Below are 56,240 nucleotides of genomic sequence, written 5' to 3' on the forward strand. Positions count from 1 at the left end.
CGGCGCGCGACGGCGTCGGCGAGCGGCTGGGCAATCACGCGCATATGAATGTCGCCATCCGCATGAATGAGGTGGCTTGCGTCGGCCATGATTCCGACATGCAGAGGCTTGGCGAAAAACACCAGATCGCCGCGCGCGAATGGATAGTCCCGCCAATCCGATGGCGGCGCGGCGCCGAAAGCCGCCTGCTGCATGTCGCTGTCGCGCGGGCAGTCGATATCCGCCAGTTCCAGCGCCATCTGGACGAGGCCGGAGCAATCGACGCCCAACGCCGTCCGCCCTCCCCACAGATACGGCGCATGCAGCAGCCGTCCCGCCGTAAAGGCGTAATCGGCATGAAACGCCGTGGCCGGTTCCAGATGACTTGAAACGATGAATCCTCCGGTCGTCAGCCTCGTCCATCCATCCCCCGTCTCGCCCGCCACGGCGACGTGCCCCGGGAACGGCAATATATCGATGGGAACGGATTTAACAGTCGGTTCGGGATAAAGATACGTCCATAAATTCGCGATCCGCCACGCCGGATCGATCACCGTATCCGCCAGACCGGCCTCGGCGACATAGCCGACATAACGGTCGCTGCGATTTTGCACCCAGGCGACGCCGTCCTTGCGTTCGAACACGTCGACAAATTCGCCGAGGCGCAGTTCGCTGACCATCGGCCCGGAAAGATCGGGAGCGGCGAACATCGCGAGCCTGCCCGCCGCCACGCGCGCCATCGCTCCGTCGGCATAACGCGGCGCTTTGACCTGTCCGGACAAAGCCTTGTCGGCAAGGTCGGGGCGGTAGGCATAAAGACGGGGATCAAGAATTGGGGAAGTCATAGCCTCCCTATTATAGCTATTCCGCCGCGTCGATCCAGCCGGCTTCGGCATGGGCGGGCTTCAAGGGGACAAAACCGTCCCCGGCTTCCGGCATGTCGAAATCGCCGAGCGCGGGAATCGGCGGCGCATGGAGAAGATGCTGCTGCGCCGAATGAAGCATGGCGGAAAAATCCATCAGGAACAGAGCGCCGTCGGCGGTCCGCTGCACCATGACATTGCGGCGGTCGATATCGTCGCGCTTGCGGCGGACATAGCCAAGCTCGCCCAGCCGGTCGAGCGCGCGGCTGATCGCCGGTTTGGAGACGCCCAGCGTCAAGGCCAGGCCGCGCACCGTGTGCGGCCCTTCGGTCAAATATACGCATAGAAGCAAGGCCATCTGCCTCGCCGAGAGGTCGGGGGTCTGCGCGCGGACGCTGGCTACCAAAGTATGACGCCACAACTCAAGAGCTTGAAGGTCTGGATTCACGGAGATCACCTGTTCGGCCCGGAGGGGAGAGAATCAAATCGAAGCCGATACTTTGATACTGCTTTATTCGATTCGCAAGGAGTCACTTTTTGAATCTGTCCGCGAGCATGGCAAAGACCGCCCGCGCCGTCATCGGCTCGCCGCCTTCGGGGCGTCCGGGCTTGGCCGAAAGATGCCAGCCCATCAGATCGAGATGGATCCAGGGCGTCTTATCGACGAAATGCTCCAGGAACAGCGCCGCCGTGATCGCGCCCGCATAAGGCGAGTTCGGCGCGCTATTGAGGTCCGCGGCCTTCGATTTAAGCTCCGCCTTGTAATCCTGGACCAAGGGCAGCCGCCATAACGGGTCGAATTGCGCCTGACCGGCGCGCATCAAATCCCCGGCAAGATCGTCATTATTGGAGAAAAGCGCGGGCAATTCCGTGCCCAGCGCGGTTCGCGCCGCGCCCGTCAATGTTGAAAAATCGACTATCAAGGCAGGCTTTTCCTCCACCGCCGCCGCCAGCGCATCGGCGAGGATCAACCGGCCCTCGGCGTCGGTATTGCCGATTTCAACAGTCAGCCCCTTGCGCGAACGGAAAATATCCGAAGGCCGGAAGGCATTGCCGCTTATCGCATTATCAACGGTCGGGATCAGCAGGCGCAGCCGCACCGGCAGCTTGAGCGCCATGACCATTTCGGCCACGGCCAGAGCGCAGGCCGCGCCGCCCATATCCTTCTTCATCAGATACATGCCGGAAGACGGCTTGATATCCAGCCCGCCGGTATCGAAGCAAACGCCCTTGCCGACCAGCGCCACCAAGGGATCGCCCGGATTGCCCCAGCGCAATTCCACCAGCCTCGGCGGGCGATTGCTGGCGCGGCCCACGGCATGGATCAGCGGATAGTTTTGCTTCAGCAGATCGTCGCCGATGATTTCAGCAACTTTAGCGCCGTGGGTTTTGGCAACTTCCCTGACGGCGGCAGCAATATCGGCAGGCCCCATATCCTCGGCGGGCGTATTGATCAGATCGCGGCCCCGATTGACGGAACCGGCGATTGCCGCGACCAGCTTTTGATCGGCGCTTTCCGGCCAGACCAGCTTGGCGGGCGGGCGGTCAGGCTTCTTATAGCGCGTGAAGCGGTAAGCGCCCAATTCCCAGCCGAGCGCGAGATCGGACGCCGCCTCCGGCGATAATTTTCCGGAAATATGGTAGTTCCCCGCCGCCAGCCCATAGGGCAGCGCCGCCAAATCCCATAGCCGGGGTTTATCGGCGACGACCGCAACCACCTTCCCCCGCTTTCCCTGCCGGTCTGGAATGGCCTTATAGGCACCCGGATCAGGACTGAAATCCGCAAGCCAGTTGCGAACCATCGCCGGCTGCTGCTTCAGCCAGCCTCTATACTCTCCCGCCTTGATGCATAGGATGGGTATGGACTTCGCGGCGCGTTTGACGAGATTGGACACAGATCAAATCCCTATTCGGAATCGGGGTCGTGGGGAGAGCCTGGATGAGCGTTTACCGGCTTTATTGAACAATCGGCTATGCGGTGATTGACGATGGGACTATCCGTACACGCCGTTGCCCCCTTTTCGCATCCCGCCAAAAAGACAACGAATGCCATAAGCACGAATGAACTGATGAAACGCCCTGTCATCACTGCACCGGCGGCGAGCAGACGAGATGAGACGCTTCATTGGTCATCACGCCGGTCAGATAGCAGTAGCTCACTTCGCCGCTAGAGACATCGAGCCGGAACACCCCGGCATTAGCCTGGGTATTGCTGTGATGCTCGATCTGGAACGGCCCTCTGCTCGCCGCCGCGTAAGAGCCGCGCGAGCCGATCAGGATGATACTGAGCGCGATCAAGGCAGCGCCTGCCAGAATAGCTTTTGCCATAGTCATGATAAGCCTCCCGAATCTGGTTAAGAGCGGCGATTGTGGCATAGACTCTATCTGTTGACCACATGCGCCAAGTCATTATGATGCGGCCACTTATAAGCAAAATACAGGAAGCACATTCATGAACGTCGCCGACCTTAAAGGACAGACCATCGCCTTCGCCGCTTCGGGCGGCCTCGACAGCTGCACCATCACGCACTGGCTGACGCAGCAGGGCGTCAAGGTCGTCTCCGTCACCGCCGACATGGCGCAGCCGGACGAAACCGATTTCACCTCCATCGAGAAGCGGATGCGCGCCTGCGGCGCGGTGGATTTCGTCGGCGTTAAGCTGCACAAGGAAATCGCCGAGGGCGGGATCGACGTGATCCAGGCCCAGGCTTGCTATGAAGGCCGCTACTGGAACACGACCGGCGTCGGGCGCAACGTCATCGTCAAGGGCATGCTGCCGGAAGTCAAAAAGCGCGGCCTGAAGGTCATCAGCCACGGCGCGACCGGGCGCGGCAACGATCAGGTGCGGTTTCAGCTTATCACCAACATGCATTGCCCGGAATTCGAGGTCTACGCCCCCTGGCGCGATCAGGCGTTCCTGGACCGTTTCGGCGGGCGGCAGCAGATGATCGCCTATTGCGAGCAGTATGGATTGCCGATCAAGGCGACGCGCGACAAGCCCTATTCCACCGACGCCAATCTGCTCGGCCTGACGCATGAAGGCGGGCAGCTGGAATCGCTGGCAACGCCCGCGCATCTGGTCGCGCCGGAAATGGGCGTATGGCCGCATGACGCGCCGAATGAAGCCGAGAAGGTCACGATCCGCTTCGAAGCCGGTTTTCCGGTCGCCGTCAACGGCAAGCCCGTGGATTCTTTCGCCGCGCTGACCATCGCCAATGAAATCGGCGGGCGGCATGGCATCGGCATCGGCCTGCATCTGGTCGAGAACCGCTTCGTCGGCGTGAAGTCGCGCGGCATCTATGAAGCGCCGGGGATGGAGCTGCTGGGCACGGCGTTCGCGTTCCTGCTGCAGCTTGTCGCCGACCGGCGCGCACGGGAGCTTTACGACCAGATGAGCCTTTATATCGGCAAGCAGATTTATCAGGGCTATTGGAACGATGTCGGCTCGGCGATGGCGAAGGCCGCGCTGGCGCCGCTGGTCAAGCTTATTACCGGCACGGTGACGGTTTCGCTGTATAAAGGCTCCGTGACCTATGTCGAGGCCAAGGACGCCCCGCATTCGCTCTACAGCAATGACGGATCGATGGAGCAGGAAGGCTCGTTCGACCATAAGGACTCCGAAGGCTTCCTGCGGGTGCTTGCCGTCAATGCCCGCGCCCTGGCCTATAAGGGCCAGGTGAAGGGTATATGACCTCCCCCCCGGCCAGCCTGTTCGAGCAGATCGGCGGCGCGCCCGCCGTTCAGTCATTGCTACTGAATCTCTATCGCCGCATGGCGGCGGACGAGACTCTCTCGCCTGTTTTCTCCGGCCTGAATTTCCAGAATCTGCACGGCCATATGCAGAAATTCCTGACCGTAGCTTTCGGCGGCCCCGGAGAATATGCGGGCAGAAGCCTGACGCAGGCTCATGCGGGCATGGTCGGAAAAGGAACGCTCGACGCGCGCGTTTTTGCCCAAGTGATGAGGCACACGCATCGCGTGTTGAATGAAGACCTTCATCTCGCGCCGGAACTGACGCACCGGGTGATGAACGTCCTCGGCGCCATGCGCGGCGAAGTTCTGGGCGAAACTCCCCCAAATCCGGTTCGTCCGGAGCCGGATTTAACCGCCTGCCCCATTTCCAAACCGGACGCGATTTGACCGCCGCACGAAAGATTGTGGTTAATATCGGCCCGAAACTATTTTTCTTCTTCTTATTCTCGCGATTCTGGAATAAAAATTCTCTTATAGATTTATGAAATTTGAAGGTTCGTCATGGCCAAGGACGAAGTCAATCTTTTCGATACCGTCGACGCAGTCATCGCGCGAGATGGCCGCGACGACGACAGGCTCGCTGCCCTCGGCATCCTGCAACAGGCTTTAATAGCCTCCAGAAACGCCAATCCCGCGCCCGCTTATATCGATCCGCTCGGGGAATATGTCATCGACAAACTGACACCTTATATCGCCAATCGGGAAAACAATCTCGAGTTTCGCCAGATCGCGCTTGAGACCGTGTTGGCCGTCGCGGAAAGCGGCGCGCATATGACCTCCCGCGCCATGGCGGTCGACATCGCCGACCTGATCATAAAAAGAGAGCCAACGATCGCTACGCCCGCTCTGACGGATAAAATCCTGAGCGTCATCACCGGGGACAGCTATCCGTTCCCGGTCTGCGACTCCGTCGTACGGACTTTCCGAACCCTCTCCGAATGCCCAAACGCCATATCGCCCAAGCATGTCGAGCATCTTACCACTATCGCCACAAGCGACGACAGCGTGCGCGACGACAGCCCTCATATCATAAGCTCCGCGCTCATGATGATAGGGATGGCAACGGCATCCATGCCGCCTGCGTCGATACCGCCCGTCAAACAGAAGATCGCGTGCCTCTCCTCCCGCCAGGTCGTCTCGCGGGAATTCGATGAAGCCTATCGGATTTTGCTTAGACTGTTGCCTGACGACGAAGGCCGCAGAGAGAATATTTCCACGCCGTCGGTGCCGGAAAAATATCCCCCGGTAGTCTCGGATCCTCCCGCCGCGGCCAAACCGGCGTCGGAGCCTCCGGTAAGAATGGTCGCCGCCGCCGCATCCGGGCCGCAAAAGCCTCGCTGGCAGCGCTGGGCGCGGGGCAACGATCCCAGAAACGATTCCAAGTGGTAAGACGGCAAGCGCCGGTTAACGATCAATCCGGTCGTTATTATCGGTAATGCTTTTCGGCGCGGGAGGCTCGTCCTTGCCGTCCAGGCCCGCCTTGAAATTACGCACGCCCTTGCCGAGATCGCCCATGACCCTGGGCAATTTCCCGGCGCCGAATACGACCAGCACGACCGCCAGCACGACCAGCAAATGCCATATGCTTAATCCCATAGCCAAACTCCTGATTTTTCACTGGCCGCAGCCTAGCACAAACTTCCCATTCCGCAAAAGCGGGCAAAAGCGTATATAATCCCCATGCTTCAAGAAAAACCATCCGTCATCCTCGTGGCCGGGCCGACGGCCAGCGGCAAATCCGCCCTGGCCGCCGATCTTGCCGTGGAAACCGGCGGCGCGGTCATCAATGCCGATGCCATGCAGGTCTATCACGGGTTGCCGATCCTGACCGCGCAGCCCGATCCCGCCGCTTTGGCCCGCGCGCCCCACCATCTCTATGCCTATGTCGATCCCGGCGAGCGCTATTCCGCCGGAAAATGGCTGGCCGAAGCCATAAAGACCATCGACGCCGCATGGGCCGGAAACAAGACGCCGATCCTCGTCGGCGGCACGGGAATGTATTTTAAAATGCTGTTAAGCGGATTGGCGGACATTCCGGAGATATCGGATGAACTAAGACGGCAATTGCGGGACGATTACGAAAAAGACGGAGAGCCTGTCATTCGCCAGCGCCTTGCCGCCCTCGACCATGACGCGGCGGCTAGAATTCCCCCCGGCGACCGGCAACGCCTGCTCCGTGCGCTCGAGGTGGCGCTGGCGACCGGCAAGAGCCTGTCCGCATGGCAGCAAGAAACGCAACCTGGCTTTTTATCCGGCGCCGACATTACTCCTATTCTTCTGATGCCGCCGCGCGATGAATTATACGCCGCCTGCGAACGGCGCTTTTCCGGCATGCTGGAACGCGGCGCGATTGAGGAAGTCCGCGCCCTGCCCGCGCTCGATCCCGGTCTTCCGGCCATGAAAACCATCGGCGCGCGCGAGATCGGCGATTATCTGTCCGGCTCGATCGGCCTCGAAGAAGCGAAGCAATCCGCCCAGCAGGCCACGCGCAATTACGCCAAGCGGCAAGTCACGTGGTTCAGAAATCAGTGGTTGGGCGGCAAAAGCGGGTTTGGGCGGGGGGTCGTTCTCGTGGAAGATTTTTATCGGGTGGAGATGCTCAAAAAAATTATAGAGCGCGGTGGATTCAAATAGAGCCGTCATTCCCGGCGGCTTTGATCGCCCATGGCGAGTAAAGTCGAACGAGAATCCTGTTTTCTTCAATAGCAACAAACGGGATTCCCGCTCGCCGCTGCGCGGCGTCGGGAATGACGGCTTGTTACGACACCGCTGCGAGTTTGGCCTGAAACACCGCCAGCTTCTCGCCCAGAGCCTCTTGCTCGGCCATGGATGCGGCATTGCCCATGGCGTCTTCCAGTTTTTTGCCCTGCTCCTCAAGACCTTCGCGGGATAATTCGCTCACTGGCATCGCTTCGGCGGCAAGAACGGTGCAGCGCTTGTCCGTGATTTCGGCGAAACCTCCGGCAACGAAAATGCGCTCGGATATCTGCTCGTTTTCATAGACCTCGATCACGCCCGGACGCACCGTCGCGATCATCGGCGCATGGCCGGGCAGGACGCCGAAATCGCCTTCGCTGCCGGGCACGGTGACCAAAGTCACCTGCTTGTCGATCAGTTTTTTCGTGGGCGAAACCAGTTCAAAGGCGATTTTGTCGGACATGATATTCCTATGTAAAAATCAGTTATTGGCCAGGAGCGGCGCGGATGCCAACTGTAGGCTCCCTGGCCGAGTGGGATTGGCGCTGGAGAAAAAAGCCACAAGATCGGTTCCCGTGTCGGTGCGCTCCAGGAAATCATTAAGGCTTACGCTGTCGCCGACCGGCCTGAAACTGCCTTTCTTCGAATCATAGGACGACAGCGCCAATCTGAAATTGCCGCTATTGACCCGAAAAATGCTCATGACATTCACGACGCCGGGATCGGCGGATTGCCTTGTGTAGTTCTTGCTCCACCACGATCTGATTCCAACCGAGCATTCGGGCCGGGACTGGGTCATCAACAGGCCGGCAATGGACTGGTTGGAAAGCTCCAGCCCGCTGCCGATAACCGGAGCTGGCTTAAAACCCTGCCCAGTGAAATATCGCTCCAGCGGCTCCAGTTCGCTTTGCTGTACGACTTTCCCAAGGGAAACAGGCATGATTTTGGTCATGGGTCGAATGCCCTATGCCGCTTCCGCCAGTTTCACTGCCTTCGCGATGGCTTCATCGATGGTGCCGACCATGTAGAAAGCCGATTCCGGCATGTGGTCGTATTCGCCGCTGACGATGCCCTTGAAGCCCTTGATCGTCTCTTCCAGCTTCACGAACACGCCGGGGCTGCCGGTGAAGACTTCCGCGACATGGAAAGGCTGCGACAGGAAGCGCTGGATTTTACGCGCGCGCGCCACGGTCAGCTTGTCTTCTTCCGACAGCTCGTCCATGCCCAGAATGGCGATGATGTCCTGCAGCGACTTATAGGTTTGCAGCACTTTCTGCACGCTGCGCGCCACTTCGTAATGCTCCTTGCCGACCACGCGCGGATCGAGAATGCGGCTGGTGCTGTCGAGCGGATCGACGGCGGGATAAATCCCAAGCTCCGCGATCTGGCGCGAAAGCACCGTCGTGGCGTCCAAATGCGCGAACGAGGTCGCGGGCGCGGGATCGGTCAAATCGTCGGCGGGAACATAGATCGCCTGCACCGACGTGATCGAGCCTTTATTGGTGGTCGTGATCCGCTCCTGTAACGCGCCCATTTCCGTCGCCAGCGTCGGCTGATAGCCGACCGCGGAGGGAATACGGCCCAGCAGCGCCGAGACTTCCGAACCCGCTTGCGTAAAGCGGAAGATATTATCGACGAAGAACAGCACGTCCTGGCCTTCCTCGTCGCGGAAATATTCCGCCATGGTCAGGCCGGTGAGCGCCACGCGCGCGCGCGCGCCGGGCGGCTCGTTCATCTGGCCGTAGACCAGCGCGGCCTTGGAGCCGGGGCCGTCGGTCTTGATGACGCCGGATTCCATCATTTCATGATAAAGATCGTTGCCTTCGCGGGTACGTTCGCCGACGCCCGCGAACACCGAATAGCCGCCATGCGCCTTGGCGATATTGTTGATGAGTTCCATGATGAGAACCGTCTTGCCGACACCCGCGCCGCCGAACAGGCCGATCTTGCCGCCGCGCACATAGGGCGCGAGCAAATCGACGACCTTGATGCCGGTGACCAGAATCTGCTGCTCCGTCGATTGCTCGGCGAAAGTCGGGGCGGAACGGTGAATCGGCAGGAATTTCTTCGACCCAACCGGGCCGCGCTCGTCGATCGGCTCGCCGAGGACGTTCAGGATGCGTCCCAGCGTCTCCGGGCCTACCGGCACCGTGATCGGCGCGCCGGTATCGGAAACCTTCTGGCCGCGCGTCAGGCCGTCGGTCGTATCCATCGCGATGCAGCGCACGGAATTTTCGCCCAGATGCTGCGCGACTTCCATCACCAGGTCGCGTCCCTCGTTCTTGGTCGTCAGCGCGCTCAGGATCGACGGCAGATTGCCGTCGAAATGAACGTCGACCACGGCTCCGGTGACTTGGGTGATACGGCCTTCGGTATTGGGTTGCATCTTGTCTTTCCTCTGTTAAACGGCTTCCGCGCCGGAAATAATTTCGATCAGTTCCTTGGTAATGAACGCCTGGCGGCTGCGGTTATATTGCAGCGTCAGGCGGTTGATCATGTCGCCCGCGTTGCGGGTGGCGTTGTCCATCGCCGTCATGCGCGCGCCCTGCTCGCCCGCCATGCTTTCGAGCAGCGCGCCGTAAATCTGCACGCCGATATTCTGCGGCAGCAGGCGCTGCAGGATCGCGGCTTCGCCCGGCTCGAACAGCGTCAGCGGATTCGCCGCGTTCTCGTTCGCCGGTTCCGCGCTTCCCGCCGTTACGGGGATCAGTTGATCGACCGTCACGATCTGGGCGATCACCGACTTGAAGCGATTGAAGACCATGCGGCAGACATCGAACTCTCCCGCCTGAAACAGCGCCAGGATTTTTCCGGCAATCATCTCCGCATCGGAGAAATCGAGCTTCTTGCGTCCGATCTCTTCCAGCGCATCGACCATCAAATGCGCATAGTCGCGCCGCAGCAGATCGCGCCCCTTGCGCCCGACGCAGAACAGCTTAACGGTTTTGCCGGCGTCTTGCAGAGCCTTGATCTGCTTGCGCGCCTCGCGCACCACCGAACCGTTAAATCCCCCGCATAGTCCGCGGTCGGAGGTTACGATCAGCAGCAGATAGGTCTCGTCCTTCCCGGTGCCGGAAAGCAGCGTCAAATTTCCGTCATCAAGCTGCAGATTGGCGGCGAGCGACTTCAGCATCCGCGCCATGGCGGAAGCATAGGGCCGCGCGGCCTCCGCCTGTTCCTGGGCGCGACGAAGCTTGCTCGCGGCGACCATTTTCATGGCCGACGTGATCTTGCGCGTCGACTTCACGCTGGTAATGCGGTTCTTAAGGTCTTTCAAGCTGGGCATGACTGTCTTTTCCCCGATATGACGGCATCAGGTCAAGTTAAAAAACATGCAGGAAGTCAGGATGTTACAATAAACTCTGCGTCTCGGGCGGCAATCTGACCGTTAAGCCATCGAGTTGCGGGGTCAGCTTGATCTGGCAACCGAGCCGCGAGTTCTTTTTGACGTGAATCGCCAGGTCGAGCATGTCGGTTTCGTCATCGTCCGGCGCAGGAAGCCGTTTCGGCCAATCGCCTTCCACCCAGACATGACAGGTCGAGCAGGCCAGGTTGCCGTCGCAAGTGCCGGGCATGTCGATATTGTGAGCGCGGGCGGCCTGCAGCAACGTCTGCCCCGCCTCGCCGGTTACTTCGCGCCGCGTTCCGTCGCGTTGGATAAAAATAATGGTAGGCATGGCTCCGTTCACCGTTTGAGAAAAATACCGGGCAGCCGCGTCGCCATCAGTCCGCCGGGACGCCAGATCATAATCAGCACCATGCCCGCGCCGAAGGCAATCATGCGGTATTGCTCAAGCTCGCGGAACAATTCCGGCAGGCCGATGATGAACAAAGCCGCCAGCACGATCCCCAGATGATGGCCCACGCCGCCGAGAACGACGATGGCAAGCACCGCCGTGGTTTCGGCGAAGCTGAAACTCTCCGGGCTGATGAAGCCTTGCCGCGCCGCGAAGAACGCGCCGCACAAGCCCGCGCACGCCGCCCCCAGCATATAGGCGCAGAGCTTGACGCGCGCCCGGTCGATGCCCACGGCGGCACAGGCTATTTCGTCTTCGCGCAGCGCCTCCCATGCCCGCCCGATAGGCAACCTGCGCAACGCCCAGCTCAACCACCCGATGGCCGCCGCGAGAACGAACATCAGGTAATAAAGAAAGACCAGGCGGTGTATCGGCGCGAAGGGAATGCCGAAAAATTCATGAAAGGTTCCCGCGCCGTTTTTCCCGCTCACCGCGAATTCCAGCCCGAACAGGCCGGGCCTCGGCACGCCCGATACGCCGTTCGGCCCGCCGGTCAATGTCGTCCAGTTGATCAGCACCAGCCGCACGATTTCCGCGAAGCCCAGCGTCACGATGGCCAGATAATCGCCGCGCAGCCGCAAGACCGGCGTGCCGATGATCCCTGCCGTCATCGCAGCCAGTCCGCCCGCCGCCAGCAGCGTCATCCAGAAACCGATGCCGAAGGCTTGCGCCAATAAAGCGCATGTATAAGCGCCGATGGCGTAAAATCCGACAAAGCCGAGATCGAGCAGCCCGGCATAGCCGACGATGATATTCAGCCCGAAAGCCAGCGCGACATAGGTCAAGACCATCACCATCACGTCGAGCATGTAACGGTCGGTAAAGGGCAGCAGAGGAAGCGCAACCGCCGCCAGGGCCATGACGCCGAGCGCGACATCGGCCATTCGCCCCGCTTTGGTTACGGGAAGAGCGAGCTTAAATCCTTCGGCAAAGAATTTTTGCCTTAGTCCCGCGAAACCGATGACCGCGCATCCCGCCACGCCGACAAAGCGCAAAAACGGATTGGGCAGATCGGCGTAGTGCAGGACAACTCCCATGACCACGGCCAGCGCCGCGACGATGCCGGGGATGACCTTGACGAACCCGTACAGCAGCCGCCCGGCGAAAATCATCGCCGTGACATAGCCCACGTCGAGCAATCGCAGATCGAGCGTCAATCCGTCGGCCCGGTCGACGGTGCGGAATCCAGCAAGCGGCAAAGCGAGAACGGCGGCAATCGCCGCCGTGACCAAGGCATCGCGCCATGGCGCGCGCGGATCGATAGCGGGAGAAGGCGCGCTCATACTTTTTCGATCTCCGGCCTGCCGAGCAAGCCATTGGGACGGACGGTCAGGATGAGGATCAAAATGACGAAAGCGGCGACGTCTTTATATTCGACGCTGATATAGCCCGACCACAGGGCTTCGATCAGCCCGATCAACAATCCGCCTAGCATCGCGCCGGGCAGCGAGCCGATGCCGCCCAGAACGGCGGCGGTGAAAGCCTTCATGCCCGCGAGAAAGCCCATATAAAAATCCACCACGCCGTAATACAGCGTCACCATCACGCCCGCGACCGCCGCAAGCGCCGCGCCGAGAAGAAATGTCAGCGAGATCACGCGGTCGACATCGATGCCCACCAGCGCCGCCATCGTCCTGTCCTGTTCCGTCGCGCGCTGCGCCCGCCCCAGCCCCGTTCCGCGAATGACCCAGGTGAATCCCGCCATGATGCCGAAGGTCAGCACGATGATGACGATCTGCAGATATGAAACCGAAACCGAAAAACCGTCCTCCCTGGTCAGCAGGGTGATGCCGCCCTGCACCATCGGCGGCAGCGGCTTGACCCGCGCGCCCTGCAAAATCTGCACGTAATTCTGCAGCAGGATCGACATGCCGATGGCGGAAATCAGCGGCGCGAGCCGCCCCGCCTTGCGCAGCGGGCGATAGGCTATGCGTTCCACCGTCCAGCCATACAGCGCGGTGATCATCACGCTGACGATCAGCGCCAGCAGCAGAAGCAGCGGGATCGAACTCAGCCCCATGATGCCGAACAGCAGGAAGGTGATGACGGCGATGAACGCCCCGATCATGTAAATTTCGCCATGGGCGAAATTGATCATGCCGATGATGCCGTAAACCATCGTATAGCCGATGGCGATCAGCGCATAAATCGCGCCAAGCGTCACGCCATTGACGAGCTGTTGCAGAAAATATTCCAAGACAGACCGGATAAGTTGAAAAACATACGCACACAACAAGCACCGTCATTCCCGGCAAAATCCGAGTGCTTAGGCACTCGGATTTTGAACGGGAATCCCGTTTATTTTCTAGTGATAGAGAAACAGGATTTCTGACAAAAAACAACGGGATTCCCGCTCGCTGCTCCGCAGCGTCGGGAATGACGGCTTATCCTTACCGCGTAAGCTCGCCCTGGACGATATCGCCTTCCGCCTCGGCGACTTCCATTTTCTTGCAAAGCGGCTCGTGAGGCTTATAGGCTTTAGCCAGGCGCTTGAGTTCATGCCTCACATCATCCGCCGACCAGTTCCCGGCGGTGCCGGTGTGGTCGCGGTACTGATTGCAGAAGCCGGTGGGCGACTTGTCGGCGATTTCCTGCGAATAGGCATTGCCGAGCAATGTCCGTAGCCTGTCCATCTTGCCCTCGGCGGACTTGGCGCCCGCCTTGCGGTACCAGGACATCAGCCTCTGTTCGGCATCGCGCAGCATCTCGATATGGCGGTCGGTAAATTCCTTATAGGCGGTCGGCAGCGCAACGCCGGTCGACGACGTGCGGCACAACAGGGTCGAGACCATCAACTCGCTGTGCAGCCGCACCGCCATTTCGGCATCCATTTCCGCGGGTCCATAGCATGACGCGGCGGCAGCGAAGCCCGGCGTCATCGCCGAGATCATCAGAAAAAAGATAAAATGTTTCATAACCCAATCCTCTTAAGGAGGCTCATGTCTGACAGATTCGATTATACAGGGCAAACCTAAATACGCGCTAAATATATTGCCGCGGTAAGTGCAGGAAAATCATACGGATTTTAATCAAAATGTTGCAAGTAATTAAAAAATCCTGCAATTCATAAGGGATAAACTGAGTCATAAGGGATAAACTGACCCTAAGGAAAATATTATGTCTGTCGCTCCTTCCGTCAAACGCCTGACCTCTATCGATATCATGCGCCGCAAGAACGGCGCGCCGATCGTCGCGCTGACCGCGTACCAAGCTTCGATAGCGGCCATCGCCGACATTCATGCGGATATACTTCTGGTTGGCGACAGCCTCGGCATGGTGATCTACGGATACGACAACACGCTGCCGGTAACGCTGGATATGATGATCGCGCACGGCCAAGCGGTCGTTCGCGGCTCGAAGCAGGCTCTGGTCATTGTCGACATGCCTTTCGGAACTTACGAGGAAAGCCCCGAAGCGGCGTTCCGCCATGCCTCGCGCGTCATGAGGGAAACCGGATGCGGCGGGATCAAGCTCGAAGGCGGTGCGTCAATGGCCGCGACCATTCGTTACCTGGCGGAACGGGGCATTCCGGTCATGGCGCATATCGGGCTGACGCCGCAATCGGTGAACGCGCTGGGCGGATACAAAGTCCAGGGACGCACCCGCGACACATGGAAGCGTTTTGAAGACGACGCCAAAGCCGTATCGGAAGCCGGAGCCTTCGCCGTGGTTATCGAAGCCATGGCCGAGCCGCTCGCCGCGCGCATTACGACGCAAATCCCCATCCCCACGATAGGCATCGGCGCTTCAGCCGCCTGCGACGGGCAGATCATGGTCACGGACGACATGCTGGGAATGACGCCGCGCTCACCGAAATTCGTCAGGCGCTACACCGATCTTGCCGCCATCGCCGAACGCGCCGTCGCGAATTACGCCGCCGATGTCCGCGCCCGGAAATTCCCGACGTCGGAGCATACCTACGCGATGGTGGAGGCCGTCCCGATGGACAAGATTACCAAGTCATACGGGCCGTAGATTTCGTGACGCTTTCCTTCGGATCGATCAGCGTGCCCGAGATCAAAGAGAACGTATTCAGCCTCTTCCATCACGCCGTCACATGGCGAGCGGTTTTCGGCTCGAGGATAATCCGCAGTCTGCTTTCTGTCGCTTCAGCGAAGCGTTCCAGCGTGCGCGTGGAAGGCCGGGTGCGTCCGCTTTCCAGGCGCGCCACGACCGTCTGCGTCGTCTTCATGCGCTTGGCGACCTGTTCTTGCGTCAGGCCCGCGCGTTCGCGCGCCTGGATCAAAGCCGAGATAATGGAAAATTCTTCTTCCAAGGCATCGTAGGCGGCTTTGTAGCCGCGCCGCTTTTTCAGCCATTCCTTATGCAAATCGTCAAGCGAACGTCCGCTCATATAACCTCCTTCGCCCGCCTGTGGGCCAGTTCGATTTCATGCCGTGGCGTTTTTTGCGTCTTTTTGACGAAGACCCGAACGATCACCACGCGTTTGCCGCTCGCCGTCACATAAATCGCGCGGGCGATCCCGTCTCGTCCGGTCAGGCGAATTTCCCATAGCCGCCCTTCCAGATGCTTCACATGCGGTTCACGCATCCGCTCAAGCCCAAGCGCCTGAATCAGCTCGCCGATCTTGCGCAAACGGGCAAGCATATCGTCCGGCAACGTCGCCAGTTCGGCATTCACGGCCCCATTCAGCGTTTCAACTTTCCACATATTCATCATATAGCAAAATTGCTATAAAGGCAAGACTTATCTCACTCCCACTCAATCGTCCCGGGCGGTTTGCTGGTCACGTCGTAGGTCACGCGGTTGATGCCGCGCACTTCGTTGATGATCCGCGTCGCCACGCGGGCGAGGAAAGCATGCTCGAAGGGATAAGACTCCGCCGTCATGCCGTCGATGGAGGTCACGGCGCGCAGCGCCAGCACCTGATCGTAAGAGCGCCCGTCGCCCATGACGCCGACGCTGTGAACCGGCAGCAGAACGGCGAAAGCCTGCCATATTTCGTCGTATAATCCGGCTTTCTTGATTTCCTCCAGATAGATCACATCGGCGGCGCGCACGGCTTTGAGGCGCTCCGGCGTAATTTCTCCCAGAACGCGGATCGCGAGGCCAGGGCCGGGAAACGGATGCCGCGCAACGAATTCTTTCGGCAAACCAAGCTCATAGCCGAGTTTCCTAACCTCATCTTTGAATAATTCGCGCAGCGGCTCGACCAGCTTCAAATTCATCCGCTCCGGCAAACCGCCGACATTATGGTGCGATTTGATCGTAACGCTCGGCCCGCCGGTGAAGGATACGCTTTCGATCACGTCAGGATAGAGCGTTCCCTGCGCCAGGAAATCCGCGCCGCCGAGCTTCTTGGCCTCGGCGTCGAACACATCGATGAATTTCGAGCCGATGATCTTGCGCTTCTTTTCCGGATCGGTGACTCCCGCGAGCGCGCCGAGAAATTCCTTTTCCGCATCAACGGCTACTAGCGGGATGTTATAGTGGCGGCGGAACAGATCGACGACCTGCTTGCCCTCGCCCTCGCGCATCAGGCCGGTATCGACAAAGATGCATGTCAACTGGCTGCCGATGGCCTCGTGAATCAGGACGGCCGCCACGGTGCTGTCCACGCCGCCGGAAAGGCCGCAGATCACCCGCCCCTCTCCGACCTGAGCGCGAATCCTCGCCGTCAGTTCGCTCCGGAACGCGCCCATGCTCCAATCGCCGCCGCAGCCGCATATCTTGCGCACGAAATTGGCGATGATCTTCGCCCCGTCCGGGGTATGCACGACCTCGAAATGGAACTGCGCGGCATAGATGCGGCGGGCTTCGTCGGTAAACAGCGCGCAAGGCGCGCCTTCGCTCGCCGCCACGACGCTGAAGCCTTCCGGCAGCTTCGTGACGCGGTCACCATGGCTCATCCATACCTGATAATCGCCGCCGACCTCCCAGATGCCGTCAAAAAGCGCCGAAGGCGCCGTGACCTTGATCTGCGCCTTGCCGAATTCGCGCTCATGCCCGCCCTCGACCTTGCCGCCGAGCTGAACCGACATGGTTTGCTGGCCGTAGCAGATGCCCAGCACCGGCACGCCAAGCTCGAAGACGATCTTCGGCACTTGCGGGCTGCCTTCCTCGATCGCCGAAGCCGGGCCGCCCGACAGGATAATGCCCTTCGCGCCGAAAGCCTTGATCGCATCGGGCGTCATGCTGAAAGGATGGATTTCGCTATAGACGCCCGCTTCGCGCACCCGCCGCGCGATAAGCTGCGTGACTTGAGAGCCAAAATCGAGGATCAGGATACGCTCGTGATGTTTACCGGTCATGATTTCGGAGACCTATAGAGCATTTCGACATGGGGGATTCCGTCTTCGTCATAGACATCCGATACCGTTTCAAAGCCGAATTCGCCATAGAATTTTTCCAGGTGTCGCTGGGCCGACATCCGCAAATCGGTTCCCGGCCAGGTTGCCGCCCCATGAATCATGGCCCTGCGCATCAATTCCCGGCCCAGGCCAAGGCCGCGAGCGCTCTGGGCCGTCAGGATTCTGCCCAATGAAGGTTCGGCGTATATTTTTCCATCAAACCTTTTCCCCGGCGGCACCAGCCGCAAATAGGCCGCGACCTGCTCCTCGCCGTCAATGTCCTTCCGCCAGCCAGTCAGATGATAGGAAATCGGGTCTTTACTGTCGGCGTCGAGATAGATGCTGGTCTGTTCGACCACAAAGACCTGCTGCCGCGCCGAATGGATTTTGTGCAGCTTGATGGTCGTCAGGCCGGAAAAATGAAGGAATTCCCATTCTATGGTTAACATGGCCTTATCCTTGAATAATCAGCATTCAGCGCCGATTCGCATGGCTGAAAGTAAAACCGCGAGTCATAATATTTTCATGACATGCTGGTAGCATTTTTCCGTAACGGCAAACTAAAGACGAGAAACAACATTATGAAAAAAGCTATTATCGCATCCGCCGCCGCTGCCGGCGCTTTATTGACTGGGACGCCGCGCGCGCAGGCTCAAGACGCCGCCTCCCAATCTGCCACATCATCTGCGGCTCAGACAAGTCATGGCATCCGCGATAACTGGCTGCTGACGGCATCCTTGCTGAGCGCGCAGTTACCGGGAGGAAGACCGGCCGTCAGCTCGCACACAACGACCACGACTTTCGACGGAAACGTTACCGAAAGCAGCAGCTATACCCCGGCCGAAAAATCCGGCGGGATCGGCATGCCTCTTACGCTCGGTATCGAGAAGACCTGGCCGATCGGTTCGGGCAACAACTATATTTCGGTTTTGGGCGGCTATTCTTTATCCAGCCAATCCTTCACGGGATCGGGGCTCAACAAAGGCGTCGTGGCGGGCATAGCATCGTCTTTCGACCTGTTTGGCACGTCGAAGATCGGCTTGGGGCCGACGCTGACCTATGACAGCCGTCTTGAGGGCAATTTCTTCGGCACCAAAGTCGGCCCTGTCGCGCTCGGCATGCGCCTGTTGCTGCAGCCCAAGCTTTTCGATATCCCGCTTCGCGTCAATCTGGATGTCGCGGAAACCATAGACGCGAAACGCGGACAAGCGGCGGCTTTCCTGTCAATCGGCGTACCAATCCTCAAACTTTAATTGAAATGGTGCGGGCGGGGGGAATTGAACCCCCATGGGCTTACGCCCGACGGATTTTAAGTCCGTTGCGTCTACCAATTCCGCCACGCCCGCTCGTCAAGCTATATATCGCTAAAATCCCCCGGGCCGCAAGCTAGAGTCGTCATTCCCGACGCCTTGTCACTCGCCCATGCGAGTGGCGGGGCGAGCGGGAATCCCGTTTGGTTTGCCAAAGAAAACGGGATTCCCGTTCGACTTTGCCCGCTTCAAAGCGGTCAAAGCCGCCGGGAATGACGGCTCTGGCTGAGCTTGCGTAGTTCTATTTCTAAATGCTTATTGCGTGCGCTACGCATAGCCGCTAGAAGATTTGCCGTGTTCCCTGGTAGCTCAGTTGGTAGAGCAGGTGACTGTTAATCACCGGGTCGGCGGTTCGAGCCCGTCCCAGGGAGCCATTTTTAATGCATTTATAAATTCGTGGGGCGACCTATGTATATTCAACTGCCTGTTCTTCTGGAACGTATCATCGCCGTCGCCCAGGAGACCACCGCCTGTGCGGAAACCACATTTGAAGAATTGAAGACTGCCGCCTTTAACGCGCGGTTCGCCATGCGCGCGAGCGAGTTTCATTACGCCGCCGAGGTCAGCGGCCAATATCTTGGGCGCGATACGCTCCGGGAACGGCGCGCCGCCGAATTCGCCGCCTTGCCTCAGCAGGAAAAGGATGAGCTGGCCAGCGCCCGCGATTACGGCGAATATGGCATATATCATTTGGTCTCGCAGCCGGAAGTCGAGCTTGCGCTGAAAATCGTCGCGCATGAGTTATGCCCTCAGCGGAAAATTCTCGACGAAAGCGATTTGGCCGATTTGGCGAAGCCTGGCCAGATCGAAGCCATCAGCGCCCGCTTTCCGGAAATATCGCCGGAGCGGATTCAGCACGCCATGCGTCCCCGGCCTCCGTTGAAAATGAGGAAGCCTAGCCGCGCCCTTTTGGCCGTCTGAAACACCGGCAAGCTCTCCCCATTGACTCCTATTGCGGGCAGGCCATACCCTTTGGGCAGGCTACAGGGGGCAACATGGATTCAGAAATAGAAGCACTCATAGGCTTGCCACTTCGTTCCGTCGAAAAGAAAGACTGGACATGGTTTTTTTCATTCGCCGACGACGCAAACATTCTTACTGAGTCCAAATGGCGGTTAATTTCCGATGGCCGCGTTTCCATTACTTCTGAAGATCATGAGCATCAGTTCGGCCTACCAACGCCTGTAGACGCCACAGAGAGAGTCATGTCTAGGACATCCGGGATAGCTGTCACTAATGCCTCCATTCATACCACGACTGGCGACCTGTCAGTGCATTTTGGTGAAGATATACAATTGCAATTTTTGCAATTCTCTCTCGGCTATGACGCATGGCGGGCGCACCTTCGAGGCGCTCTAATTGTTTGTAATGGAGGCGGAGACATTTCCTGTTTCCCACCTGCTCAACCATGAGCATAGCCGCCCCCACCCTCCTCCGCAACACCTGCCTGATCGGCGGGAAGTGGGTCGCGGCGAAATCGGGCCGCAGTTTTTCCGTCATCAATCCCGCGACCGGAGAGAATGTCGGCGATGTTCCGTTGATGGGCGCCGACGAGACGCGCGCGGCCATTGCCGCCGCGCATGAGGCGCTCCAGCCATGGCAGCGCCTGACGGCCCTTGAGCGCAGCGATATTCTGATCCGCTGGCATGACCTCATGACACAGCATGCCGACGAGCTGGCGCGGATCCTGACGCTCGAACAGGGCAAGCCTCTCGCGGAAGCAAAAGGCGAAATTACCTATGCCGCGTCGTTCCTGCGTTTCTTCGGCGAGGAGGCGCGGCGCATCTATGGCGAGACGATCCCCGCGCACCGCGCCGATACGCGCATCATCGTCATCAAGCAGCCGGTCGGCGTCGCGGCCTGCATCACGCCGTGGAATTTTCCCGCCGCGATGGTCACGCGCAAGCTCGCGCCCGCGCTGGCGGCGGGATGCACGGCGGTACTGAAGCCCGCGCGGCAGACTCCCCTCACCGCTCTTGCCATCGCCGCGCTTGGGGAACAGGCGGGCGTCCTGCCCGGAACCATCAATATCGTCACCGGCGACGCGGGCGTGATCGGCGACGAATTATGCGCCAGCCCGCTGGTGCGCAAGCTTTCCTTCACCGGCTCCACCGAAACCGGAAAAATGCTGGCGGCGAAATGCGCCGGAACCGTCAAGAAAATCTCTCTTGAGCTAGGAGGCAATGCGGCATTCATCGTGTTCGACGACGCCGATCTTGATGCCGCGCTAGAAGGCGCGATGACCGCCAAATTCCGCGGCATGGGGCAATCCTGTGTCGCGGCGAACCGGTTTCTGGTTCAGGCGGGAATCTATGACGCCTTCGCCGCGCGTTTCACCGAGCGCGTGAAAAAACTCGCGGTCGGCAACGGGCTGGAAGCCGGAACGGCCATAGGCCCTCTCATCAACAAAGCCGCCATCGAAAAAATCCGCGCCCATATCGCGGACGCAGTCAAAAAAGGCGCCAAGATACTCACCGGCGGCAATCCGCACGCGCTCGGCGGCAATTTCTTCGAGCCGACCGTCATCAGCGGCGGCACGCAAGACATGCTGATGGCGAATGAGGAAACATTCGGCCCCGTCGCCGCGTTGATGCGCTTCGACAGCGAAGACCAGGCCATCGAGATCGCCAACGCGACGCCGTTCGGCCTCGTCTCGTATTTCTATACGGCCGATCTCGCGCGAAGTTTCCGCGTGGCGGAAAAACTGGAAAGCGGCATGGTCGGCGTCAATACCGGATTCATATCCGTCGAAATCGCGCCGTTCGGCGGCATTAAGGAATCCGGCATGGGGCGGGAAGGCTCGCGCCACGGCATCGAGGAATTCCTGGAACTCAAATATCTGTGCATCGGCGGGATTGGGTGAACGGCTCCGCACAAAAAACCGTCATTCCCGACACCGCGCAGCGGTGAGCGGGAATCCCGTTTGTTATCGTTAATAAAAAAACGGGATTCCCGCTCGCGCCCATCACTCATAAATGAGTGACGGGCTTGGCGGGAATGACGGCTTTGAGATAGCGGAGCCGGAATGACAAACAAGAAAGAATGTTCTATATTCCGCCCATGCCGCGCAAATTCACCATCCACCGCCGCGAGACCCTGTTCCAGGGCTATTTCCGCATGGAACGGCTGCATATCAGCCACGACAAGTTTTCCGGCGGCACCGTCGGCCCGTTCACGCGCGAAGTCATGGAACGCGGCCATGCCGTCGTCGTGCTGCCCTACGATCCGGTTTCCGATATGGTGATCCTGATCGAGCAGTTCCGTGCGGGGGCCATGCTGGCGGGCGATCCCCAGCCGTGGCTGATCGAAAGCGTAGCCGGGATCATCGACGCCGGAGAAGCGCCCGAACAGGTCGCGCGCCGCGAGGCTATGGAAGAAGCGGGCTGCGTCATCAGCGATCTGGTACATATCCAGGACTGCTACTCCACCCCCGGCTGCATGAGCGAACAGGCGAAACTTTACGTCGGCCACGCCACGATCGAAACCGGCAGCGGCGTTTACGGCATCGATCACGAGCATGAGGACATCCGCACCCATGCCATCCCCGCCGACGAAGCCTTCGACTGGCTGCTCGCCGGAAAAATCCGCAGCGCCATGGCCGTCATCGTCGTGCAATGGCTGATGCTGAACCGCGACGAACTGCGCGAGCGGTGGCTCGCATCCCCCTAAAAACCAGGAGACCATCATGATCAGCGGCTTTGCCTGCCATAATCCCAAGGAAGCCCTGAAGCCCTTGGCCTATGAACCCGGCCCGCTCGGCGACGACGAGGTCGAAGTCAAGGTGACGCATTGCGGTATCTGCCACAGCGACATTCATCTGATCGATAATGATTGGGGCATCAGCAGCTATCCTTTCATCCCCGGCCATGAAATCGTCGGCACGATCAGCGCCAAGGGCAAGAATGTCCGCGAGCGCGAAATCGGCCAGCGCGTCGGCATCGGCTGGCAAAGGGCGAGTTGCGGCGCATGCGATATGTGCCGCGCCGGGCTGGAAAATCTGTGCGCCAAAAGCGCCGCCACCTGCGTCGGCCATCATGGCGGCTTCGCCGAGGCGGCGCGCGCCGACTGGCGCTTCGCCATTCCCCTTCCCGACCGGCTGGCCTCCGGGGCCGCCGCGCCTCTCCTATGCGGCGGCGTGACGGTCTATAGCCCGTTTCGCACGCATAATGTCGGCCAAGGGATGAATGTCGCCGTCGTCGGCATCGGCGGCCTCGGCCATATGGCGCTGCAATTCGCGAGCGCGCGGGGATGCCGCGTCACGGCGCTTTCCACCAGCAAAAACAAGGAAGCCGAAGCCAAAAGTTTCGGCGCGGAAAAATTCCTGCTCTCGAACGACATGGCAGCCATGCGCGACGCAGCCGACACCATGGATTTCATCCTGGTCACGGCCAGCGGCGACGTCGACATATCGGCGCTGATGAATCTGCTGAAAACCCGCGGCAAGCTTTGCATCGTCGGCGCCATTCCGACGCCTCTGTCGGTCCATGCCTTTACGCTGATCGGCGGCGAGAAGAGCATTGTCGGCAGCGCCATCGGCTCGCCCGCCGCGATCAAGGAAATGCTGGAGGTGGCGGCGGCGAAAAACATCGCCGCCAAAATCGAAACCGCGCCGATGCCGTCGGTCAATGCCGCGCTCGACAAAGTGCGCGCGAATGCCGTGCGGTATAGAATGGTGCTGGAGAATTGAATGGGACTGTTCGGGTTTTCCCCTCCCACCCTCCCCTCGCCCCTCGTCGAGCCGGAATGGCTGAAAGCCAATCTGGGACGCGTCAATCTGCTCGACGCTACCTTCGCCATGCCGGGCAGCGGGCGCAATCCGGCGGCGGAATTTCATGCGCGGCATATTCCGACGGCGCAATTCTTCGATCTGGAAATCGCCTCCGATCCTGAAACCACGCTGCCGCATATGCTGCCCGCGCCCGAAGCTTTCGCCGATTATATGCGCCAGCTGGGCGTGGACGAACGCAAGCCCACGATCATTTATGACGACGGCGCTTATCTCGGTGCGACGAGGCTGTGGTGGATGCTGCGGGTTTTCGGCCATGACAATATCGCGCTGCTGCATGGCGGACTTCCGGCATGGCAAGCCGCCGGTCATCCGCTTACGGACAAGATCGACCCGCCCGGCAAGGGACGCTTCACCGCCACATTCCGGCCCGAACTGGTCTGGTCGCTCGCGCAGGTCACGGACAATCTCGAGCATGGCGACACGGTGATGCTCGACGCCCGCGCGTCCGGAAGGTTTCGCGGCGAGCAGCCGGAGCCGCGCCCCGGCCTCGCGCGCGGCCATATTCCCGGCTCGCTTAATCTTCCTTTCAGCGAGCTTATCGATCCGGCAACGAAGCAGTTATGGCCGGCGGCGCGGCTCAAGGAGATATTCACCGGCGCAGGCATTAACTCTGGCGAATCCATCACGGCGACCTGCGGCAGCGGCGTCAGCGCCTGCGTGCTCGCTTTCGGCTTGTTCTTGCTCGGACGCGGCGACGTGCCGGTCTATGACGGTTCTTGGGCGGAATGGGGCGCGGATAAGGTTAATCCCGTCATGCTCGGGCCGCCGCAAAGGCTTAAAACGCCGATCCTGGACGATTAAAGCTTTTAGTTTCAAAATTTCTTCGTTATCTTTTCGATGATTTCCAATTCAAAACATTGAACGCGACGAGGGATATATGGCTATTTATTGTGAAGACCCCATCAGCGGGGCAAAACTGCCCGTCGTCTATGATGAATCGAAACCAAATCCCCATCGGCATTTCGTGCCCGGCGGCGCTACCGACAAGGAAACCGAAGAAGCTTTCGCCCGCGCCCGGCAAGACAGGGCATGGCTGTACGAACAAGAAAAACAAGGCCACCATATAAGGTGGTCGCAGGTCGCGGAAGAAGAGATGCAGCGCATCATGGAGAAGATGCCTGTATCTATGGGAGGAAACGCCTTGCCACCTCCCTCCGCCCAGCCCCGGGAGCCGTCTTCGCCCCGCCCCGCCATGTATATTCACGATCCCGTGACCGATAAGTATATTCCCATCGTACGAGAGGGTGAAAACAGCCCCTATCCTTTTTATGTGCGTCCGGACGCCCCGATGGAAGCAGTAAGAGCCATGATCCGGATTGGAAAGGAACACGGATTTGAATATGCCCCCTCTCGCTGGGCCGTTTCCATCCAGGAAGGCGAAGCGGGGTTGCAGCGTCTGGATAAAAACTGGATAAAGCAGCGTCTGGATAAAAACGCGTCTCCCGCCATTCCCAAAGACTGGCAGCGCGTGGCGGGAGAAGAACTCGCTAACGAGCGCCGGATTTTGACGGCTGCCGCACCCGCGCCTGCTCAGCCAAAAAAGCAGCCGTCTTTCCAGAATACGGCCGAAGAGCAAACCGCGCGCCGGGCGCAGCAAATGGAAAGAGACATCAACGAGCTGATTCCGGAAACCATAACCGATGCAAGCCTTCAGAAACTTGACAGCTATCTCGCCAAGCGCCCACTCACCCCCATCCCCGCGTCCTTTTTTACGAAAAGCGCGGCGCGGGCTTCTCAAGCGAAAGACGCGCACAACCGCGTGGGTTATCGCAAAGTTCTCGATTTGCTGCTGAAGCATAATCCCGAAGCCGACACCGCTCATATTCTGCGCGGCGCGGGCGGCATCGCCGCCGACGGCAAGAAAGATTGGGACATGCGTCTCGGCGCGGTCCTGACCATCGGCACGATCTTCAAATGGAACGCCAATTGCCCGCCAGAGACCGAGAATGCGCTGCATCGCATTTCCCGCAATCCCAAAGAGAAGCCCGGCTTGCGCAATGCCGCCAACGAAGCTTTGGCGACGCGCATGGCCGTCTTGGGGATTACGGAATCGAGCGTGACGCGCAAAGAAGAGACCCAAGAGCGGCTGAACGAATTTCTGACTCAGCATCCCCAGGCCGCGACGAGAAGCCTCGCCGAGCATATCCTCACGCGCTTCGTGATCGTCAGCAAAGAAGCCGAGCGGCGTCTGGGGCCGGAAGGCCTGGATTACAAAAGGCCACAGCGCTATCACGGCCTGGTAACGACGGGCATCCTCCTTCGGCATAATGCTTCCGCCGGACAAGGCCCGATCGTTTCCTCCGAGTTGAGCAGAATTGCGCTCAACGACTACGATGCGGGACTGGCCCATGATGCGACGCAGGCGCTTGCGGCCATGGGCAGGAAGCCCATGGCTCCGGCGCAACCGCAACCGACGCGGCTCGAGGCTTTGGCCGCGCGGCCTCGCTACAATAAATTCGATTGGGATTAGGCAACTCGGCAAAAGAACGGAGGGCCATGACGATGACAGAAGCCGGAACGCCTTCCCCCTCGCCCGACGCGTTGATCGATACCGCCGCGGACACTGCTCTGCCGCTCCAGCCGCGCCTGAAAGCTTTGACGCAGCTTCGGGAACTTGCCGCGCAAAATGGAGCGGAGATTGCGACGGCGGAACGGATGCAAAGGCTGGAGACCATCAGCAATGACACGGTTGTCGGCAATGTTAAGTGCTTTCAAACCCTGTGCGCTTTTGTCATTGCGAATCCTGCTAACGCAACGCCGCAGATTAAAGAGAAGCTCAGACGCTATGATGTCGTGGATATCCCGTCGCAAGAAACCGTCGATCTTCTCAAGCAGGCGCGAGCCTTATTGCCGAAGAAAAAATACTCGGCCCCAAACGGCCAGCACAACTGGCATTATGTCCTCTTTGGCGAAGCCGCCCATATTCTCGCCGAAGGCAAAGAAACGCAACCTCTCGCCGAAAAACGCACTAGAACAGCCCATCGCATGATCCATTCCCGCAAATATGAGCGGTAAGAGCCCCCGGCCATTTTTATCCCCATAATTAACAGGCTAGTTTTCCACAATCCCATATTCGATAAAACGTGCTAAAAGCGCCCCATGTCCGAGAATCGCAACATCATCCCAGCCAGTTTCCGCCCTCCCGTTGCCGGGAGCGGTTTCGACAATCTTCGCCGCCCGCCCAACAATCTGGAGGTGGAACAGGCGCTGCTGGGCGCGATTTTGATGAACAACGCCGCCTATGAAAAAGTCGGCGAGATGCTGCGCCCGGAGCATTTCTACGATCCGGCCCATTCCCGGATTTACGCGGCGGTCGAAACGCTCATCAGCCGGGGGCAGATCGCCGATCCGCGCACATTACGCGGCATGTTCGACAACGACCCCGCTTTGACCGCCGTCGGCGGCGGCAATTACCTGGCCGATCTGGTGACCAGCGTCGTCACCATCATCAACGCCGAGAATTACGCGCAGCTGATCTATGAGCTTTATCTGCGGCGGCAGCTGATCGGCCTCGGCGAAGATGTCGTCAATAACGCCTATGACCAGAATGTCGAGCAGCGCGCGTCTGACCAGATAGAATCCGCCGAGCAAAAACTGTTTCAGCTTTCGCAGACCGGCGAGGCGAAGCGCAGCTATGTCGATCTCAATACGTCGCTGTCGTCCTCGATCCGGCAGGCGGAGATCGCGTTCCGGCGCGACAGCCATATCACCGGCGTCACCACCGGCCTGCGCGATCTCGATTACAAGCTCGCCGGGCTGCATAAATCCGATCTCATCATTCTGGCCGGACGGCCCGCGATGGGCAAGACCGCGCTGGCGACCAATATCGGAATCGCCGCCGCCAAGGCGATGCGGGAAAGCGGCGGCAAGGACGGCGCGGGCGTCGCGTTCTTCTCGCTGGAAATGTCGTCGGAGCAGGTGGCGATGCGCCTGCTCGCCGAACATACCGGCATTCCGTCGAACGAAATCCGTGCCGGGCGGTTTCAGGCGGACGATTTCACCAAATTCATGGAGGCCTCGCAGCGGCTGTCCAACATGTCTTTCTATATCGACGACACCCCTGCCATATCGATCGCGGCGCTTCGCACCCGCGCCCGCCGGATGCAAAGGCTCCATAAGGATATCGGCATGATCATCGTCGATTACCTGCAATTGCTGCATGGCTCGGCGCGGCGCGACGATAACCGCGTGCTGGAAATTTCCGAAATCACGCGCGGCCTCAAGGCGCTGGCGAAGGAGCTGAACGTGCCGGTCATGGCGCTGTCGCAGCTTTCGCGCAACGTCGAGAACCGCGAGGACAAGCGCCCGCAGCTTTCGGACTTGCGCGAATCCGGCTCTATCGAGCAGGATGCCGACGTGGTGATGTTCGTCTATCGCGAAGAATATTATCACGCGCAGAACGAGCCGAAGCGGCGCGACAATGAAAGCGACGACGCCTTCAACAATCGTCACCAGCGCTGGCAGGAGCAGGGCGAAAAAGTCCGCAACATCGCCCAGATCATCATCGGCAAGAACCGCCATGGCCCCACCGGCACCGTCGCGGCGCATTTCGACGGCCGCTACACGCGCTTCTCCGATCTCGAACAGCGGTATGACGTGCCGGAGTGATAAAGTGTTTTTAGAAAATGGGCGCTGCCCCAGTTTTAAGATTGCGTTTGTATGACCCCCGAAACCGGCATCCTGACTATCGACCTCGCCGCCGTCGCGGCGAATTACCGGCTGCTGGCTGAAAAAGCGCCGGGCAAGCAGATCGCCGCCTCCATCAAGGCCGACGCTTACGGCCTTGGCATGACTCGCGTCGCGCCTGTCCTCGCGGAAGCCGGCTGCGGGTTCTTCTATGTCGCCAACATGGCCGAGGCGCTGCCATTGCGCGCAATTCAGCCCGAGGCAAAAATCGCCGTGCTGCACGGGCTGGAGGCCGGTGATTGGGATACCGTGAGCCGCAACCGGCTGATCCCCGTCCTGCCCCATCTCGGCGCGATCCGCGCATGGCGCGACGCGGCGCTGGAGCGGCAGGTCACGGCGCCGGTCATCATCTTTCTCGATACCGGCATGAACCGGCTTGGGCTTGGCCCCGACGATGTCGCGCAGCTTCTCGACCATCCCGAATGGCTGACCGGGCTTAAGATCGAATTTTGGTTAAGCCACCTCGCATGTTCCGACGAGCCGGAAAATCCCATGAACGCGGCCCAGCTTGCCGCCCTGACGCAATATCTTATCAAGCTGCCCGCCGCGCCGCTCAGTTTCGCCAATTCCGGCGGCATATTTCTCGGCGCGCAATACCATTTCGACCAGGTTCGCCCCGGCGCGGCGCTCTACGGCCTCAATCCCACGCCCGATCAGCCCAACCCCATGCGCCCCGTGGTTCGGCTCGAAGCGCCGATTCTCCAAGTCCGCGACGTGGTGCCGGGCATGACCGCCGGTTATGGCGCGACCTGGCGCAGCAAACGGCTTGGCAAACTGGCCGTCTTGCCTGTAGGTTACGCCGATGGTTTAATGCGCTCATTGAGCAATCGGGGACATGTTTCCTTCGGCGGTCATCTGGCGCCGGTTGCCGGGCGGGTATCGATGGATCTTGTCACGGTTGATGTCACCGGCGTGCCGGAGCCGCTGCGCCAGATCGGCGCGATGGGCGAGTTGATCGGCGCGGCGCGCGAAGTCGAGACGGTGGCGCGCGAAGCCGGTACGATCGGGTACGAAATCCTGACGAGTCTGGGTTCTCGTTATAAGCGGGTTTACAAGGAATGATGACATTCACGAATAATCCCCTCGCGCTGCTCGGTCGCAGCTCCGTCGAATTCCTTCAATCGACCGGACGGTTCGGCGCTTTTCTGGCCGTATCCGTCAGCCATGTGCTGCGCCCGCCCTATCATGGGCGGCAGATTGTCCGGCAGCTCATCGATATCGGCTATTATTCCCTGCCCGTGGTGGGATTAACGACCCTGTTCGCGGGCATGGTGCTTGCGCTGCAAAGCTATACCGGCTTCGCGCGCTTCAATGCCGAAAGCGCGATCGCCAATGTCGTGGTGCTTTCCATCACGCGCGAGCTTGGGCCGGTCATGGCCGGGCTGATGGTGGCGGGCCGGATCGGCGCGGCCATCGCCGCCGAGATCGGCACGATGCGCGTCACCGAACAGATCGACGCGCTGTCCACACTCTCGGCCAATCCGCACAAATATCTGATCGCGCCGCGCCTGATCGCCGGAACCCTGATGCTGCCCCTGCTGGTGCTGGTCGGCGACATCATCGGCGTCTTCGGCGGCTTTCTGGTCAGCGTGTACCGCCTCGATTTCAATGCCGCCACCTATCTGCGCCAAAGCTGGGATTTCGTGGAATTCATGGATGTGTTCTCCGGCCTGGTCAAAGCGGCGGTGTTCGGCTTCATCATCACGCTGATGGGCTGCTATCATGGATTCAACTCGCGCGGCGGGGCGCAAGGCGTCGGCGCGGCGACCACGAACGCCGTGGTTTCCGCCTCGATCATGATCCTGATCGCCAACTATATCCTCACCGGCGTATTCTTTTCCAAATAGAGCCATGAACGCAGCATCGCCAAAAATAGAACTCAAGGATGTCAAAAAATCCTTCGGCTCCAAAAAGGTGCTGAACGGCATCGATCTTGCCGTGGCGCCCGGCGAGTCTCTCGTCATCATCGGCGGCTCGGGCACCGGAAAATCGGTCACGCTGAAATGCATCCTCGGCCTCCTGCGCCCCGATAGCGGCAGCATCGCCGTCGACGGCGAGAAGACGACACGGCTTTTCGGCAAGGCGCGAGACAAGCATATGAGCAAATTCGGCATGCTGTTCCAGGGATCGGCGCTGTTCGACTCCCTGCGCGTATGGGAGAATGTCGCCTTCAAGCTGGTCCAGGAACAGCGCGTGAAGGGCCAGGAAGCTCACGATCTCGCCGTCGAGAAACTGGCCGCCGTCGGCCTCGGCGCGGAAGTCGCCGACCTGTTTCCCGCCGAACTTTCCGGCGGCATGCAAAAGCGCGTGGCGCTCGCGAGAGCCATCGCGTCGAAGCCGGAGATTATCTTCTTCGACGAGCCGACCACCGGCCTCGACCCGATCATGGCCGATGTCATCAACGACCTGATTGTCAAATGCGTGCGCGACCTCGGCGCGACTGCCTTGTCGATCACCCATGACATGGCCAGCGCCCGCAAAATCGCCGACCGCATCGCCATGCTCTATGAGGGCAAAATCATCTGGCAGGGGCCGCGCTCGGAAATCGACAATTCCGGCAATGAATATGTCGATCAATTCATTCACGGCCGCGCCGACGGGCCGATTAAGATGCAGGTCAAGAGACTGTAAGGCCTCGCGAATTATTAACAAAACCTTACCTCCGCATATTCGCACTGCTAAAATTAAGCAGGAATTAGTTTCATCCAGGCTATGGTATAATTGAATTTCAAACGTGATTGATTGTGCGGCATGCCGGAGGACTGGCAATGACAAAATACAGCACGATGGGCCGGACGGCTTTTGAAAGCCCCTCTGCGCTTAGCCCGCTTTCCATCGAAGGCCGCAGCCTCGATCCTCAATCCATGGCGCTGCATATCGCCCATCTGCACGACCATTACGCGTCGAGGCCCGTCGCCGAATTGCAGAGAGATATCACCAAGGCCGCCGGAATCGACATGGCGGGACAGGGGCAGGACTCCGCCCTGGCGCGCGCCGGTCAGGAAATCGCCCAAACCCTGGACACACAAGCGGCGGCGACGCCACTTAACAAGAATCCTTATCACGATGTCCAGCATCACAGGGAAGTGATGATCAATGAATTCGTCTGCAGGCAAATCACCGACAAGCTGACCGGCCAGAAATCCTCGAAGGAAGATTACGCCGCGGGCACGACCTTGGCGGCGGGACATGACAACGGGCATCCTGGCGGCTCGAACGATTTTCCGTTTCAATTCGAGGAGATGGCTTTCAAAACCATGAAGCCCGTTCTCGACAAGCATGGCGTGAGCCCGAAAAATCAGGACAAGGTGCATATCGGCGTGCTGTCGACCGACCCGATCAACAAGAAACTACTGGATGCCGATCCGCGCTATGACGCGCAGGCCCGCCACGACGCCCAAATTCTCGGCGCGGCGGATGTGCTGGGCAGCCTGGCCGTCACCATCGACAAGGCTCACAAGGCCACGCATAATTTCGCGGACGAGCTGGAGGCTCGCGGCAAGGCCCCCATCGACAGCGAAAAATATCAAAGCTTCGCCACCCACGCGAAGCTCGGCCCGCCCGCGCTCGACGCTTTCTGGCAGCCGCAAAGGGAAAAAGTGACGCAGGGAGTCTTGCGCCAACTCAAGGCTGAAGAAGCGGCCAAGCCGGTCGCAGCGCAAGCGGCAACTCAGGACGCGCCGCCGCCCGCAAGCGCGAGAAACAATTCGCCCCCGGCATCCAACCGGACGCCGCCTTCATCGCGCAAAAATTTGCCCAACGCGACGATGTAAAGTGGTTTTGCCGAGCTTTTTTAGCTTCAGAGGCTCAATGGCGCGAATTTTTGGGGCTTGGCCTTTACCGGCTCATGCGGAATTCTTTGAGTCTTGGGCGCTGCTTCCGCTGGCGCAGATCCCACAGGGATGATCGGCGAACCTTGAATTTTTGGCCCCTGCGGCGCTTCCGCGGCGGGCATTTTTGCCGTAACCGTCCCTGGTTCCGCAATCTGCGCTAAACGCTGTAAATTGCCTGGGATGGTAGGCGCTTGCGATGAGGGTATGGCTTCGGCTTGAGCTAGCGCGATGCCTTCTCTTACTTTTTTGGCGGTCGCGCCCAACTCCATGTAAGCATTCATATCGCGTCTTCTGCCAGCCATGGAGTTCTCCATCCTTATGAAATATTTTTCTCTCTATAACTTGATAGTGTAACCCGCACTGGTAGAAGAATCGTTAATCTTCCCGCTGCCGGAAACCGTCCACGCGTTGCTGCGTTACGACTTGAAATAGCTCGTCAAAATATTCATTTCGCTATCGAAAACGTCTTTTTAACCCCTTCGTTATAGATTGGGAAAGAAGACCTTTACGCGCGATTTGTATTTAATATTTCATGAACGGAGATTGCGCCGGTGAACGCCATCCTCGAATTTGCGGCGGCATTCTTTTTATCGACGTTTTTCAGCTATTGGATGCACCGGCTGGCGCATGTCCATAAGCCGTGGAATCCCTTGTGGATCAACCATAAGCCTCATCACCAGATCAAATACGACGAACACACGCCGGTCATGGTCTATGACTGGAGAGAGTTCATATTCTGGTTCGGAACCTGGAAACAGACGCTGGATGTCTGGATCACCGATACGATTCCGACCATCCTGGCGGCATGCATCATCGGCGGCGCGGGCTGGTATATTCTGGCGTTTCATTATTTCTATCATGTTTTTCTGTCCGGCGGATTGCTGGAGCATAACGTGAAGATCAAGGGGCCGATCACCAGGATTTTGGCCTGCGGCCAGTTCCATATGCAGCATCACAGAAAGTTCGACCGTAATTTCGGTTTTGTCATCGGCCTGTGGGATTATGTTTTCCGGACTTATGACCTTGGCTATATGCAGCAGGGAAAGGCGCGGCCGGTCCATGCCGAACCATTATGGCAATCCGGAACAAACCGGCTATGGCAGCGCCTGGGCATATGCCATCCCTCAGCTTATCTGGACGTATGATTAAGGCTGAGGCCGGGGCAGCGGCATAGCCGATACCGCGCCATTCATTGCGCCCGCGCTTTTGCAGTCTCCCGTAACCTTGCTCCACAATGTTTGGGAAATGCCGAGCTTGACGAGCGCCTTAGCGCCGCCGATCAATGCGATGTCCACGCACATGATTTCGACTTTTTCTTCCGGAGCCAGCGTCCGGTTTTCCATGCAGTCGAAGCCAAAAGGCATGAACTCTTTATCGCATGCTCTCGATTTGCCGGACAGGCCGCGGCTGGTTTCGGTGAAGAGACGCTTGATTTGATGGCCTATCCCCGCGAATGCAACTTTCTGAAATTCCTGGGGTTCGATATGCGCCTGAGCCAAGGCGTTATTGACGAATTCCGGCGGCACGAAAGCGTAATTCCAGCCCGAAGCGGTTAGGGCGGCCTCGACCGTATTGCGGATTTCATAGCTGTTTTCCTTGCCGGTCGCGGCAAGCTGCTTGGCCGTATTGAAGCTGTCTCTGGCCTCGAAAGCCTCGGAAGCTCTTAAAACCTTGCGAAACTCTAGGCCGTCGATCCCCGTCGCCGTCAAACCTCCGGCGCGATTGAGGATTCTGTCTATATTTCGAAATTCATGGCGGGCGGAAATATTGCTGGCGACAAGGCTTTCGGCCTTCTTGAACGACGCCTTGACGCCATAGATAGCGCCCGCGCGGTCATAGGCGGAGAATGCGTTCGGTTCGATGCCGATGGCTTCCAATCCTCCGGCTTGCGCCGCGTTCCAGCAGGCGCGTTCGATTTCCGGCGCATTGGCATGCCCTAAATCGGCGAGATCTTTTGCCCGGCTATACCACCAGCGCGCCTCGGTGCTGAAATCATCGGCATAGCGCTTTTCCCGCGCGAGAATTCTTGTTTCCATACTATCCGTGCCGGGCGGACAGCCGTCATAATTCGGACGAGAAGACGGGATGGATTGCAGGGTGCCCCCCGACGAAAAAGAATCGCCTGAAACGGAGATAGGATCGTAGGAATTATATCGAAGAGGATTCTGGTGCGTGATCGCATAACCGGCGATCACAATCAGCGCCGTAGCCCCGACACAATGGGCGCGTATGTTCGACTTGCTGTTGACCGGCTCTTCCATTTTTACGATCCTATTATTTGTGCGCTTGTCTTCGGCGCTAAATTCATGAAGTCTATCGGCGCATCATAGCGTCAGGCATAATCTGTTATCAAGCGGGAAACATGCGCGGTTATTTCGGAATAGGCGTCGAAGGCATCAGCAAATCGGGCAATCTGGGCAATCTGGTGCGCTCGGCCCATGCCTTCGGCGCGAGCTTTTTCTTTACCATTAACGCTGCGATTAACCAGAATGAGCTGAACGGAACCGACACTTCCCACGCCGGGGGTCATATGCCGTTTTATAAATACGCCGATTTAAACACATTTGCCCTGCCCCAGGATTGCAGCCTCGTGGGCGTGGAATTGATCGAGAACTCCGTCGATCTGCCGCGCTTCCGGCATCCGCTATGCGCCGCTTACGTGCTGGGGCCGGAGATGGGGAGCCTGTCGCCCGAACTCGTGGCCCGCTGCGATTTCACGGTCAAAATCCCGATGAAATTCTGCATCAATGTCGGCGTCGCGGGCGCGATCGTCATGTATGACCGGCTGGTAAGCCTCGGTGGATTTCCCGCCAGACCGGCGCGTCCGGGCGGCGAGCCGACACCCATCGGGCAGCGCAAACGGCGGCAATAACAATACTACCCGCCGCCGTAGCTCTGCACCAAACTGCCGATCACCAGATACCAGCCATCCACCAACACGAAGAAGATGATCTTGAACGGCAGGGATATCTGCGTCGGCGGCAGCATCATCATGCCCATCGACATCAGGATCGAGGCGATGACCATGTCGATAATCAGGAACGGCAGGAACAGCAGGAATCCGATCTCGAACGCGCGGCGCAATTCGGAAATCATGAAGGCGGGAATGAGCACGTGCAGAGGCGTGTCCTTGGCTTCCGCCGGGGGCTTGATCTTGCCGAGGTCCATGAAAAGCTGAAGGTCTTTCTCGCGCGTATGCCGCAGCATGAAGCCGTGGAACGGGGCCACGGCTTTCTCGAAAGCCGCCTTTTCTTCCAGCGCGTTGTCCATATAGGGCTGAACGCCGTCTTCCCACGCCTTCTGGAATACCGGCTGCATCACGAACAGGGTCATGAACAGCGTCAGGCTGACCAGCACGACGTTAGGCGGCGACGAGGCGGTTCCCATCGCGTTGCGAAGAAACCCAAGCACCACGATGATCCGCGTGAAGCATGTGACCATGATAAGGATCGACGGCGCCAGCGACAGCACCGTGACCAGCAGCATGAGCTGGATGATGCGCCCGGAAGCGCCGCCGGGCCCGCCGTTTCCGGCATCGATGGTGATGCTTTGCGCCAATGCCGGAGAGGCGCAGAATGCGACCAAGAGCGCCAGCGCCAGTCCCGCGAGGCCGATGGTCAAACGCTGCATGGATTTTGTGCCGTGGCTCATGACGATGGCCCTTTTTCCGAAGCCGTTACATCGCGGTCGATCAATGTCGCCCGGTCTTCACTCACGACCAGCAGGTGCTGGCGGCTTTCACAGCGCAACAGCACGGCGCGATGGCGCCCGCCGAGCGGCAGGCTTTCGACGATCTGCAGCCGGCGCTGGCGGCCCGCGACGAACGTGCCCGGCGCGTAGCGCTTGACCCCGAAAGCGAGAAGCCAGATCAGGCAAAGAACGAAAAGAAGGGCGACGATGGCCTGGATGTAATCGATCTGGGTCATTGGCCCCGCCCCGCCTTGGCTCGCATATCCGTTTCCATTTCTTTTATGAGCTCCAACAGCGCCAGGAATCCCGCTTTGATGCGCTCGCGCGTTTCGGCGTCCGCCGCGACGACATGGTCGCATAAGTCTTTTATGCGCTGATCCATGCTCGTCAAGTCGATAAACGCGCCGTCGGCCAGCGCCTGCTTCGTCGCGATGAAAGCCTTGGTCAGATTATCCAGTTCTTCATCCAGATTCATGATGCGTCGCCCGGGGCAGGAGGAATTTTATCGATAGCCTGATTGGCTGCATAGACCCGCGCGAGAATCTCCGCAACCGCGACGATCGCCTCGCCGGGTATGTCGCTGTCGATATCGAGGGTGGCCAGAATCTCGGCGAGATCGGCATCCTCGCGGACGCGCACGCCATTCTGGAAGGCTAGTTCGAGAATCTGTTCGGCAAGCTTGCCGCGTCCCGAGGCGACGATTTTCGGCAGCCCGCCCGCCCGCCCGTCATGGCTTATGGCAACCGCGACTTGATCGGCGGGGGATTTAGGTTCTGAGCCGGTTTTTGATTCGCTGGACATCGCGGCTATCTTAGGGTGTGCGAGCCTGTTTGGAAAGTTTGACGGTTTTCGCTACCCGCTGGTCTGCGCGCGCAGCACGGAAATCTGGCCCTGGCCGATGGAGGAATCCATGTCGGTAAGGGAGATCGGATAGTCGCCGCTGAAACAGGCGTCGCAATATTGCGGCAGGGCGGCGTTGCGTCCGGTTTCGCCCACCGCGCGGTACAGCCCCTCCAGCGAGATGAAGGCGAGGCTGTCCGCGCCGATCAGCTTGGCCATTTGCTCGACCGTGTAATTGTGGGCGAGCAGCTTCTCTTTCTCCGGCGTATCGACGCCGTAGAAGCAGCTATGCTTGGTAGGCGGGCTGCTGATGCGGACATGGACTTCTTTCGCGCCCGCATGGCGCAGCATCTCGACGATCTTGATCGAGGTCGTGCCGCGCACGATCGAGTCGTCGACCAAAACGACGCGCTTGCCGTCGATGAAGCGGCGGTTCGCGTTATGCTTCAGCTTGACGCCCAGATGGCGGATGCGCTCGGTCGGCTGGATGAAAGTGCGTCCGACATAATGGTTGCGGATGATGCCGAGGTCGAAAGGCAATCCGCTTTGCTGCGCGTAGCCGATGGCCGACGGCACGCCGGAATCCGGAACCGGAACGACGATATCGGCTTCGATGGGGGATTCCTTGGCAAGCTCGATGCCGATCTGCTTGCGCATTTCATAGACCGACTGTCCTTCGAGCGTGCTGTCGGGACGGGCGAAATAGATATACTCGAAGATGCAGAAGCGGCGCGGCACCGGCGCGAAGGGAAACGAACTGTGCATTTCGCCGTTGCGGATCGTGACCAGCTCGCCGGGCTTCACGTCGCGGATGAATTCCGCGCCGATGATATCGAGCGCGCAAGTCTCGCTCGCCAGCACCCATGACTGGTCGATGCGCCCCAGCACCAGCGGACGCACGCCGTACGGATCGCGCACGCCGATCATGATATTCTTGGCAAGGCAGACAAGCGAGTACGCGCCCTCGATCTGCTTGAGCGCCGCCGTCAGCCGTTCAACCGGGCCGCCGCTGGCGACCTTGGCCATGAGATGCAGGATGACTTCGGTGTCCGAGGTGGAGCGGAACAGCCGCCCTTCGCGCACCAGCTGGCCGCGCAACGTGTAAGCGTTGGTGATGTTGCCGTTATGGGCTATCGCGAAGCCGCCGAAGGCGAAATCGGTGAAGAAAGGCTGCACGTTGCGCAGCGCGGTTTCGCCGCTGGTGGCGTAGCGAACATGGCCGACGGCGGAATGGCCCGCCAGCCGGTCGATGATGCTGGGCTGGTTGAAGGTCTCGCCGACATGACCCATCGCATGATGAGCGTTGAAATGCTCGCCGTCGCTGGAAACGATGCCCGCGGCCTCCTGGCCGCGATGCTGCAAGGCATGCAAGCCGAGCGCCACCATCGTGGCGGCGCTTTCCTTGCCTTTAATGCCGAAGATTCCGCACTCCTCGCGCAGCTTGTCGTCCGCGAATGGGTTGGTCGTGAAATCGTTTGCAAGATCAGGTGTCATGGCCGCGATTTCTGCTCGATCAATTCATCGAGCTTTTTCTGTTCCTTTTTGTCGTAAGCCGGCTGGGTCTTGTTCAGCTCCGGCGTCGGCGTCGTGAGATTCTTCAGGAATTGCTCCGCTTTATCCACCCGTTCGTCCTTTTCGCTCTCGACGCCATCCTTGCGCTTCGATTCCGGGATCATGTCCTTGATAATCTGCGCTCCTGCTTCGAGCAGCGGCAGCGTTTTAGCCTCCTGCACGGCTTTGGGGGCCTCCTCGGGCTTTTCCCAGAATTGCTGGGCCATCAGGAAGATAAGGCTGGCGATCAGCAGCCCGCGCAGCACGCCGAAGACAAAGCCGAGCGAGCGGTCGATGGCCGTAAGCGCCGTTCCCTGAATCTTGCTGATAATGAAACTGGTGATGGGAAGAAGGATAATCAAGGTCGCGATGAAAATACTGAAATAAGCCACCGCGTCGGCGGTCATCTTATTCTTGAACTGTTCGCGCATCCAGGGCTGCACGGTCGGAAACAGATGCATGGAGGCGTACATCGCGCCGACCCAGCCGATCAGCACGAAAGCTTCCTTCACGAAGCCGCGCATCATCGCGAAGATTCCGGAGATCAGCAAAAGGGCGAGAACGCCGATATCGATCCAGTTGGTCGCGTGCGCCTGTTGCGCGAGTTCGGTCGTATGTTCCATCTTTCGCAATAGTCCCCATGCGTCATTCCTTCCAAGCAACCCGCTGCAAAACAGCGGCGCACCCGAGCGGGAATGACGATTTTGCCTTTACCTGGCCTTGCTCTAACACACTTTTTCAGAAGTTAATAGTTTGACGCCGTATTTTTTAATAGTTTCATGCCGTATTTTATTCTATATCTGTGAACGCTAAGTTCGGGCACTTTGAAAGTTAAGCTTGAACGTGATAGAGCCATACAACCAATTTATCTTTAGAGGAGAAGCATTATGAGCATTTATAGCCGTCTTGGAAAAGGTATTGCCGGTGGATTCGCCCTTCTGGGTCTCCAGGCTTGCGCTCAAATCACCCCGCCCATCCAAAGCCCTAAGGCCGAGCGCGACACGGTTCTTGCCACGGTTAATCGTCTGCAGGCTAGCGACAACAAAGAAACCAACACCCAATGTTCGGTGATCACTGAAACGACTCAGTGGATCAAAGACTGGAGTTCTACGGAACTTGCGGTATCGCCCTCCCAATATACCCGCCAGGAAGCCAGATCGATCGCTATCGACAGCATGGCGCATCCTTCCAGCAGCACTGAAGTCCACGCCAACGTAAGCTGCGGAACCAACATCCCGAAACCGATACGGGCCACGGAAGTTCGGCAAACGAAATTCGCCACGCTCGACCGCTAAAGGCGGGCGGCTATTTTAGTAGTGGCCGGTCTGCCCTCATTCGCCTCGAATAAAGGCAACAGTTCGGAAAGATTGCTGATTTCGGTGCGTTTGAGGGCTGATTCCGGCTTGGTTTTCGTGCGCCGGTTGTGAGGCAGGATCGCCTGGGTAAAACCGAGCTTGGCGGCTTCTTTCAGGCGCAGTTCCGGCTGGCTCACGGGGCGGATTTCCCCGGCCAGCCCGATTTCGCCGAAAATCACGCATTCCGGCGGCACCGGCGTTCCCGAAAGCGACGAAAGCAACGCGGCGGCCACGGCAAGATCGGCGGCCGGCTCGGTTATTTTCAGCCCGCCCGCCACGTTCAGGTAAATATCGTTCGGGCCGATGGTCACGCCGCAGCGCGCCTCCAGCACCGCCAGCACCATGGCGAGACGGGCGCTATCCCATCCCACGACGGCCCGGCGAGGCGTGCCGAGCGCGGAGGGCGCAACCAGCGCCTGAATCTCCACCAATACCGGCCTAGTGCCCTCAAGCCCCGCGAATACCGCCGCGCCGGAGACATCGTCGCGCCGGTCGGCCAAAAACAGCGCAGAGGGATTGGGGACCTCCATCAGCCCCTGCTCCGTCATCTCGAAGACGCCGATTTCGTCGGTCGGGCCGAAGCGGTTCTTCACCGCGCGCAGGATGCGGAAATGATGGCCGCGCTCGCCTTCCAGATACAATACGGTATCGACCATATGCTCCAGCACGCGCGGCCCGGCGAGCGTGCCTTCCTTGGTCACATGGCCGACCAATAGCAGCGTGATGCCGCGCTTCTTGGCGATGCGGATCAATTCCTGCGCCGAGGCGCGCACCTGCGCCACCGTGCCGGGGGCGCTGTCGATCACATCGACATACATGGTCTGGATGGAATCGATCACGACGACATCCGGCGCGTTGACGTCATCCATGGTGCCGGCGATATCGCGGATCGCCGTGGCGCTGGCGAGATCGCAGGCGACCTGCGAAACGCCGAGGCGCTGCGCGCGCATGCGCACCTGATCGACCGCTTCCTCGCCGGAGATATAGGCGCAACGCTGGGTCGCCGCCAGGCGGCATACCGCCTGGAGCAGCAGCGTCGATTTGCCGATGCCGGGATCGCCGCCGATCAGGATCACCGAACCCGGCACGAAGCCGCCGCCCGCGACGCGGTCGAGCTCGCCGATGCCGGTCATCCGGCGCGGCATGGGCGCGTCGCTGCCCGCCAGATCGACGAATTGGATCGAGGTTTTCTTGCCCGGCGACTTGCCCATGCTCTTGGGCGGCGCGGCGGCGGGCGCGGCTTCTTCGACGATGCTGTTCCAGGCGTTGCAAGCCTCGCATTTCCCGCTCCATTTGGGAAAGGCTGTGCCGCAATTCTGGCAGACGAAATGGCTAGTGCGCTTGGACATGTCTAATTCGACGATTCCCGCACCGGCATCAGCGGCAGGGGGTCGATGGATTTGCCGTCCTTGCGGATTTCAAAATGCAGTTGCGGGCCGGTCACGTCGCCGGTGCTGCCGACAGTGCCGATCATGTCGCCTTTGGCGATGACGGAATCCTTGTCCACCACCATGCGATCGAGATGGGCATAGGCGGTGATATAGCCGTCGCCGTGGCGGATCAGCACAAGATTGCCGTAACCCTTCATTTCATTGCCCGCATAGACGACGATGCCGTTCGCGGCGGCCTGCACCGGCGTGCCGCGCGGCACGGCGATATTCAGCCCGTCATTGTTCGTGCCGCCGGTCTTCGGGCCGAAGGAGGACAGCAAAGGCCCTTCGACCGGCCAGATGAACATGCCCCGATCTTCATCCGAAGGCGTGATCGGCGTGGGCGCGCCCAAACCGCCCTTCGAGACCGCCGAGGAAGAATAATTCGGCGGCGGCAATTCGCTGGCGGTGACATCGCTGCCGCTGCCTCCCGATCCGCCCCAGCCGCTGCTCATGCCGCTGGTGACGGTGCTGGTCAGATCGCCGCTGCCGCCAAGCGGCAATATGATTTCCTGCCCGGGCCAGATCACATAAGGCTGGCGCAGCCGGTTGAGGACGATCAAATCATCCATCGGCACTTTATATTTCCGGGCCGCGGCATAAGCGGTGGTTTTCTTATCCACCACGACATGCTGCCCCGGCAGCAGATTGGTCTTGGTGCGCAGATAAGGCTGGTCGCTTTCGAACCAGGAGGTGCAACCCGCGAGCATGAGCGCGCTTGCCAGGATCATCGTCCGCCGCATCGTCATCCGATTTTCTCCATCCCGTTCATATAGGGCCGCAGCGCTTCCGGCACCGTGATGCTGCCGTCGGTGTTCTGGTAATTTTCCATGACGGCGATCAGGCAGCGCCCAAGCGCAACGCCGGAGCCGTTCAGCGTATGAACGAATTGTGTCGATTTTTCGCCCTTCGGGCGATGACGCGCATTCATCCGCCGCCCCTGGAAATCGCCGCAGTTGGAGCAGCTTGAAATCTCGCGGTAAGCCCCCTGCCCCGGAAGCCAGACTTCAAGATCGTAGGTCTTGCGCGACGCGAAGCCCATATCGCCCGCGCACAGCAGCATGCGGCGATAAGGCAGGTTCAGCTTTTCCAGCACCGTCTCGGCGGCGCGGGTCATGCGCTCATGCTCGGCTTCGGATTGCTTCGGCGTCGTGATGCTGACCATTTCGACTTTATAAAACTGATGCTGGCGCAGCATGCCGCGCGTATCTTTTCCGGCGGCGCCAGCTTCGGCGCGGAAGCACGGCGTCTTCGCCGTGAAGCGCAGCGGCAGTTTTTCGCTCTCCAGAATATCGCCATTGACGATATTGGTCAGCGGAATTTCCGCGGTCGGCACCAGCCACATGCCATGCGTCGTCTGAAACATATCCTCGGCGGCTTTCGGCAAATTGCCTGTGCCATAGGCGATTTCCTCGCGCACCATCAGCGGCGGGCTGATTTCCTCATAGCCGAAATCGCGCGTGTGAATATCCAGCATGAATTCGCCGAGCGCCCGCTCCATCCGCGCCAGCGCGCCGCGCAGCATGGTGAAGCGCGCGCCGGACAGCTTGGCCGCCGTGGTGAAATCCATCAGGCCGAGCGCCTCGCCAAGCTCATAATGATGCTTCGCGGAATTCAGGCGCGGCGGCTCGCCGGATTTCTTGATTTCCTTATTGCCTGTTTCGTCCACGCCATCCGGCACATCATCGGCGGGCAGGTTAGGAATGGCGGCCAGCAATTCGTCAAGCTGCGCGGTCAGCGCATTCGTCTCGGCCTCGTCCGCCGTCATTTGCTCTTTGAGCGTCGCGACCGCCGCCATGATGCCTTCGGCGTCGCCGCCGGTGCGCTTGATCTCGCCGACCTTTTTGGAAAGGTCGTTACGCTTGGCCTGGTTTTCCTGCAGCGCGGTCAGAATCTTGCGCCGGTCGGCATCGATTTGCACAAGCTTCTCCGCCAGTGGCGGCAAATGGCGGCGCGCCAGCCCCCGGTCGAAGGCTTCGGGATTTTCGCGGATGAAACGGATGTCATGCATGGTGATTCTCTCTCACGGGGAGGATAATCGCATGCGGGGAGCGGGTCTAGTCCGGTTGTTTTCGTTCTACGGCCTTCATCCATCGCGCGGCGACGATGGAAATCTCATAAAGCCCCCATAAGGGCAGCGCGAGCAGAAGCTGGCTCAGCACATCCGGGGGCGTAATGACGGCGGCGATGACAAAAATCGCCACGACGGCGAAACGGCGGAAATTCACCAGCTGCTCGACCGACAGCACGCCGACCCGCACCAGCAGCACCAGCAGCACCGGCAGCTCAAACGCCGCGCCGAAGGAAAAGATCAGCATCATCGCGATGGACAGATATTCGCTGACTCGCGCCTCGAGCTGGATCGGCATTCCCCCCGCCGAATTGTTCTCGAACGAGAGAAAGAATTTCCAGGCGACCGGCATGACGACGAAATAGGCCATCGCCGCCCCCAGCGCGAACAGCAGCGGCGTCGCCGCTAGGAACGGCCAGAATGCCCGCTTCTCGTGCGCGAACAGGCCAGGCGCGCAGAACCGCCATATCTGAACCGCGATCAGCGGAAAGGCCAGGAAACAGGCCGTCCATAACGCCAGCTTGATATAGGTGACGAAGGCTTCGGCGAGGCCGGTATAGATCAGCTTGCGTCCTTCGCCATGCATCGCGTCGGCCAAGGGCCGCACCAGGATCGCATAGATGTCGGCGGCGAAATAATAACTGACGCAAAAGCCGATGCCGATAGCGGCAAGGCACCAGATCAGCCGCGAGCGCAGCTCGATCAAATGAGCCAGAAGCGGCTGGCGCAGCATATCGTCGGGATCGTGCGGAGACATAGGGTTAACGCCAGTGAAATACTTTTTACTTTCGGGGAAGTAATGATAATATTCTTTCAGCGATTTTAATACTGCGTATTATCGTTTTAGGGAGATCATCATGCCGAGGACCCAAGGACGCTATGCACCTCTGAACAACGGGGAAATTGTATCCCTGGCCTCTAAAATGGCGCAAAACCCCAAGAATATCGATGACCGGAGCATCGGGAGGCTGATTGCCACTCTTCAGCCGGACAATCCCAACCCTCCCGGCAGAGCGGCGGCTTCCAGACTGTACAACGCCCTCATTAGAAAAGAAAAACCCAGCTTCACGCCGCGATAAACGATTGTATTAAGAGATGCTCGAAGCATCATCTTTTTTGTCTTGAGGCTCTTTTTCCGCCTCTTCCTTCTGCCGCTCCGCGACCTCCGCCTCATAGCTTAGCTGCTCCCACTGACGGCGCAGATCATGAGTCATGTCCTGCACCTGCCGCGCCGCCTTGCCGAGCATCAGCATCGTCTTCGGCAAGTCCTTCGGCCCGATGGCGACCAAAGCCACCGCGCCGATGACGAACAGTTCCGACCAGGCTATATCGAACATGCGACCACTCTCCGATCAAACAGAGCCGTCATTCCCGGCGGCTTTGACCGCCCCAGGCGGACAAAGCCGAACGGGAATCCCGTTTTTTCAACAAACCAAACGGGATTCCCGCTCGCCCCTGCGGGGCGTCGGGAATGACGCGAGTTGCTTGGGCGGGTCCATTCCATCGGCTTTGCGCTAGACTCTGGTGAGAGGCTTATATCGTATCCGGTGTGGCTGTTCGGCCTCGGCGCCGAGGCGGCGCTTGCGGTCGGCCTCATAGTCCTGATAGTTGCCCTCGAAATAGACCACCTGGCTGTTGCCTTCGAAGGCGATGATGTGCGTGGCGATGCGGTCGAGGAACCAGCGGTCATGGCTGATGACCACGGCGCAGCCGGGGAAATCCTCCAGCGCGTCTTCCAGCGCCCGCAGCGTATCGACATCGAGATCGTTGCTCGGCTCGTCGAGCAGCAGGACATTCGCGCCCGATTTCAGCATCTTCGCCATATGGACGCGATTACGCTCGCCGCCCGAAAGCTGGCCGACCTTTTTCTGCTGATCCGGGCCTTTGAACCCGAACGAAGCGACATAGGCGCGGCTGGGGATTTTGCTCTTACCGAGATCGATGATGTCGAGGCCGTCGGAGATTTCCTCCCAGACATTTTTGTCGGCATGCAGCGTGTCGCGGCTCTGGTCGACATAGCCGAGCTTGACGGTTTCGCCGACGCGGAAGTCGCCTTTATCCGGTTTTTCCTGGCCGGTGATCATGCGGAACATCGTGGTTTTTCCCGCGCCGTTCGGCCCGATAATCCCAACGATTCCGCCTGGCGGCAGGTTGAAATTCAAATCCTCGATCAAGAGCCGGTCGCCGAACGCTTTATCGACATGCTCGGCCTCGATCACGTTTTGGCCGAGGCGCGGCGGCGTCGGAATGGTGATTTGCAGCGTATCCGGCCCTTTATTGCCGCTCTGCGCCAGCAGGCTTTCATAGGAGGAAATGCGCGCCTTGCTCTTGGCTTGCCGCGCCTTGGGCGAGGCGCTGATCCATTCCAGCTCGCGCGCCAGCGTCTTCTGCCGCCCGCTTTCCTCGCGAGATTCCTGCTCCAGGCGCTTCTGCTTCTGCCCCAGCCATGAGGTGTAATTGCCCTCATAGGGAATGCCCGCGCCGCGATCCAATTCGAGAATCCAGCCCGTCACCTTGTCGAGGAAATAGCGATCATGGGTCACCAGAATGACCGCGCCCGGATAATTCACCAGATGCTGCTGCAGCCACGCCACGGATTCCGCGTCGAGATGGTTGGTCGGCTCATCGAGCAACAGCAAATCGGGTTTTTGCAGCAGCAACCGGCACAGCGCCACGCGCCGCCTTTCGCCGCCCGAAAGCTTGGTCACTTCGCTGTCGCCCGGAGGGCAGCGCAGCGCGTCGAGCGCGATCTCGATCTGCCGCGACAAATCCCATGCGTCGGCGGCATCGATTTTTTCCTGCAATTCCGCCTGCTCGTCGATCAGCTTTTGCATCTCATCGGGGTCTTCGACCTCGCCGAGCTTGTTGCTGACTTCTTCGAAACGATCCACCAGCGCCTTGGTCGCGCCGAGGCCCTGCAGCACATTCTGCTCGACCGTCAGTTTTGGATCGAGCTGCGGCTCCTGCTCGAGATAGCCGATGGTCGCGCCTTCGGCGATCCATGCCTCTCCCGCCCAATCCTTGTCCAGCCCCGCCATGATTTTCATGAGCGTGGATTTTCCCGATCCGTTCACCCCCAGAACGCCGATCTTCGCGCCCGGATAGAAGGACAACCATACATTGTCCAGGACCTTCTTGCCGTTCGGAAAGGCCTTGGTCAGGCCTTTCATGACGTAGATATATTGATATGCTGCCATGTTTCTTTCCCTATGGTTGGGAATTATCTAGCAAAGATTCATCCCCTCGTCCAAATTTTGCTACAATTGGACGATAAAATAGGCATGCATGAAATACCTTATCCTCACAGGGCTGCTTTGCCTTGCATTTCCCGCGGCGGCGGCTGAAGGCGCCGAAGCCGTGCGGATCGGCGTGCTTACGGCAAAAACCGGCGCTCATGACGAGACGCGGGGCAGCGGTTCCGTGCTGGCGGCGCAAATGGCGATCGAGGATTTCGGCGGCAAGGCGCTGGGCCAGCCCATCGAGATCGTTACCGGCAATCATCAGAACCGCCCCTCCGTCGGCGCCAGCATCGTCCGCCGCTGGTTTCAGCATGGCGGCGTCGATGTCGTCGTCAATGTCCCCAATCCTGGCGTCGCCGAAGCCGTGCGCGAGGCGGTCGCCGAACATCACGGCCTGCTCATCATGTCGGTAAGGCCGTTCTCATCTCAGCCCGAACATTGCCAGAGCCAGGTTATTACCTGGGGCTATGACGCGGACTGGCTCGCTCGCGGCGCGGTCAAAGGATTGGCCGGCGCGGGCGTGCGATCATGGTCTTTGTTCGGCACTTCGACCAGGCATGGCGAGGAAGCCATGGATTCTTTGGCGCAGATTATCGCCGCCGCCAAAGGCCAGGTGGTCGCCGCGCGGAAGCTTCCGGCCCTGCGCCGCGAATACCCGTCCGCCCACTCGCTGGTCGAAGACCTGCATGCGGCCAATGCGGATATCGTCGCGCTGAATATGGGACCGGCGGCGCTCAAAGCTTTTTCCCAGGATTTGCATGGCGAACTTGGCGGCAAGCTGCTGCCTCGCATATACAGCCAAGCGTGGCCTTTTGCCGACGATGAAAAACAGCCGCCGGAGATCGCCGGGGAAGTGATTTACGCCCTGCCCTATGAGGACGGCGAAGGCGCGCGGGATTTCAGTAGCCGGTTCACGGCGCGCGCCGACGGACGCAAGCCAAACCTGCTGCATCTGAGCGTCTATGCGGCGATCTTGCATTATCTGAAAGCGGTCGAGGCGCTCAATGCGGATCGTCCCGGCGAACTGGTCGGCGCGAAAATGCAGGAACTGCCCACCGAGGATGCCATCTTCGGCGCTGGCGCCATCCTCCCCAGCGGACGGAGAGTAGGCAATATATATCTGTATGCGCACCACGCCGCGGACGCGGATAAAAAAGACGAACTCCTGTCCCATCTCTCCTATGCGGATATGGGGGGCGCTGCCGCGCTGGCCCCTTGCGAGAAAGAAGCGGGGAAGTGATCACAGGTTGATCTGGCCGAAAGGTTGCGATAGAATCCGCCGCGACCTAATATGTCGCTCCATTCGTTTTCGCATCAAAGGGCAAAACCATGCAAAAGAAATTCCTCGCTATCGTCGCTCTGCTGGCCGTCGCCGGATGCGCGCAGGATTATCAGCCCGTCGTCGATCTCAAGGGCTATGACGGCGGCAAATACCAGAAAGACCTCGCCGAATGCCGCCAATTGGCGTCGCAAGTCGATGTCGCGGGCGATTCCGCCGTCAATGGCCTGATCGGCGCGGGCGTCGGCGCGGCGCTGGGCGCTGCGGTCGGCGCAGTCGCGGGCGTTCCGGCCTATGGCGCGGCTTCGGGCGCGGCCTTGGGTGGCATCGGCGGCGGGGGCGGCAGCGCCGTCAGCAAGGTCGAACGTCAGAAGAAGATCATCGACAACTGCCTGACCAAGCGCGGCTATAACGTGCTGGGATAGGCTTGCAACCGCTCGTCCCCCCTGCCCTGCGGCCCGGCGATACGATCGGGATTGTCGCGCCCGCGCGCTGGGCGCCGCAGGAATGGGTAGAAGCGAGCAAATCACACTTTGAATCCAAAGGCCTCAAGGTTAAACTTCATCCGCAAATTGAGCTTCGGCATGACAGGCTGGCGGGTGACGATCAAGCGCGGGCCAAAGCCATCAACGATATGTTCGCCGACGATAGCGTGCGCGCCATCGTCTGCGCACGCGGCGGCACCGGCAGTTTTCGTATTCTTGAGCATATCGATTACGAGTTGATCCGCCGCAAGCCGAAAATCTTTTGCGGCTTCTCCGATATCACGACTTTGCTTCATGCGATTCAGCAGCGCACCGGCCTGATAACCTTCCATGGCCCGATGGTAAAAAATTTCGCGCGGGCCGCGAGCGATCCGCGCACCGGCTCGGACATGCTCGAATTGCTGGGCGGGCATTATCCGGCGGACGGAAAGGATTTCCCCGCGCAGGCGATGACCGAGGGAACCGCCGAAGGCCGCCTGACCGGCGGCAATATCAGCATGCTCCGCAACATGATCGGCACGCCCTATGATTGGAGCGTCAAGGACTCCATCATCTTCATCGAAGACATGGACGAGCCAATATACAAGCTCGATCATATGCTATGGCAATTCAGGCAGGCAGGGAAATTCGTCGGCGTACGCGGCGTGATCGTCGGCGAAATGGTAGGATTGACCGGCGGGAAAGACGGCCTTCCCGATCCCGACGGCGATATTCCCTACGGCAAAAGCCTGCATGATCTGCTGCGCGAGTATCTGCCGCCCGGTATTCCGGTCTGTACCGATTTTCCCTGCGGCCATGGCGATTATTTGACGACACTGCCGCTCGGCGCGGCGGCGCGAATCGATGTCGCGGCAAGCAAGACGCGGTTAAGCCTCCTGCAGCCCGTCGTCGGTGGCTGACGCGAGCCAGTCGAGATATTCCGCCGTTCCGGCGACCAGCGGCAGCGCGACGATGCAGGGCATGTCGTAGCTGTGCAGTTCCTTCACCAGCCCCACCACGCGATCGAACAATGGCTGCTGTGTTTTCAGGATCAGAACCGTTTCCTCGGCCATCTCGGCCTTGTCTTCCCAGAGGTAAATCGACTTCATGCCGGGAATGACATTCGCGCACGCCGCGACCCGCGCTTCGACAGCGGCCCGGCCGATCTTCTCGGCCTCCTCGGCGTCCGCGCAGGTTATGTAAATGAAGATCGGGGGCATGGGATGAGCGAATCGCCGAATGGGACGCGGCCAGCATACACTTATGCCGCCTATTTCAACATAGGGCTTGACCCATACCCGCAACAGCGTCATCAAACTGGAGAATTAACGGTTATCGAAGCATGAACCGGATCAGCATCGGCGAAAAAATCTATTCCCTTGAATGGCTGCGCGATCAGGCATCGGCGGGGCAGAACGTGCTGCGCCGCGCGCATCAGGGCCGGATCAAGCCGCTGTGCCTGTGCGGGAATAAGCAAGTTGCCAAAGAACTCTATGTCGCCAAGCGTAATTTTTATTACCTGGCGAGGATGCCGGGAACAGGCAAGCTGCATGCGCCGTGGTGCGATTTTTACGGCGACGCCGATGGCGGGCCTGGATCCAAATCGCAACCGGCGATTATCGAGAAAGAGGACGGCAGGCTTGACGTCAATCTGTGGAGTCCGCTGACGCGGCCCGCGAAGACAACCGCACCGTCTTCAGAAACAAAATCACGACAGATAGAAAGGCCGGGCGTCTCCAGAGCTTCGATTACGCTGCTCGGACTGCTGTATAAGCTGTGGCAGGACGGCAATCTGCATGTGTGGTATCCCGTGCGCAAATACGCGCGCACGATCAACACGATCCATAAATCGCTGAACGAGATCGCGGCTTACATGGATATAGGCGATGACGGCCTTCAAGACCGGTTCATAGTCACCAAATACCAGGATAGCTGGCCCGCCAGCGAAGCGAAAACCCGTGAAGCCATCGACGCGATCACTAAAGGCAAAGACAGCGCCGCGATCCTGATCGGCGAGCTTGAGGACTGGCGACCATCGCAAAAGGAACAAGGCGGCGCGGGCCTTAAAATCCGTTATCTGAAAGACTGCGTATGGATGGGCAAGGAACTGGCGGAGAGGATCGAAACGAGCTTCCAAAGAGAGAAAGCCTGCATCGACGACAAGAACCAGAAGATCATGGTCATATGCACGGTATTCCAAAACGGCGTCACCCTGAACGCCGATGACGCGGCACTGATGCGCACCAGCAAGGAATATATTCCGGTGGAGTCTTCCTATGAACTAGAGGTCACGCGCCGGCTTATCGAACAGGAGCGCAAGTTCAAGAAGCCGGTGCGCATGGATGAAAACGATCAGAGGCCGGACTTTATTCTCCTGGATACCGATCCCAACTGGTTCATGGAAGTCTTCGGCATCGACAATGACGAAGCCTACACAGCCAGGAAACACGAAAAGCTCGCCGCCTATCAACAACAAGGCATCCCATGCTGGTCATGGGAAGCGACATCGAGCAAAACCATCCCGGCATTCCCGGCCCCCTCCCCCGAAACGCTCGACGAAGAATAAAAGCGCGATGCTCCGCGCCGGGACAGGGCTGGGACCGGCGCCCCCGTCAGGCTGTCCTGCCGCTAGGTTCAGCGAATGCTGAACCTAGCTCGATCGCGCCCTTGACCGCCCGTGGGGCGGGCAAGGGTACGCCTATATCTCCGTCGGGTTCGACGGAGATATAGGCCGCAGGCCATCCTGACGGGGGCGCCGGTCCCAGCCCTGTCCCTCTGCGGCGTTGTGCCGGTCTGGCAAGTCAAGCGGCGAGATGGCAAAGCGCGTGACAGAATGGCGAGATGTTTGCCGAATTGCGCGTTGACGCCGGAGCGCAGCCATGCGCGGCGAGCGCCGCCGATGGGCGGGAGCCTCCCGGCGTCAAAGATAATCCGCGCGGAATGAGCCCGACGCGGCGGATTTATCCTACCCATTTCTACATAAGCTTACTTTTTTCAATGGCCGGACGGCCGTATCGGGCGGATTTGGATTTGCCGCGCCGCGTCCATGATAGAGCGGCCCTCCCCCGGAGCATTTCGCGCCGGGTTGAGGAGATAAGCATGAAAAAGATAACGACGAGAAATTGGGTAGGAAGGGCGTTGGCCTTGCTGCTGATGGCGTGCATGGCAGTCATCGCGGTGCTGAGCGCCTGCACGGGCGGCGGCAATCGCGCTGCGCTGCCGAAGGAGAGTGTTGGCACGACGACGCAGGCCATCACGGGCATGACTGGGCTTGCGCCGCTGACGGCTGGCGTTGATTACTACGAATACGGCAATCTGTGTGTTTCGACATCCGAGGCGGCGGTGGCGCAATGCGAGTTTCAGTCGATCTGCGTTCCCACCTATCTGCCTTCGTCATTGTTCATGCCGCCTCCCTCCGGCCCTTGCACGGGTAGAACAGGCTATGCCGACCAGAATTGCAGCAGCTGCATCAATGTTGCGTTCATGCATAACTATGCAGGAACGACCTGCCCTAGCGGGTTTATGGCTAGCGGCGTGTGCAAGGATCCGCCGGATGGCCAAGAAATCATCGACACGAAGGTGGAGGATGAGAAGATTCATGATTGCGGCGGAAACGACGAGCCACTAAGTCCGGGGCAGTCATTGATGAGCGGGGAGCAGCTTGCCGGTGTCGGCATGTGCGTGCCGAATGCGCATAAGATGCTGGCGAGTCTGAATCTGGTGGATACGCCGGTCGGCTACACGCCGGCGAAGGGGCCGGATATGCATATCCGGCTGACTTATAATCAGAGAGAGCCGGTTCCGGCGACCGCGCCGAACTACGGCAATGTCGGCCCGAAATGGAATATCAACTTGACGTCCTATGTGCAGGACGACCCCTCGGTGGCGGGCAGCAAAGTGACGCGTTACGCGCGAGGCGGCGGCAGCGTGCTGCATAATGGCTACCCCGATTATGATAGCGGCACGGGGAACTGGATTCCGGAGAAGCAATCCGGCGCGGTGCTGAAGCGGTTTCCCGCGACAGGAACGCCGGTCACGTCCTACACGCTGACTGAGGTCAATGGCACGGTGCAGACCTTCAGCAAATTCGACGGCGCGAGCACGTATCCGCGCCGTGTGTTCCTGACCAGCATCACCGACCCGCAGGGCAATGCGGTGACGTTCACTTACGACAGCACCTATCTGCGGGTGAACAGCATCACCGACGCGACGGGACGGACGACGACGCTCGGCTACACGGTGTCGGGGAAACCTCTGCTCGTCTCGAGCATCACCGATCCGTTCAGCCGCTCGGCGACGCTGAGCTATGACGGCAGTTATCGCCTCGCGTCGATTACCGACGTGCTGGGGATTACGTCGTCGTTCACTTACGACACGACGGATACGAGCTTCATCACGACGCTGACGACGCCCTACGGCAATAGCACCTTCGATTACGGAGGCGACTATACTGCGGGAACGCGCTGGCTCGAACTGACCGACCCGGAGGGCAAGACCGAGCGCGTGGAGTATCGCGCGAGCACGGCAGGCATGTCGAACAGCGACGGTAGCGTGCCGAGCGGCATGACGATTGTGAATTCCGACTTGTCGAAGCGAAACACGTTCTATTGGAATAAACACGTCTTTGGCCTCTACGGCACGGACGACAGCAAGGCGGAGGTGACGCACTGGCTGGACGCGGGAGGCAACGCGCCCTCGCCGATGGTGCAGGCGCTCAAGCCCGCGCTGGAAAACCGCATCTGGTATAACTATCCAAGCCAGAGCGCGGGCGACAAGGAAGGCACGCTCGCCGCGCCTACGGCGATGGGGCGATTGCTCGCGAGCAGCGTGACGCAACTATCGACGGCGACGTACAACAGTCTCGGCAAGGTGCTGACGGCGACCGACCCGCTGGGGCGGACGTTGAAATACACCTACGCCGGGAACAATATCGACCTGACGACGGTGGAGCGGAAAATCTCGTCGACGCCGACTTACGCGACGCTGGCGAGCTTCGGCACTTACACCAACCACCTGCCCGCGAGCTATACCGACGCATCGGGCCGGGTGACGAACTACGCCTATAACGGCGCGGGGCAGCTTATCTACGCGACGAACGCGCTGAACCAAACCACGTTCAACGAGTACGACGCCTACGGAAGGCTGACGCGGGTGACGGTGCCCTATGCCGTGGCGTTCGGCAGCGTGACCTACGGCACGACGAACGCGCTGGCCGCGACGAAAGAGAGCTACAGCTATGACGGCTATGACCGCGTGGGCACGCTGACGGATTCGGAGGGCCGGGCCGAGACGTACGGCTACAACGCGCTGGATATGCTGACGCTGGTGACGTATCCGGACAGCACGACGGACACTTACACCTATGACGGCACGAAGAAACTGAATCTGAACAGCCGCACCGACCGGCTCGGACGGACGACGAGCTACACTTACGACGACAACCGGCGGCTGCTCTCGCTCACCGAGCCGATTACCAGCGCGCCGCTCACCCGAACGACGAGCTACACCTATTACGACAATGGCGCGCTGCATACGCAGACGGACGCGAACAGCAACGTCACGACCTGGAGCATCGATATCGAAGGGCGCGTGACGGCGAAGAGCTTGGCGGACTCAAGCGCCGAGAGCTACGCCTATGAATCCGAAACCAGCCGCCTGCGCACGGTGACGGACGCGCTGGCGCAAGTGAAGACCTATACATACGATGTCGCCGACGAACTGACCGGCATCGGCTACACGAACGAGGTGAACAGCACGCCGGACGTGACGTTCGCCTATGACACATGGTATCCGCGCCGCACGAGCATGGTGGACGGCATCGGCACGACGGCCTGGAGCTACATTGCGCCGGGCACGGACGGGGCATTGCAACTGCAGACGGAGAACGGGCCGTTCGCGTCGAACGACTCCATCACCTACGCCTACGATGCGCTGGGGCGTGAATCCTCCCGAACAGTATCCGGCGGGAATGAGAGCCTGACCTACGACACGCTGGGGCGGGTTGCGACGCATGTGAACAGCCTGGGCACATTCACCTACGGCTACAACGGCAGCACGAGCCAGGTGACGACGCGAACGCTGAACGGCACCAGCATCGGGACGACCTGGGCCTACGACACGAACAGCAACGACCGCCGCCTGACCAGCATCACGAACGCGAACGGCCTCAGCGGCACCAGCAAGCCGAGGAACTACGCCTACACCTGGAGCGGCGGCAATCCGTACAACGTGACGAGCGTGGCGGAGAGCAACGGCCCGTGGACGGGACAGACATGGAGCTACACATACGACCTGTCCGACAGGCTGACGGCGGCAACGACCGGCAGCCCGACGAGCTGGAACTTCGCCTATACGCGGGACAAGCTGGACAACATCACCACGCTAACCCGAAGCGCGGGCAGCGCTGGCGGCGGGTGGACGAGAAGCGCGAACAACGTCAATCAACTCACCGGAGCCGGGGTCCCAACCTACGACGCGGCGGGAGAGGTGACGGACGATTACAAGATGTACCGCCAGAGCTGGGACGCGGAACATCGAATGATAAAGGCGGAGTACAAGACCAGCTGGGGCGCTGGCACCTACACGAGCCAGAAGACGGAGTTCAAATACGATGGTCTCGGAAGGCGCACGGTTGAAACTGAATACGACAACACGGGAGCGTTCGCCTATGAATGGCACTTCGCATGGTGCCAAGACGAAATCTGCCAAGTGCGCTGGTCGTGGGGCGAGACAGTGGCGAGACGCTACTTCCCGGAAGGGCAATACGCGCTCGACACCGGCAAGAAGCATGTGCACATGCCGGACATGCTCGGTTCGGTGCGCGACATCGTGAATGTGAGCACGAGCGCGGTGGACTTCAGCATCGACTACGGCCCCGGAGGCGAGAGCATCCGCACGAACGGCAGCGTGTACCCGGACCACAGACTTGCCGGGATGTTCCAGGCCGGGCCGTACTTCAACTACCAAACGCGCTATCGCATCCTCGACCCGTTCTATCTGACGTGGCAGAGCCGCGACCCGATTGGTGAGAACGGAGGTATCAATCTGTTTGCGTACACGGGTGGAAGGCCGACGATGAAGACGGATAGGTTGGGGCTTAGTGATGACCCAGTAAAAGATATAGCAATGTGCCAAGCATTAGGAGGGGGATGGTGTAAGCCTACCGAGCCCCCATCAAAGGAAGAGTTCGATTGTGCGTTCCATTGTGCCATTCAAACAGCTCCTCTTTGCGCTTATGCTATGATGTTTGGCCCTTGTGGTCGCGCCCTAGGCTTGGTATGTCAGGGAGGAAGAGCGCTCTATTGCTCTGAGGTTGTTTGTGCCGATAAGTCTTCTGATAAGGGTAAAGAGTAGTCAGGGAGAGGTACCATGAAATGTCCACAATGCGGCGCTCGCATCAACTTTTTTAGTATGCTTGGATTAGACGATATTGTCGTGTGTCGTAATTGTGGGACTACCTTAGAGATTATCGGAAGCAAGAAGTTTGGAGTGGCTCTTTTTGTCTTATCTTTTTTTCCGGTCATGATATTTGCAAGTGTAAATTCCCCCGTTCTCTTGGTTGGAGTGCCTGTCTTTTTCCTTGCGTTGGGTTATTTTCTCTCTAAGTCGTTTTTGCGCCTGCAAATTAAGAAGTGAAGTTGGTTGGTGCATTAGGCCCGGCCCCCGCCCCAGGGAGCCGGGCCTTTTGCTTTTCTGCACCCCACTGCCCCAAGGCCTGGACAACATCACCACACTCACCCGAAGCGCGGGCAGCGCTGGCGGCGGGTGGACGAGAAGCGCGAACAACGTGAACCAGCTGACGGGCAGCGGCGTGCCGACGTACGACGCGGCGGGAGAGGTGACGGACGATTACAAGATGTACCGCCAAAGTTGGGACGCCGAGCACCGCATGATAAAGGCCGAATATAAAACCTCGTGGGGCGCAGGCACCTACACGAGCCAGAAGACGGAGTTTCAATATGACGGCCTCGGACGCCGCACGGTTGAAACTGAATACGACAACACGGGAGCGTTCGCCTATGAATGGCACTTCGCGTGGTGCCAAGACGAAATCTGCCAAGTGCGCTGGTCGTGGGGCGAGACGGTGGCGCGGCGCTACTTCCCGGAAGGGCAATACGCGCTCGACACCGGCAAGAAGCATGTGCATATGCCTGACATGCTGGGCAGCGTGCGCGACATCGTGAACGTATCAACGAGCGCGGTGGACTTCAGCATCGACTATGGCCCCGGAGGCGAAGCCATCCGCACGAACGGCAGCGTGTATCCGGACCACAGACTTGCCGGGATGTTCCAGGCCGGGCCGT

At 59.5% G+C, this 56,240-nt stretch carries 59 protein-coding genes and 2 tRNA genes (2 of these 61 cut by a window edge); 29 read left to right on the forward strand and 32 right to left on the reverse strand.

Annotated features, from left to right (window positions below):
• The 4 genes from WDO70_05230 to WDO70_05245 all read right to left on the reverse strand — a co-directional run.
• Positions 1–824: the 5' portion of an NlpC/P60 family protein gene (locus tag WDO70_05230; GenBank protein ID MEJ0062603.1), read on the reverse strand. 67 nt of this gene lie to the left of the window's left edge; the window shows 824 of its 891 coding nt (coding positions 1–824); its start codon is at positions 822–824; its stop codon lies off the left edge, out of view.
• A 16-nt stretch (positions 825–840) separates the two neighbouring features.
• Positions 841–1,290, reverse strand: a complete 450-nt coding sequence (locus tag WDO70_05235) for a MarR family transcriptional regulator (GenBank protein ID MEJ0062604.1) — start codon at positions 1,288–1,290, stop codon at positions 841–843.
• 82 nt (positions 1,291–1,372) lie between these two features.
• Positions 1,373–2,737, reverse strand: coding sequence for a leucyl aminopeptidase family protein (locus tag WDO70_05240; protein ID MEJ0062605.1), 1,365 nt, complete (start codon positions 2,735–2,737; stop codon positions 1,373–1,375).
• Positions 2,738–2,927: 190 nt separating this feature from the next.
• Entirely contained in the window at positions 2,928–3,176 is a 249-nt protein-coding gene (locus tag WDO70_05245; GenBank protein MEJ0062606.1) for a hypothetical protein, read from the reverse strand.
• A gap of 118 nt (positions 3,177–3,294) precedes the next feature.
• Between WDO70_05245 and argG the strand changes: the two genes are divergently transcribed.
• The 3 genes from argG to WDO70_05260 all read left to right on the forward strand — a co-directional run bounded on the left by argG (position 3,295) and on the right by WDO70_05260 (position 5,984).
• Positions 3,295–4,533, forward strand: coding sequence for an argininosuccinate synthase (gene argG, locus WDO70_05250; protein MEJ0062607.1), 1,239 nt, complete (start codon positions 3,295–3,297; stop codon positions 4,531–4,533).
• Positions 4,530–4,982, forward strand: a complete 453-nt coding sequence (locus WDO70_05255) for a group 1 truncated hemoglobin (GenBank protein MEJ0062608.1) — start codon at positions 4,530–4,532, stop codon at positions 4,980–4,982. The genes argG and WDO70_05255 overlap by 4 nt, the downstream gene beginning before the upstream one ends.
• Positions 4,983–5,096: 114 nt before the next feature.
• Positions 5,097–5,984: a hypothetical protein gene (locus WDO70_05260; GenBank protein MEJ0062609.1), complete on the forward strand. Its 888-nt coding sequence runs from the start codon at positions 5,097–5,099 to the stop codon at positions 5,982–5,984.
• 15 nt (positions 5,985–5,999) lie between these two features.
• Here WDO70_05260 and tatA read toward each other — a convergent pair whose 3' ends face one another.
• Positions 6,000–6,191: a twin-arginine translocase TatA/TatE family subunit gene (gene tatA, locus WDO70_05265; protein MEJ0062610.1), complete on the reverse strand. Its 192-nt coding sequence runs from the start codon at positions 6,189–6,191 to the stop codon at positions 6,000–6,002.
• A gap of 84 nt (positions 6,192–6,275) precedes the next feature.
• On the opposite strand from tatA, the gene miaA reads away from it, so the two are divergent.
• Positions 6,276–7,229, forward strand: coding sequence for a tRNA (adenosine(37)-N6)-dimethylallyltransferase MiaA (miaA, locus tag WDO70_05270; protein MEJ0062611.1), 954 nt, complete (start codon positions 6,276–6,278; stop codon positions 7,227–7,229).
• A 124-nt stretch (positions 7,230–7,353) separates the two neighbouring features.
• On the opposite strand, the gene atpC is transcribed toward miaA, so the two are convergent.
• The 8 genes from atpC to WDO70_05310 all read right to left on the reverse strand — a co-directional run bounded on the left by atpC (position 7,354) and on the right by WDO70_05310 (position 14,004).
• Complete coding sequence (gene atpC / locus WDO70_05275) at positions 7,354–7,755, reverse strand: ATP synthase F1 subunit epsilon (protein ID MEJ0062612.1); 402 nt, start codon at positions 7,753–7,755, stop codon at positions 7,354–7,356.
• An 18-nt stretch (positions 7,756–7,773) separates the two neighbouring features.
• The gene (locus WDO70_05280) at positions 7,774–8,244 is read right to left on the reverse strand and encodes a hypothetical protein (GenBank protein ID MEJ0062613.1); all 471 of its coding nucleotides are present in this window, start codon (positions 8,242–8,244) and stop codon (positions 7,774–7,776) included.
• A gap of 12 nt (positions 8,245–8,256) precedes the next feature.
• On the reverse strand, positions 8,257–9,678 hold the full coding sequence (gene atpD, locus WDO70_05285) for a F0F1 ATP synthase subunit beta (GenBank protein ID MEJ0062614.1): 1,422 nt from the start codon (positions 9,676–9,678) through the stop codon (positions 8,257–8,259).
• A 15-nt stretch (positions 9,679–9,693) separates the two neighbouring features.
• The gene (locus tag WDO70_05290) at positions 9,694–10,578 is read right to left on the reverse strand and encodes a F0F1 ATP synthase subunit gamma (protein ID MEJ0062615.1); all 885 of its coding nucleotides are present in this window, start codon (positions 10,576–10,578) and stop codon (positions 9,694–9,696) included.
• Positions 10,579–10,642: 64 nt separating this feature from the next.
• A complete protein-coding gene (locus tag WDO70_05295) occupies positions 10,643–10,969 on the reverse strand; it encodes a 2Fe-2S iron-sulfur cluster-binding protein (GenBank protein ID MEJ0062616.1) in 327 nt (108 codons plus the stop codon).
• An 8-nt stretch (positions 10,970–10,977) separates the two neighbouring features.
• Positions 10,978–12,372 (reverse strand): high-affinity branched-chain amino acid ABC transporter permease LivM, encoded by a 1,395-nt coding sequence (gene livM, locus WDO70_05300; GenBank protein MEJ0062617.1) that lies wholly within the window; start codon positions 12,370–12,372, stop codon positions 10,978–10,980.
• Entirely contained in the window at positions 12,369–13,286 is a 918-nt protein-coding gene (locus WDO70_05305; GenBank protein ID MEJ0062618.1) for a branched-chain amino acid ABC transporter permease LivH, read from the reverse strand. The genes livM and WDO70_05305 overlap by 4 nt, the downstream gene beginning before the upstream one ends.
• A 193-nt stretch (positions 13,287–13,479) precedes the next feature.
• Entirely contained in the window at positions 13,480–14,004 is a 525-nt protein-coding gene (locus WDO70_05310) for a hypothetical protein (protein ID MEJ0062619.1), read from the reverse strand.
• 202 nt (positions 14,005–14,206) lie between these two features.
• Between WDO70_05310 and panB the strand changes: the two genes are divergently transcribed.
• On the forward strand, positions 14,207–15,064 hold the full coding sequence (gene panB / locus WDO70_05315) for a 3-methyl-2-oxobutanoate hydroxymethyltransferase (GenBank protein MEJ0062620.1): 858 nt from the start codon (positions 14,207–14,209) through the stop codon (positions 15,062–15,064).
• 70 nt (positions 15,065–15,134) lie between these two features.
• Here the strand turns inward: panB and WDO70_05320 are convergent, their stop codons facing one another.
• The 4 genes from WDO70_05320 to WDO70_05335 are packed head-to-tail and all read right to left on the reverse strand — an operon-like array spanning position 15,135 to position 17,849.
• On the reverse strand, positions 15,135–15,443 hold the full coding sequence (locus WDO70_05320) for a helix-turn-helix transcriptional regulator (GenBank protein MEJ0062621.1): 309 nt from the start codon (positions 15,441–15,443) through the stop codon (positions 15,135–15,137).
• Positions 15,440–15,766 (reverse strand): type II toxin-antitoxin system RelE/ParE family toxin, encoded by a 327-nt coding sequence (locus WDO70_05325; GenBank protein ID MEJ0062622.1) that lies wholly within the window; start codon positions 15,764–15,766, stop codon positions 15,440–15,442. The genes WDO70_05320 and WDO70_05325 overlap by 4 nt, the downstream gene beginning before the upstream one ends.
• Positions 15,767–15,801: 35 nt before the next feature.
• The gene (gene guaA, locus WDO70_05330; GenBank protein ID MEJ0062623.1) at positions 15,802–17,361 is read right to left on the reverse strand and encodes a glutamine-hydrolyzing GMP synthase; all 1,560 of its coding nucleotides are present in this window, start codon (positions 17,359–17,361) and stop codon (positions 15,802–15,804) included.
• The gene (locus WDO70_05335; GenBank protein MEJ0062624.1) at positions 17,358–17,849 is read right to left on the reverse strand and encodes a GNAT family N-acetyltransferase; all 492 of its coding nucleotides are present in this window, start codon (positions 17,847–17,849) and stop codon (positions 17,358–17,360) included. Before WDO70_05335 ends, guaA begins: the two co-directional genes overlap by 4 nt.
• Before the next feature lie 132 nt (positions 17,850–17,981).
• Between WDO70_05335 and WDO70_05340 the strand changes: the two genes are divergently transcribed.
• On the forward strand, positions 17,982–18,653 hold the full coding sequence (locus tag WDO70_05340; GenBank protein ID MEJ0062625.1) for a hypothetical protein: 672 nt from the start codon (positions 17,982–17,984) through the stop codon (positions 18,651–18,653).
• A gap of 6 nt (positions 18,654–18,659) precedes the next feature.
• On the opposite strand, the gene WDO70_05345 is transcribed toward WDO70_05340, so the two are convergent.
• A tRNA-Leu gene (locus WDO70_05345) sits at positions 18,660–18,746 on the reverse strand.
• A gap of 262 nt (positions 18,747–19,008) precedes the next feature.
• Between WDO70_05345 and WDO70_05350 the strand changes: the two genes are divergently transcribed.
• The 15 genes from WDO70_05350 (at position 19,009) to WDO70_05420 (ending at position 33,163) form a co-directional block, all read left to right on the forward strand.
• Positions 19,009–19,084 (forward strand) — tRNA-Asn (locus WDO70_05350).
• Between the two features lie 34 nt (positions 19,085–19,118).
• On the forward strand, positions 19,119–19,631 hold the full coding sequence (locus WDO70_05355; protein MEJ0062626.1) for a hypothetical protein: 513 nt from the start codon (positions 19,119–19,121) through the stop codon (positions 19,629–19,631).
• A gap of 74 nt (positions 19,632–19,705) precedes the next feature.
• Positions 19,706–20,122 carry a hypothetical protein gene (locus WDO70_05360; protein MEJ0062627.1) on the forward strand — a complete coding sequence of 139 codons (417 nt, stop codon included), beginning with the start codon at positions 19,706–19,708 and terminating at the stop codon, positions 20,120–20,122.
• On the forward strand, positions 20,119–21,573 hold the full coding sequence (locus tag WDO70_05365) for an NAD-dependent succinate-semialdehyde dehydrogenase (GenBank protein ID MEJ0062628.1): 1,455 nt from the start codon (positions 20,119–20,121) through the stop codon (positions 21,571–21,573). The genes WDO70_05360 and WDO70_05365 overlap by 4 nt, the downstream gene beginning before the upstream one ends.
• A gap of 179 nt (positions 21,574–21,752) precedes the next feature.
• A complete protein-coding gene (locus WDO70_05370; GenBank protein MEJ0062629.1) occupies positions 21,753–22,379 on the forward strand; it encodes an NUDIX domain-containing protein in 627 nt (208 codons plus the stop codon).
• 16 nt (positions 22,380–22,395) lie between these two features.
• Positions 22,396–23,397, forward strand: coding sequence for an NAD(P)-dependent alcohol dehydrogenase (locus WDO70_05375; protein ID MEJ0062630.1), 1,002 nt, complete (start codon positions 22,396–22,398; stop codon positions 23,395–23,397).
• Complete coding sequence (sseA, locus tag WDO70_05380; protein MEJ0062631.1) at positions 23,398–24,300, forward strand: 3-mercaptopyruvate sulfurtransferase; 903 nt, start codon at positions 23,398–23,400, stop codon at positions 24,298–24,300.
• 76 nt (positions 24,301–24,376) lie between these two features.
• Complete coding sequence (locus WDO70_05385; protein ID MEJ0062632.1) at positions 24,377–25,969, forward strand: hypothetical protein; 1,593 nt, start codon at positions 24,377–24,379, stop codon at positions 25,967–25,969.
• A 26-nt stretch (positions 25,970–25,995) separates the two neighbouring features.
• Positions 25,996–26,514, forward strand: coding sequence for a hypothetical protein (locus WDO70_05390; GenBank protein ID MEJ0062633.1), 519 nt, complete (start codon positions 25,996–25,998; stop codon positions 26,512–26,514).
• 84 nt (positions 26,515–26,598) lie between these two features.
• Positions 26,599–28,107, forward strand: coding sequence for a replicative DNA helicase (locus tag WDO70_05395; protein MEJ0062634.1), 1,509 nt, complete (start codon positions 26,599–26,601; stop codon positions 28,105–28,107).
• Between the two features lie 51 nt (positions 28,108–28,158).
• The gene (gene alr, locus WDO70_05400; protein MEJ0062635.1) at positions 28,159–29,247 is read left to right on the forward strand and encodes an alanine racemase; all 1,089 of its coding nucleotides are present in this window, start codon (positions 28,159–28,161) and stop codon (positions 29,245–29,247) included.
• A complete protein-coding gene (locus WDO70_05405; GenBank protein ID MEJ0062636.1) occupies positions 29,244–30,032 on the forward strand; it encodes an ABC transporter permease in 789 nt (262 codons plus the stop codon). The genes alr and WDO70_05405 overlap by 4 nt, the downstream gene beginning before the upstream one ends.
• A gap of 4 nt (positions 30,033–30,036) precedes the next feature.
• On the forward strand, positions 30,037–30,816 hold the full coding sequence (locus tag WDO70_05410) for an ATP-binding cassette domain-containing protein (protein ID MEJ0062637.1): 780 nt from the start codon (positions 30,037–30,039) through the stop codon (positions 30,814–30,816).
• A 137-nt stretch (positions 30,817–30,953) separates the two neighbouring features.
• Positions 30,954–31,958, forward strand: coding sequence for a hypothetical protein (locus WDO70_05415; GenBank protein ID MEJ0062638.1), 1,005 nt, complete (start codon positions 30,954–30,956; stop codon positions 31,956–31,958).
• 611 nt (positions 31,959–32,569) lie between these two features.
• Positions 32,570–33,163 (forward strand): sterol desaturase family protein, encoded by a 594-nt coding sequence (locus tag WDO70_05420; GenBank protein ID MEJ0062639.1) that lies wholly within the window; start codon positions 32,570–32,572, stop codon positions 33,161–33,163.
• On the opposite strand, the gene WDO70_05425 is transcribed toward WDO70_05420, so the two are convergent.
• A complete protein-coding gene (locus WDO70_05425) occupies positions 33,164–34,279 on the reverse strand; it encodes a hypothetical protein (protein MEJ0062640.1) in 1,116 nt (371 codons plus the stop codon).
• Positions 34,280–34,380: 101 nt separating this feature from the next.
• Here WDO70_05425 and WDO70_05430 point away from each other — a divergent pair, with 101 nt between their 5' ends.
• Positions 34,381–34,890 (forward strand): RNA methyltransferase, encoded by a 510-nt coding sequence (locus tag WDO70_05430; protein ID MEJ0062641.1) that lies wholly within the window; start codon positions 34,381–34,383, stop codon positions 34,888–34,890.
• A 5-nt stretch (positions 34,891–34,895) separates the two neighbouring features.
• On the opposite strand, the gene fliP is transcribed toward WDO70_05430, so the two are convergent.
• From fliP to WDO70_05460, 6 genes are read right to left on the reverse strand one after another with little or no spacing between them, the layout of a single operon-like run.
• Positions 34,896–35,669: a flagellar type III secretion system pore protein FliP gene (gene fliP / locus WDO70_05435; protein MEJ0062642.1), complete on the reverse strand. Its 774-nt coding sequence runs from the start codon at positions 35,667–35,669 to the stop codon at positions 34,896–34,898.
• Positions 35,666–35,944 carry a flagellar biosynthetic protein FliO gene (locus WDO70_05440; protein ID MEJ0062643.1) on the reverse strand — a complete coding sequence of 93 codons (279 nt, stop codon included), beginning with the start codon at positions 35,942–35,944 and terminating at the stop codon, positions 35,666–35,668. Before WDO70_05440 ends, fliP begins: the two co-directional genes overlap by 4 nt.
• Positions 35,941–36,183 carry a hypothetical protein gene (locus WDO70_05445; GenBank protein MEJ0062644.1) on the reverse strand — a complete coding sequence of 81 codons (243 nt, stop codon included), beginning with the start codon at positions 36,181–36,183 and terminating at the stop codon, positions 35,941–35,943. Before WDO70_05445 ends, WDO70_05440 begins: the two co-directional genes overlap by 4 nt.
• Positions 36,180–36,509: an EscU/YscU/HrcU family type III secretion system export apparatus switch protein gene (locus WDO70_05450; GenBank protein ID MEJ0062645.1), complete on the reverse strand. Its 330-nt coding sequence runs from the start codon at positions 36,507–36,509 to the stop codon at positions 36,180–36,182. Before WDO70_05450 ends, WDO70_05445 begins: the two co-directional genes overlap by 4 nt.
• A 51-nt stretch (positions 36,510–36,560) precedes the next feature.
• Complete coding sequence (purF, locus tag WDO70_05455) at positions 36,561–38,042, reverse strand: amidophosphoribosyltransferase (GenBank protein ID MEJ0062646.1); 1,482 nt, start codon at positions 38,040–38,042, stop codon at positions 36,561–36,563.
• On the reverse strand, positions 38,039–38,722 hold the full coding sequence (locus WDO70_05460; GenBank protein ID MEJ0062647.1) for a CvpA family protein: 684 nt from the start codon (positions 38,720–38,722) through the stop codon (positions 38,039–38,041). Before WDO70_05460 ends, purF begins: the two co-directional genes overlap by 4 nt.
• 264 nt (positions 38,723–38,986) lie before the next feature.
• Between WDO70_05460 and WDO70_05465 the strand changes: the two genes are divergently transcribed.
• On the forward strand, positions 38,987–39,394 hold the full coding sequence (locus WDO70_05465) for a hypothetical protein (protein MEJ0062648.1): 408 nt from the start codon (positions 38,987–38,989) through the stop codon (positions 39,392–39,394).
• Here WDO70_05465 and radA read toward each other — a convergent pair.
• The 6 genes from radA to ettA form a co-directional block, all read right to left on the reverse strand.
• Positions 39,391–40,803 carry a DNA repair protein RadA gene (gene radA, locus WDO70_05470; GenBank protein ID MEJ0062649.1) on the reverse strand — a complete coding sequence of 471 codons (1,413 nt, stop codon included), beginning with the start codon at positions 40,801–40,803 and terminating at the stop codon, positions 39,391–39,393. The two genes, WDO70_05465 and radA, sit on opposite strands and share 4 nt — an antisense overlap.
• 2 nt (positions 40,804–40,805) lie before the next feature.
• Positions 40,806–41,633, reverse strand: a complete 828-nt coding sequence (locus WDO70_05475; GenBank protein ID MEJ0062650.1) for a M23 family metallopeptidase — start codon at positions 41,631–41,633, stop codon at positions 40,806–40,808.
• Positions 41,630–42,895, reverse strand: coding sequence for a serine--tRNA ligase (serS, locus tag WDO70_05480; protein ID MEJ0062651.1), 1,266 nt, complete (start codon positions 42,893–42,895; stop codon positions 41,630–41,632). The genes WDO70_05475 and serS overlap by 4 nt, the downstream gene beginning before the upstream one ends.
• Before the next feature lie 46 nt (positions 42,896–42,941).
• Positions 42,942–43,712, reverse strand: coding sequence for a twin-arginine translocase subunit TatC (gene tatC, locus WDO70_05485; GenBank protein MEJ0062652.1), 771 nt, complete (start codon positions 43,710–43,712; stop codon positions 42,942–42,944).
• Between the two features lie 331 nt (positions 43,713–44,043).
• Positions 44,044–44,292 (reverse strand): Sec-independent protein translocase protein TatB, encoded by a 249-nt coding sequence (tatB, locus tag WDO70_05490; protein MEJ0062653.1) that lies wholly within the window; start codon positions 44,290–44,292, stop codon positions 44,044–44,046.
• A 177-nt stretch (positions 44,293–44,469) separates the two neighbouring features.
• A complete protein-coding gene (gene ettA, locus WDO70_05495; protein MEJ0062654.1) occupies positions 44,470–46,152 on the reverse strand; it encodes an energy-dependent translational throttle protein EttA in 1,683 nt (560 codons plus the stop codon).
• Between the two features lie 88 nt (positions 46,153–46,240).
• Here ettA and WDO70_05500 point away from each other — a divergent pair, with 88 nt between their 5' ends.
• The 3 genes from WDO70_05500 (at position 46,241) to WDO70_05510 (ending at position 48,857) form a co-directional block, all read left to right on the forward strand.
• Entirely contained in the window at positions 46,241–47,434 is a 1,194-nt protein-coding gene (locus WDO70_05500) for an ABC transporter substrate-binding protein (GenBank protein ID MEJ0062655.1), read from the forward strand.
• An 89-nt stretch (positions 47,435–47,523) separates the two neighbouring features.
• The gene (locus WDO70_05505; GenBank protein ID MEJ0062656.1) at positions 47,524–47,898 is read left to right on the forward strand and encodes a hypothetical protein; all 375 of its coding nucleotides are present in this window, start codon (positions 47,524–47,526) and stop codon (positions 47,896–47,898) included.
• Positions 47,899–47,900: 2 nt separating this feature from the next.
• Positions 47,901–48,857 carry an LD-carboxypeptidase gene (locus WDO70_05510; protein ID MEJ0062657.1) on the forward strand — a complete coding sequence of 319 codons (957 nt, stop codon included), beginning with the start codon at positions 47,901–47,903 and terminating at the stop codon, positions 48,855–48,857.
• On the opposite strand, the gene cutA is transcribed toward WDO70_05510, so the two are convergent.
• Complete coding sequence (cutA, locus tag WDO70_05515) at positions 48,825–49,157, reverse strand: divalent-cation tolerance protein CutA (GenBank protein MEJ0062658.1); 333 nt, start codon at positions 49,155–49,157, stop codon at positions 48,825–48,827. The two genes, WDO70_05510 and cutA, sit on opposite strands and share 33 nt — an antisense overlap.
• A gap of 122 nt (positions 49,158–49,279) precedes the next feature.
• Here cutA and WDO70_05520 point away from each other — a divergent pair, with 122 nt between their 5' ends.
• The 3 genes from WDO70_05520 to WDO70_05530 form a co-directional block, all read left to right on the forward strand.
• Positions 49,280–50,503 carry a DUF1173 family protein gene (locus WDO70_05520; protein MEJ0062659.1) on the forward strand — a complete coding sequence of 408 codons (1,224 nt, stop codon included), beginning with the start codon at positions 49,280–49,282 and terminating at the stop codon, positions 50,501–50,503.
• 533 nt (positions 50,504–51,036) lie between these two features.
• Complete coding sequence (locus tag WDO70_05525; protein MEJ0062660.1) at positions 51,037–55,290, forward strand: hypothetical protein; 4,254 nt, start codon at positions 51,037–51,039, stop codon at positions 55,288–55,290.
• A 433-nt stretch (positions 55,291–55,723) separates the two neighbouring features.
• On the forward strand, positions 55,724–56,240 hold the 5' portion of the coding sequence (locus WDO70_05530) for an RHS repeat-associated core domain-containing protein (GenBank protein ID MEJ0062661.1). 419 nt of this gene lie beyond the right edge of the window; only the first 517 of its 936 coding nucleotides appear in the window; the start codon lies at positions 55,724–55,726; the stop codon falls past the right edge of the window.

The sequence above is a fragment of the Alphaproteobacteria bacterium genome (genome assembly GCA_037200005.1).
Taxonomy (GTDB): domain Bacteria; phylum Pseudomonadota; class Alphaproteobacteria; order UBA9219; family RFNS01; genus JBBCGY01.

Bases quoted from the DNA above. Each gene is read 5' to 3' on its own strand.
- WDO70_05245 (MEJ0062606.1), bottom strand. From the start codon at position 3,176: ATGACTATGGCAAAAGCTATTCTGGCAGGCGCTGCCTTGATCGCGCTC.
- argG (MEJ0062607.1), top strand. From the start codon at position 3,295: ATGAACGTCGCCGACCTTAAAGGACAGACCATCGCCTTCGCCGCTTCG.
- WDO70_05255 (MEJ0062608.1), top strand. From the start codon at position 4,530: ATGACCTCCCCCCCGGCCAGCCTGTTCGAGCAGATCGGCGGCGCGCCC.
- WDO70_05260 (MEJ0062609.1), top strand. From the start codon at position 5,097: ATGGCCAAGGACGAAGTCAATCTTTTCGATACCGTCGACGCAGTCATC.
- tatA (MEJ0062610.1), bottom strand. From the start codon at position 6,191: ATGGGATTAAGCATATGGCATTTGCTGGTCGTGCTGGCGGTCGTGCTG.
- miaA (MEJ0062611.1), top strand. From the start codon at position 6,276: ATGCTTCAAGAAAAACCATCCGTCATCCTCGTGGCCGGGCCGACGGCC.
- atpC (MEJ0062612.1), bottom strand. From the start codon at position 7,755: ATGTCCGACAAAATCGCCTTTGAACTGGTTTCGCCCACGAAAAAACTG.
- WDO70_05280 (MEJ0062613.1), bottom strand. From the start codon at position 8,244: ATGACCAAAATCATGCCTGTTTCCCTTGGGAAAGTCGTACAGCAAAGC.
- atpD (MEJ0062614.1), bottom strand. From the start codon at position 9,678: ATGCAACCCAATACCGAAGGCCGTATCACCCAAGTCACCGGAGCCGTG.
- WDO70_05290 (MEJ0062615.1), bottom strand. From the start codon at position 10,578: ATGCCCAGCTTGAAAGACCTTAAGAACCGCATTACCAGCGTGAAGTCG.
- WDO70_05295 (MEJ0062616.1), bottom strand. From the start codon at position 10,969: ATGCCTACCATTATTTTTATCCAACGCGACGGAACGCGGCGCGAAGTA.
- livM (MEJ0062617.1), bottom strand. From the start codon at position 12,372: ATGAGCGCGCCTTCTCCCGCTATCGATCCGCGCGCGCCATGGCGCGAT.
- WDO70_05310 (MEJ0062619.1), bottom strand. From the start codon at position 14,004: ATGAAACATTTTATCTTTTTTCTGATGATCTCGGCGATGACGCCGGGC.
- panB (MEJ0062620.1), top strand. From the start codon at position 14,207: ATGTCTGTCGCTCCTTCCGTCAAACGCCTGACCTCTATCGATATCATG.
- WDO70_05320 (MEJ0062621.1), bottom strand. From the start codon at position 15,443: ATGAGCGGACGTTCGCTTGACGATTTGCATAAGGAATGGCTGAAAAAG.
- WDO70_05325 (MEJ0062622.1), bottom strand. From the start codon at position 15,766: ATGAATATGTGGAAAGTTGAAACGCTGAATGGGGCCGTGAATGCCGAA.
- guaA (MEJ0062623.1), bottom strand. From the start codon at position 17,361: ATGACCGGTAAACATCACGAGCGTATCCTGATCCTCGATTTTGGCTCT.
- WDO70_05335 (MEJ0062624.1), bottom strand. From the start codon at position 17,849: ATGTTAACCATAGAATGGGAATTCCTTCATTTTTCCGGCCTGACGACC.
- WDO70_05340 (MEJ0062625.1), top strand. From the start codon at position 17,982: ATGAAAAAAGCTATTATCGCATCCGCCGCCGCTGCCGGCGCTTTATTG.
- WDO70_05355 (MEJ0062626.1), top strand. From the start codon at position 19,119: ATGTATATTCAACTGCCTGTTCTTCTGGAACGTATCATCGCCGTCGCC.
- WDO70_05360 (MEJ0062627.1), top strand. From the start codon at position 19,706: ATGGATTCAGAAATAGAAGCACTCATAGGCTTGCCACTTCGTTCCGTC.
- WDO70_05365 (MEJ0062628.1), top strand. From the start codon at position 20,119: ATGAGCATAGCCGCCCCCACCCTCCTCCGCAACACCTGCCTGATCGGC.
- WDO70_05370 (MEJ0062629.1), top strand. From the start codon at position 21,753: ATGTTCTATATTCCGCCCATGCCGCGCAAATTCACCATCCACCGCCGC.
- WDO70_05375 (MEJ0062630.1), top strand. From the start codon at position 22,396: ATGATCAGCGGCTTTGCCTGCCATAATCCCAAGGAAGCCCTGAAGCCC.
- sseA (MEJ0062631.1), top strand. From the start codon at position 23,398: ATGGGACTGTTCGGGTTTTCCCCTCCCACCCTCCCCTCGCCCCTCGTC.
- WDO70_05385 (MEJ0062632.1), top strand. From the start codon at position 24,377: ATGGCTATTTATTGTGAAGACCCCATCAGCGGGGCAAAACTGCCCGTC.
- WDO70_05390 (MEJ0062633.1), top strand. From the start codon at position 25,996: ATGACGATGACAGAAGCCGGAACGCCTTCCCCCTCGCCCGACGCGTTG.
- WDO70_05395 (MEJ0062634.1), top strand. From the start codon at position 26,599: ATGTCCGAGAATCGCAACATCATCCCAGCCAGTTTCCGCCCTCCCGTT.
- alr (MEJ0062635.1), top strand. From the start codon at position 28,159: ATGACCCCCGAAACCGGCATCCTGACTATCGACCTCGCCGCCGTCGCG.
- WDO70_05405 (MEJ0062636.1), top strand. From the start codon at position 29,244: ATGATGACATTCACGAATAATCCCCTCGCGCTGCTCGGTCGCAGCTCC.
- WDO70_05410 (MEJ0062637.1), top strand. From the start codon at position 30,037: ATGAACGCAGCATCGCCAAAAATAGAACTCAAGGATGTCAAAAAATCC.
- WDO70_05415 (MEJ0062638.1), top strand. From the start codon at position 30,954: ATGACAAAATACAGCACGATGGGCCGGACGGCTTTTGAAAGCCCCTCT.
- WDO70_05425 (MEJ0062640.1), bottom strand. From the start codon at position 34,279: ATGGAAGAGCCGGTCAACAGCAAGTCGAACATACGCGCCCATTGTGTC.
- WDO70_05430 (MEJ0062641.1), top strand. From the start codon at position 34,381: ATGCGCGGTTATTTCGGAATAGGCGTCGAAGGCATCAGCAAATCGGGC.
- fliP (MEJ0062642.1), bottom strand. From the start codon at position 35,669: ATGAGCCACGGCACAAAATCCATGCAGCGTTTGACCATCGGCCTCGCG.
- WDO70_05440 (MEJ0062643.1), bottom strand. From the start codon at position 35,944: ATGACCCAGATCGATTACATCCAGGCCATCGTCGCCCTTCTTTTCGTT.
- WDO70_05445 (MEJ0062644.1), bottom strand. From the start codon at position 36,183: ATGAATCTGGATGAAGAACTGGATAATCTGACCAAGGCTTTCATCGCG.
- WDO70_05450 (MEJ0062645.1), bottom strand. From the start codon at position 36,509: ATGTCCAGCGAATCAAAAACCGGCTCAGAACCTAAATCCCCCGCCGAT.
- purF (MEJ0062646.1), bottom strand. From the start codon at position 38,042: ATGACACCTGATCTTGCAAACGATTTCACGACCAACCCATTCGCGGAC.
- WDO70_05460 (MEJ0062647.1), bottom strand. From the start codon at position 38,722: ATGGAACATACGACCGAACTCGCGCAACAGGCGCACGCGACCAACTGG.
- WDO70_05465 (MEJ0062648.1), top strand. From the start codon at position 38,987: ATGAGCATTTATAGCCGTCTTGGAAAAGGTATTGCCGGTGGATTCGCC.
- radA (MEJ0062649.1), bottom strand. From the start codon at position 40,803: ATGTCCAAGCGCACTAGCCATTTCGTCTGCCAGAATTGCGGCACAGCC.
- WDO70_05475 (MEJ0062650.1), bottom strand. From the start codon at position 41,633: ATGACGATGCGGCGGACGATGATCCTGGCAAGCGCGCTCATGCTCGCG.
- serS (MEJ0062651.1), bottom strand. From the start codon at position 42,895: ATGCATGACATCCGTTTCATCCGCGAAAATCCCGAAGCCTTCGACCGG.
- tatC (MEJ0062652.1), bottom strand. From the start codon at position 43,712: ATGTCTCCGCACGATCCCGACGATATGCTGCGCCAGCCGCTTCTGGCT.
- tatB (MEJ0062653.1), bottom strand. From the start codon at position 44,292: ATGTTCGATATAGCCTGGTCGGAACTGTTCGTCATCGGCGCGGTGGCT.
- ettA (MEJ0062654.1), bottom strand. From the start codon at position 46,152: ATGGCAGCATATCAATATATCTACGTCATGAAAGGCCTGACCAAGGCC.
- WDO70_05500 (MEJ0062655.1), top strand. From the start codon at position 46,241: ATGAAATACCTTATCCTCACAGGGCTGCTTTGCCTTGCATTTCCCGCG.
- WDO70_05505 (MEJ0062656.1), top strand. From the start codon at position 47,524: ATGCAAAAGAAATTCCTCGCTATCGTCGCTCTGCTGGCCGTCGCCGGA.
- cutA (MEJ0062658.1), bottom strand. From the start codon at position 49,157: ATGCCCCCGATCTTCATTTACATAACCTGCGCGGACGCCGAGGAGGCC.
- WDO70_05520 (MEJ0062659.1), top strand. From the start codon at position 49,280: ATGAACCGGATCAGCATCGGCGAAAAAATCTATTCCCTTGAATGGCTG.
- WDO70_05525 (MEJ0062660.1), top strand. From the start codon at position 51,037: ATGAAAAAGATAACGACGAGAAATTGGGTAGGAAGGGCGTTGGCCTTG.